50 protein-coding genes (1 of these 50 cut by a window edge) are annotated in these 47,423 nt (G+C 71.6%); 22 read left to right on the top strand and 28 right to left on the bottom strand.

The window, feature by feature from the left end; translation table 11 throughout:
* The 3 genes from ACLBXO_RS19825 to secA all read right to left on the bottom strand — a co-directional run.
* On the bottom strand, positions 1-244 hold a 244-nt coding region (locus tag ACLBXO_RS19825; protein ID WP_447686409.1), incomplete at its 3' end, for a KUP/HAK/KT family potassium transporter.
* 113 nt (positions 245-357) lie between these two features.
* The gene (gene bioD / locus ACLBXO_RS19820) at positions 358-1,029 is read right to left on the bottom strand and encodes a dethiobiotin synthase (RefSeq protein WP_331315000.1); all 672 of its coding nucleotides are present in this window, start codon (positions 1,027-1,029) and stop codon (positions 358-360) included.
* 7 nt (positions 1,030-1,036) lie between these two features.
* Positions 1,037-3,928, bottom strand: a complete 2,892-nt coding sequence (gene secA, locus ACLBXO_RS19815) for a preprotein translocase subunit SecA (protein ID WP_331315001.1) — start codon at positions 3,926-3,928, stop codon at positions 1,037-1,039.
* A 260-nt stretch (positions 3,929-4,188) separates the two neighbouring features.
* Between secA and ACLBXO_RS19810 the strand changes: the two genes are divergently transcribed.
* The gene (locus tag ACLBXO_RS19810) at positions 4,189-5,115 is read left to right on the top strand and encodes a peptidylprolyl isomerase (RefSeq protein WP_447686408.1); all 927 of its coding nucleotides are present in this window, start codon (positions 4,189-4,191) and stop codon (positions 5,113-5,115) included.
* A gap of 45 nt (positions 5,116-5,160) precedes the next feature.
* Here the strand turns inward: ACLBXO_RS19810 and ACLBXO_RS19805 are convergent, their stop codons facing one another.
* Positions 5,161-5,319: a hypothetical protein gene (locus tag ACLBXO_RS19805; RefSeq protein WP_012317739.1), complete on the bottom strand. Its 159-nt coding sequence runs from the start codon at positions 5,317-5,319 to the stop codon at positions 5,161-5,163.
* A gap of 93 nt (positions 5,320-5,412) precedes the next feature.
* The gene (gene hemH, locus ACLBXO_RS19800) at positions 5,413-6,495 is read right to left on the bottom strand and encodes a ferrochelatase (protein ID WP_331315012.1); all 1,083 of its coding nucleotides are present in this window, start codon (positions 6,493-6,495) and stop codon (positions 5,413-5,415) included.
* Between the two features lie 284 nt (positions 6,496-6,779).
* Between hemH and ACLBXO_RS19795 the strand changes: the two genes are divergently transcribed.
* Positions 6,780-7,469: a uracil-DNA glycosylase gene (locus ACLBXO_RS19795; protein WP_447686407.1), complete on the top strand. Its 690-nt coding sequence runs from the start codon at positions 6,780-6,782 to the stop codon at positions 7,467-7,469.
* A gap of 25 nt (positions 7,470-7,494) precedes the next feature.
* Here ACLBXO_RS19795 and ACLBXO_RS19790 read toward each other — a convergent pair whose 3' ends face one another.
* Positions 7,495-7,908, bottom strand: coding sequence for a hypothetical protein (locus tag ACLBXO_RS19790; protein WP_331315008.1), 414 nt, complete (start codon positions 7,906-7,908; stop codon positions 7,495-7,497).
* Between the two features lie 273 nt (positions 7,909-8,181).
* Here ACLBXO_RS19790 and ACLBXO_RS19785 point away from each other — a divergent pair, with 273 nt between their 5' ends.
* The 4 genes from ACLBXO_RS19785 to ACLBXO_RS19770 all read left to right on the top strand — a co-directional run bounded on the left by ACLBXO_RS19785 (position 8,182) and on the right by ACLBXO_RS19770 (position 11,530).
* Positions 8,182-8,652: an AMP-dependent synthetase gene (locus tag ACLBXO_RS19785; RefSeq protein WP_447686406.1), complete on the top strand. Its 471-nt coding sequence runs from the start codon at positions 8,182-8,184 to the stop codon at positions 8,650-8,652.
* 115 nt (positions 8,653-8,767) lie between these two features.
* A complete protein-coding gene (locus ACLBXO_RS19780; RefSeq protein WP_331315005.1) occupies positions 8,768-9,580 on the top strand; it encodes an enoyl-CoA hydratase in 813 nt (270 codons plus the stop codon).
* Positions 9,581-9,707: 127 nt separating this feature from the next.
* Positions 9,708-10,028 (top strand): hypothetical protein, encoded by a 321-nt coding sequence (locus ACLBXO_RS19775; RefSeq protein WP_331315004.1) that lies wholly within the window; start codon positions 9,708-9,710, stop codon positions 10,026-10,028.
* A gap of 65 nt (positions 10,029-10,093) precedes the next feature.
* Complete coding sequence (locus ACLBXO_RS19770) at positions 10,094-11,530, top strand: phospholipase D-like domain-containing protein (RefSeq protein ID WP_331315003.1); 1,437 nt, start codon at positions 10,094-10,096, stop codon at positions 11,528-11,530.
* Here ACLBXO_RS19770 and ACLBXO_RS19765 read toward each other — a convergent pair.
* A complete protein-coding gene (locus ACLBXO_RS19765) occupies positions 11,448-12,233 on the bottom strand; it encodes an endonuclease/exonuclease/phosphatase family protein (protein WP_331315002.1) in 786 nt (261 codons plus the stop codon). The genes ACLBXO_RS19770 and ACLBXO_RS19765 overlap by 83 nt on opposite strands.
* Before the next feature lie 262 nt (positions 12,234-12,495).
* Between ACLBXO_RS19765 and ACLBXO_RS19760 the strand changes: the two genes are divergently transcribed.
* Both ACLBXO_RS19760 and ACLBXO_RS19755 read left to right on the top strand, forming a co-directional pair.
* Complete coding sequence (locus ACLBXO_RS19760; RefSeq protein ID WP_447686405.1) at positions 12,496-13,734, top strand: metallophosphoesterase family protein; 1,239 nt, start codon at positions 12,496-12,498, stop codon at positions 13,732-13,734.
* Between the two features lie 22 nt (positions 13,735-13,756).
* Positions 13,757-17,233, top strand: coding sequence for an AAA family ATPase (locus tag ACLBXO_RS19755; protein WP_447686404.1), 3,477 nt, complete (start codon positions 13,757-13,759; stop codon positions 17,231-17,233).
* 42 nt (positions 17,234-17,275) lie between these two features.
* Here ACLBXO_RS19755 and ACLBXO_RS19750 read toward each other — a convergent pair whose 3' ends face one another.
* The 5 genes from ACLBXO_RS19750 to ACLBXO_RS19730 form a co-directional block, all read right to left on the bottom strand.
* Positions 17,276-18,775 carry a carboxypeptidase M32 gene (locus ACLBXO_RS19750; protein ID WP_447686403.1) on the bottom strand — a complete coding sequence of 500 codons (1,500 nt, stop codon included), beginning with the start codon at positions 18,773-18,775 and terminating at the stop codon, positions 17,276-17,278.
* A gap of 44 nt (positions 18,776-18,819) precedes the next feature.
* Complete coding sequence (locus ACLBXO_RS19745; protein WP_447686402.1) at positions 18,820-20,622, bottom strand: ATP-binding cassette domain-containing protein; 1,803 nt, start codon at positions 20,620-20,622, stop codon at positions 18,820-18,822.
* Positions 20,623-20,688: 66 nt separating this feature from the next.
* Positions 20,689-20,925: a hypothetical protein gene (locus ACLBXO_RS19740; protein ID WP_331315058.1), complete on the bottom strand. Its 237-nt coding sequence runs from the start codon at positions 20,923-20,925 to the stop codon at positions 20,689-20,691.
* Positions 20,926-21,005: 80 nt separating this feature from the next.
* The gene (locus ACLBXO_RS19735; protein ID WP_012317725.1) at positions 21,006-21,320 is read right to left on the bottom strand and encodes a polyhydroxyalkanoic acid system family protein; all 315 of its coding nucleotides are present in this window, start codon (positions 21,318-21,320) and stop codon (positions 21,006-21,008) included.
* 124 nt (positions 21,321-21,444) lie between these two features.
* On the bottom strand, positions 21,445-21,795 hold the full coding sequence (locus ACLBXO_RS19730) for a septal ring lytic transglycosylase RlpA family protein (RefSeq protein WP_012317724.1): 351 nt from the start codon (positions 21,793-21,795) through the stop codon (positions 21,445-21,447).
* Positions 21,796-22,380: 585 nt separating this feature from the next.
* Here ACLBXO_RS19730 and ACLBXO_RS19725 point away from each other — a divergent pair.
* Positions 22,381-23,571, top strand: a complete 1,191-nt coding sequence (locus ACLBXO_RS19725) for a DNA methyltransferase (protein ID WP_447686401.1) — start codon at positions 22,381-22,383, stop codon at positions 23,569-23,571.
* Between the two features lie 104 nt (positions 23,572-23,675).
* On the opposite strand, the gene mutY is transcribed toward ACLBXO_RS19725, so the two are convergent.
* The gene (mutY, locus tag ACLBXO_RS19720; protein ID WP_331315061.1) at positions 23,676-25,019 is read right to left on the bottom strand and encodes an A/G-specific adenine glycosylase; all 1,344 of its coding nucleotides are present in this window, start codon (positions 25,017-25,019) and stop codon (positions 23,676-23,678) included.
* A 133-nt stretch (positions 25,020-25,152) separates the two neighbouring features.
* Between mutY and ACLBXO_RS19715 the strand changes: the two genes are divergently transcribed.
* The 8 genes from ACLBXO_RS19715 to ACLBXO_RS19680 all read left to right on the top strand — a co-directional run bounded on the left by ACLBXO_RS19715 (position 25,153) and on the right by ACLBXO_RS19680 (position 30,786).
* Positions 25,153-25,635 (top strand): DUF721 domain-containing protein, encoded by a 483-nt coding sequence (locus ACLBXO_RS19715; RefSeq protein ID WP_331315063.1) that lies wholly within the window; start codon positions 25,153-25,155, stop codon positions 25,633-25,635.
* Between the two features lie 89 nt (positions 25,636-25,724).
* Complete coding sequence (locus tag ACLBXO_RS19710) at positions 25,725-26,369, top strand: DsbA family protein (RefSeq protein ID WP_447686400.1); 645 nt, start codon at positions 25,725-25,727, stop codon at positions 26,367-26,369.
* Positions 26,370-26,560: 191 nt separating this feature from the next.
* Positions 26,561-26,935 (top strand): AtpZ/AtpI family protein, encoded by a 375-nt coding sequence (locus tag ACLBXO_RS19705; RefSeq protein WP_331315066.1) that lies wholly within the window; start codon positions 26,561-26,563, stop codon positions 26,933-26,935.
* 74 nt (positions 26,936-27,009) lie between these two features.
* Positions 27,010-27,765, top strand: a complete 756-nt coding sequence (locus ACLBXO_RS19700) for a F0F1 ATP synthase subunit A (RefSeq protein ID WP_447686399.1) — start codon at positions 27,010-27,012, stop codon at positions 27,763-27,765.
* Positions 27,766-27,831: 66 nt separating this feature from the next.
* Positions 27,832-28,059, top strand: a complete 228-nt coding sequence (locus ACLBXO_RS19695; RefSeq protein ID WP_007566773.1) for a F0F1 ATP synthase subunit C — start codon at positions 27,832-27,834, stop codon at positions 28,057-28,059.
* A gap of 144 nt (positions 28,060-28,203) precedes the next feature.
* Positions 28,204-28,782, top strand: coding sequence for a F0F1 ATP synthase subunit B family protein (locus tag ACLBXO_RS19690; protein WP_331315069.1), 579 nt, complete (start codon positions 28,204-28,206; stop codon positions 28,780-28,782).
* Between the two features lie 15 nt (positions 28,783-28,797).
* Positions 28,798-29,283, top strand: coding sequence for a F0F1 ATP synthase subunit B family protein (locus ACLBXO_RS19685; protein WP_331315249.1), 486 nt, complete (start codon positions 28,798-28,800; stop codon positions 29,281-29,283).
* A 222-nt stretch (positions 29,284-29,505) separates the two neighbouring features.
* The gene (locus ACLBXO_RS19680; RefSeq protein ID WP_447686398.1) at positions 29,506-30,786 is read left to right on the top strand and encodes an NAD(P)/FAD-dependent oxidoreductase; all 1,281 of its coding nucleotides are present in this window, start codon (positions 29,506-29,508) and stop codon (positions 30,784-30,786) included.
* Positions 30,787-30,817: 31 nt separating this feature from the next.
* Here the strand turns inward: ACLBXO_RS19680 and ACLBXO_RS19675 are convergent, their stop codons facing one another.
* Both ACLBXO_RS19675 and ACLBXO_RS19670 read right to left on the bottom strand, forming a co-directional pair.
* Positions 30,818-31,687 (bottom strand): formate/nitrite transporter family protein, encoded by an 870-nt coding sequence (locus ACLBXO_RS19675; protein ID WP_331315072.1) that lies wholly within the window; start codon positions 31,685-31,687, stop codon positions 30,818-30,820.
* A gap of 43 nt (positions 31,688-31,730) precedes the next feature.
* Positions 31,731-32,471, bottom strand: coding sequence for a competence/damage-inducible protein A (locus ACLBXO_RS19670; protein WP_331315073.1), 741 nt, complete (start codon positions 32,469-32,471; stop codon positions 31,731-31,733).
* Between the two features lie 77 nt (positions 32,472-32,548).
* On the opposite strand from ACLBXO_RS19670, the gene sfsA reads away from it, so the two are divergent.
* Positions 32,549-33,262 (top strand): DNA/RNA nuclease SfsA, encoded by a 714-nt coding sequence (gene sfsA / locus ACLBXO_RS19665; protein WP_447686397.1) that lies wholly within the window; start codon positions 32,549-32,551, stop codon positions 33,260-33,262.
* Here sfsA and ACLBXO_RS19660 read toward each other — a convergent pair.
* Entirely contained in the window at positions 33,249-34,091 is an 843-nt protein-coding gene (locus tag ACLBXO_RS19660) for an FkbM family methyltransferase (RefSeq protein ID WP_447686396.1), read from the bottom strand. The genes sfsA and ACLBXO_RS19660 overlap by 14 nt on opposite strands.
* Before the next feature lie 116 nt (positions 34,092-34,207).
* Between ACLBXO_RS19660 and ACLBXO_RS19655 the strand changes: the two genes are divergently transcribed.
* Positions 34,208-34,972: an alpha/beta fold hydrolase gene (locus ACLBXO_RS19655; RefSeq protein ID WP_447686395.1), complete on the top strand. Its 765-nt coding sequence runs from the start codon at positions 34,208-34,210 to the stop codon at positions 34,970-34,972.
* A 3-nt stretch (positions 34,973-34,975) separates the two neighbouring features.
* Here ACLBXO_RS19655 and ACLBXO_RS19650 read toward each other — a convergent pair whose 3' ends face one another.
* The 12 genes from ACLBXO_RS19650 to ACLBXO_RS19595 all read right to left on the bottom strand — a co-directional run bounded on the left by ACLBXO_RS19650 (position 34,976) and on the right by ACLBXO_RS19595 (position 45,498).
* Positions 34,976-35,737, bottom strand: coding sequence for an ABC transporter permease (locus tag ACLBXO_RS19650; RefSeq protein WP_447686414.1), 762 nt, complete (start codon positions 35,735-35,737; stop codon positions 34,976-34,978).
* Positions 35,738-35,751: 14 nt separating this feature from the next.
* Positions 35,752-36,687: an ABC transporter ATP-binding protein gene (locus ACLBXO_RS19645; RefSeq protein WP_447686413.1), complete on the bottom strand. Its 936-nt coding sequence runs from the start codon at positions 36,685-36,687 to the stop codon at positions 35,752-35,754.
* A 170-nt stretch (positions 36,688-36,857) separates the two neighbouring features.
* Positions 36,858-37,109, bottom strand: a complete 252-nt coding sequence (locus ACLBXO_RS19640) for a hypothetical protein (RefSeq protein ID WP_331315079.1) — start codon at positions 37,107-37,109, stop codon at positions 36,858-36,860.
* A gap of 274 nt (positions 37,110-37,383) precedes the next feature.
* The gene (locus ACLBXO_RS19635; protein ID WP_447686394.1) at positions 37,384-37,665 is read right to left on the bottom strand and encodes a hypothetical protein; all 282 of its coding nucleotides are present in this window, start codon (positions 37,663-37,665) and stop codon (positions 37,384-37,386) included.
* A 345-nt stretch (positions 37,666-38,010) separates the two neighbouring features.
* On the bottom strand, positions 38,011-38,343 hold the full coding sequence (locus ACLBXO_RS19630; protein ID WP_331315083.1) for a hypothetical protein: 333 nt from the start codon (positions 38,341-38,343) through the stop codon (positions 38,011-38,013).
* A 246-nt stretch (positions 38,344-38,589) separates the two neighbouring features.
* The gene (locus tag ACLBXO_RS19625; RefSeq protein ID WP_331290046.1) at positions 38,590-38,973 is read right to left on the bottom strand and encodes an SUF system Fe-S cluster assembly protein; all 384 of its coding nucleotides are present in this window, start codon (positions 38,971-38,973) and stop codon (positions 38,590-38,592) included.
* Positions 38,974-39,023: 50 nt separating this feature from the next.
* Positions 39,024-40,268 (bottom strand): cysteine desulfurase, encoded by a 1,245-nt coding sequence (locus ACLBXO_RS19620; RefSeq protein WP_447686393.1) that lies wholly within the window; start codon positions 40,266-40,268, stop codon positions 39,024-39,026.
* A 163-nt stretch (positions 40,269-40,431) separates the two neighbouring features.
* Positions 40,432-41,754 (bottom strand): SufB/SufD family protein, encoded by a 1,323-nt coding sequence (locus ACLBXO_RS19615; protein ID WP_331315086.1) that lies wholly within the window; start codon positions 41,752-41,754, stop codon positions 40,432-40,434.
* 3 nt (positions 41,755-41,757) lie between these two features.
* On the bottom strand, positions 41,758-42,510 hold the full coding sequence (gene sufC / locus ACLBXO_RS19610; RefSeq protein ID WP_020093412.1) for a Fe-S cluster assembly ATPase SufC: 753 nt from the start codon (positions 42,508-42,510) through the stop codon (positions 41,758-41,760).
* A gap of 15 nt (positions 42,511-42,525) precedes the next feature.
* Positions 42,526-42,765 (bottom strand): cytoplasmic protein, encoded by a 240-nt coding sequence (locus ACLBXO_RS19605; protein ID WP_447686392.1) that lies wholly within the window; start codon positions 42,763-42,765, stop codon positions 42,526-42,528.
* A 25-nt stretch (positions 42,766-42,790) separates the two neighbouring features.
* Positions 42,791-44,260, bottom strand: a complete 1,470-nt coding sequence (gene sufB, locus ACLBXO_RS19600; protein ID WP_331315090.1) for a Fe-S cluster assembly protein SufB — start codon at positions 44,258-44,260, stop codon at positions 42,791-42,793.
* A gap of 68 nt (positions 44,261-44,328) precedes the next feature.
* Positions 44,329-45,498, bottom strand: a complete 1,170-nt coding sequence (locus ACLBXO_RS19595) for a cysteine desulfurase family protein (RefSeq protein WP_447686391.1) — start codon at positions 45,496-45,498, stop codon at positions 44,329-44,331.
* A 273-nt stretch (positions 45,499-45,771) separates the two neighbouring features.
* Between ACLBXO_RS19595 and ACLBXO_RS19590 the strand changes: the two genes are divergently transcribed.
* The 3 genes from ACLBXO_RS19590 to ACLBXO_RS19580 all read left to right on the top strand — a co-directional run.
* Positions 45,772-46,428 carry an alpha/beta hydrolase gene (locus ACLBXO_RS19590; protein ID WP_243908665.1) on the top strand — a complete coding sequence of 219 codons (657 nt, stop codon included), beginning with the start codon at positions 45,772-45,774 and terminating at the stop codon, positions 46,426-46,428.
* Positions 46,429-46,513: 85 nt separating this feature from the next.
* Positions 46,514-46,900, top strand: coding sequence for a response regulator (locus tag ACLBXO_RS19585; RefSeq protein ID WP_331315092.1), 387 nt, complete (start codon positions 46,514-46,516; stop codon positions 46,898-46,900).
* 58 nt (positions 46,901-46,958) lie between these two features.
* Positions 46,959-47,423, top strand: the beginning of a protein-coding gene (locus ACLBXO_RS19580; RefSeq protein ID WP_447686390.1) for an O-acetylhomoserine aminocarboxypropyltransferase/cysteine synthase family protein. Its footprint extends 825 nt past the window's final position; 465 of the gene's 1,290 nt are visible here — the first part of the coding sequence; the start codon lies at positions 46,959-46,961; its stop codon lies beyond the right edge, outside the window.

Genomic DNA, 47,423 nt, shown 5'->3' with positions numbered 1-47,423 from the left:
GGATCAGCGACCACAGGATCAGCGACACCGCGCCGGTGGCGGCGGCCGGCACCGAGGCGCCGCCGCTGGTCGCGGCCTTCACGGCCTCCTTGAACGCGTAGAGCGGGCTCGTGCCGATGTCGCCGTAGACCACCCCCAGCGCGCCCAGGACGAGGGCCGGCCGGAGCCGGTCGCGCGCCGCTTCCGCGTCGACCGTGCCGGTATCGGGTCGGGGACTCGCGGCCGGCGCAAGGGTCTGACTCACCGCAGGGCTCCCCAGGGCGCCACCCGGCCCCGACGATTCGGGAACCGGAAGCGACGCCGCAGCGGTGAAGCTAGGGGCAGCGGCCGCGCCGTCCAGCAACGGCGCGATGGCGCTCAGATCAGGGCGGCCAGCTCGTCCGGGCAGGCGTCACCGCGCCGCAGGTAGACGACGGGTGCCCCGGCATGCCGCGCGATCGCGGCGGCCACGGTCGCGGCGGGGGCCGGAGCGCCCGGGCTCTCGCTGACCGCCACGGCGCGCAGCGTCACGCCGTGGAAGCGCAGGGTCTCGCAGGCGGTGAGCGCGTGGCTGATCGCCCCGAGATAGCTCCCGGACACGAGCAGCGCCGGCAGGCCGAGGGCCCGCAGCCAGTCCAGGCCGGTGGCGGCCTCGGTGACCGGGCTCATGAGGCCGCCGACGCCCTCGATCAGCAGCGTGCCGTCGGTGCGGGCGATCTCATCGCGGCACCAGCCGACGAGGTCGGCCAGGTCCAGGGATCGCCCCTCCAGCACGGCGGCCTGATCGGGCGAGAGCGGTGCCGAGAACCGCCACGGCGAGCAGGCCTCCACGGCCTCCTCGTCCAGGGCGAGGCCCTGCGCGTCCAGCAACCGGGCTGTGTCGCTCTCGATGAAGCCGGGATCGCTGAGAGGCGGGACACCGCTCGCGAGCGGCTTCACCGTCCGCACCGCCCGTCCCTGCGCCTGCAGGCGCCGGGTCAGGGCGGCGGTGACGTAGGTCTTGCCGATCTCGGTTCCCGCCCCGGCGATGAACAGAGCCCGCGCCGGCATCGCCGCCTCAGGCCTGGAGGGTGCCGTGGCAGTGCTTGTACTTCTTGCCCGAGCCGCAGGGGCACGGCTCGTTGCGGCCGACGCGGCCCCAGGTGGCGGCGTCGGTCGGATCGCGCTCCAGCACGGCGCCGTCGGCCGCGAGGCCCTGGGCGGCGAAGCCGTAGGCCGGGCCCCCGCCGCCGTCGCTGCCCGAGCCGAGGCCGGCGTAGTCCATCTCGTTCTCGCCGGTGACCGGGTCGAGATGCTGGGCGAACATCGGCGGCAGCGCCGGACCGCCGGCCGGGTAGTCCGCCGGCGGCTCCTGCATCATGATCTCGACTCGCGAGAGCTGCGCGGTGACCTGCTCGCGCAGGGCGGTCACGAGCCCGTTGAACAGGTCGAAGGCCTCGGACTTGTACTCGTTCAGCGGGTCGCGCTGGGCGAAGCCGCGCCAGCCGATCACCTGCCGGAGGTGGTCCAGCGTCACGAGGTGCTCGCGCCAGAGATGGTCGAGCGTCTGCAGCAGGACCTGCTTCTCGATATAGGCCGTGACCTCGGCGCCGTTCTTCTCGGTCCGTTCGGCGTAGGCCGCCTCGGCCGCCTTGAGCAGGCGCTCGCGCATCTCCTCGTCGGCGATGCCCTCCTCCTTGGCCCAATCCTCGACCGGCACGTCGAGGTTCAGGATGTCCTTTACCTGCTCGCGCAGGCCGGCGACGTCCCACTGCTCGGCGTAGGCGTTCTCCGGGATGTGCCGGGTGACGAGATCGTCGATCACGCCCTCGCGCATCTCGTCCACGGTCTCGCGGACGCTGTCCTGGCCCATGAAGTCGCGGCGCTGCTCGAACACGACCTTGCGCTGGTCGTTCATGACGTTGTCGTACTTGAGCACGTTCTTGCGCATGTCGAAGTTGCGCGCCTCGACCTTCTGCTGCGCCTTCTCGATGGCCTTGTTGATCCAGGGGTGGATGATCGCCTCGCCCTGCTCCAGGCCGAGTTTCTGCAACATCCCGTCCATGCGGTCGGAGCCGAAGATCCGCATCAGGTCGTCCTGAAGCGACAGGTAGAACTTCGAGCGGCCGGGATCGCCCTGGCGGCCGGAGCGGCCGCGGAGCTGGTTGTCGATGCGCCGCGATTCGTGGCGCTCGGTGCCGATGATGTAGAGGCCGCCGGGCAGCGCCTTCTTGCGACCCGCCTCCGGATCGGCCGGCTCGCCGGACGCCAGCACCTTGGTGCGGTTCTCGGCGATCTCCGCCTTGATCGCCGCGATGGCGGCGTCGCGCTCCGGACCATCGGCGAGGTGCCCCAGCTCCTTCTCGATCCGCATCTCGAGGTTGCCGCCGAGTTTGATGTCGGTGCCGCGGCCGGCCATGTTGGTGGCGATGGTGATCGCGCCCGGCACGCCCGCCTCGGCCACGATGTAGGCCTCCTGCTCGTGGAAGCGGGCGTTCAGCACGGCGAAGCGCTTGGTCACCCGGCCCTCGCGGGCGGCGGCGTAGACGTCGGTCAGCGCGTTCGGGTCGGAATAGTCGAGCAGGCTGTAGCCGGCCTTCTTGAGCATCTCGGCGAGGTGCTCCGACTTCTCGATCGAGCCGGTGCCGACCAGGATCGGCTGGTGGCGCGCATGCGCCTTGTCGATCTCGGCGATGATGCCCTCGTACTTCTCGCCGACCGTCCGGTAGACCTCGTCGTCCTCGTCGACGCGCTCGACCTCCTTGTTGGTCGGGATGTCGACCACGTCGAGCTTGTAGATCTCGGCGAACTCGTCGGCCTCGGTGGAGGCCGTGCCGGTCATGCCGGCGAGCTTCTTGTACAGGCGGAAGTAGTTCTGGAAGGTGATCGAAGCGAGCGTCTGGTTCTCGGGCTGGATCGTGACCCGCTCCTTGGCCTCGAGCGCCTGGTGCAGCCCCTCCGAGTAGCGCCGGCCCTGCATCATGCGGCCGGTGAACTCGTCGATGATCACCACCTCGTCGTTCTTGACGATGTAGTCCTTGTCGCGGGTGAACAGCGTGTGGGCGCGAAGCGCCTGGTTCACGTGGTGGACCAGCGTGACGTTGTGGGCGTCGTAGAGGTCGCCCTCCTTCAGGAGGCCCGCCTCCCGCATCGCCTCCTCGATGAACTCGTTGCCCTCCTCGGTCAGCGAGACCGTGCGCTGCTTCTCGTCGAGGTCGTAGAACTCCTTGCGCAGGCGCGGCATCAGCGCGTCGACCGCCACGTAGAGTTCCGACCGGTCGTCGACCGGACCGGAGATGATCAGCGGCGTGCGCGCCTCGTCGATCAGGATCGAATCGACCTCGTCGACGATCGCGAAGTTGTGCCCCCGCTGCGCCAGCTGGGACATCTCGTACTTCATGTTGTCGCGCAGGTAGTCGAACCCGTACTCGTTGTTGGTGCCGTAGGTGATGTCGCAGGCATAGGCGTCCTTGCGCTGCGCATCGTCGAGGCCGTGCACGATCGTGCCGACGGAGAGGCCCAGGAACCGGTAGACCTGACCCATCCACTCGGCGTCGCGCGAGGCGAGGTAGTCGTTCACGGTCACGACGTGGACGCCCTTGCCCTCCAGGGCGTTGAGGTAGACCGGCAGCGTCGCCACCAGGGTCTTGCCCTCGCCAGTCTTCATCTCGGCGATGCCGCCCTCGTGGAGCACCATGCCGCCGATGAGCTGCACGTCGAAGTGGCGCTGGCCGAAGACGCGCTTGGCCGCCTCGCGCACCGTGGCGAAGGCCGGCACGAGGATGTCGTCGAGGCTCTTGCCGTTGGCGAGTTCGGCCTTCAGCATGTCGGTGCGGGCGCGCAGGGCCTCGTCCGAGAGGGCCTGGATCTCCGGTTCCAGCGCGTTGATCTGCGCGACGCGCGGGCGGTAGCCCTTGACGCGGCGGTCGTTCGAGGAGCCGAAAATCTTCTTGGCGATGGAGCCGAGCATCGTGGACCTGCGGACGCGCGAGCCCGCCCACGGGTGAGCGTGGCGGGCCGGCCTGGACGGAGTTGGCCGGGCTTATAGAGGTAAACATCGCCCGGCGCACCTGGAAGGGGCAGCCCTCAACGCATGCCGGTACGGTCACGGTTCCGGCACCGGTGAAATGGCCGCGCTTGCCTTCTCGCCCGACGCGGGCCACCTGTGCCGCGGCGCGGCCCCGGCCGATCCGGCGCGCCGCCGAGACGTGAGCCGAGGACTTCGCCCGTATGCCGAACACCGCCCTTCTCCGGCGCGTCAGCGCGCTCGCCGTCATGATCGCGATGCCGGGACTGGCGCTGGCCCAGGCGCCCCAGAAGGCCCCGACCCCGGCCGCCGGCACGCCGGCCGCCGCTTCCCCCGCGGCGGCCCCGGCCGCGGCGCCGAGCGCGGACGCGGTCGTGGCGAGCGTGAACGGCAAGCCGATCACGCAGGGCGACCTCGCCATCGCGGCCGACGACCCGGCCCTGTCGCTGCCCGGCGTCGACGAGGCCCAGAAGAAGAACCTGCTCGTCGACTACATGGTCGACCTGCGCGTCGGCGCGCAGGCCGCCGAGGCCGCCAAGATCGGCGACACGCCTGAGTTCAAGCGCAAGCTCGCCTACTTCCGCGACAAGCTCCTGCTCGACGACTACCTGGAGCAGGAGGCCAAGCGCGCGGTCACGCCCGAGGCGGAGCACGCGATCTACGACCAGACCGTCAAGCTGATGAAGCCCGAGGAGGAGGTGCACGCGCGCCACATCCTCGTGGACAACGAGGCCGAGGCCAAGAAGATCGCCGCGCGGATCAAGGGCGGCGAGGATTTCGCCAAGGTCGCCGCCGAGGCGTCGAAGGATCCGGGCTCGAAGGCCGAGGGCGGCGATCTCGGCTGGTTTACCAAGGAGCGGATGGTGCCCGACTTCGCCAACGCCGCCTTTGCGATGAAGCCCGGCCAGGTGTCCGACCCGATCAAGACCCAGTTCGGCTGGCACGTGATCAAGGTCGAGGAGAAGCGGACCAAGCCGCAGCCGACCTTCGACGAGCTCAAGGAGCAGATCGACCAGCACCTGATCCGCAAGGCGCAGCAGGACATGATCCTGAAGCTCCGCTCGGAGGCCAAGATCGACCGCGCCGACGCGCCCCCGGCCGCGCAGACCGCGCCCGAGCCGAAGAAGTGACGGTCTGAGACTGACCGGCGCGGCCCCGGGGGCCGCGCCGCGTCGTCAGTACGGCCGATCGGGAACGAGGTAGCTGGACTGCGCCGGCGCCGGCTGGGGCGTGATCCCGAGCGCCGAGAGTTCGGCGCTGCGGCGCCCCTCGGCGATCCTGTCGAGCACCGCGATCAGCAGCCACGGGCACGCGATGCCGATGAAGAACGCCATGTGATCCTCCCGCGCCGAACCGAGGGGCCCGTTCGGCTTAGGAAAATAATAGGCGGGCCGGGCCGCGCCGCAAGCGGCAGCCCGGCCGGGATCTCAGATCCAGCCCTGGAGCTCGCGGCGGACGACGTGCTCGATCACCCGCATGCCGAGGTCGCTGTCGTTCAGGCAGGGGATGTAGGCGAAGCGCTCGCCGCCGTTCTCCTCGAAATAGTGGCGGTTCTCGCCGTCGAGCTCCTCGAGGGTCTCCAGGCAGTCCGCCGTGAAGCCCGGGGCGACGATCGCCATCCGCTTCACGCCCGACTTCGCGAGTTCCATCACGGTCTCGTCGGTGTAGGGCTTCAGCCACTCCTCGTTGCCGAAGCGCGACTGGAAGGTCACGCGCATCTTGTCCGGCGACAGGCCCAGCGCCTCGCGGATCAGCCGCCCGGTCTTGTGGCACTGGCAATGGTACGGGTCGCCCTTGAGCAGATAGCTCCGCGGCACGCCGTGGAACGAGGTGAGGATCACCTCCGGCTCGAAGTCGAGCTTGGCCAGACCCTCGCGGATCGAATCGGCCATGGCGGCGATGTAGACCGGGTCGTCGTGATAGGGCGGCGAGACGCGGACGGTGGGCTGCCAGCGCATGTCCATCAGCGCCCGGAAGGCTTGGTCGCAGGCCGTGGCCGAGGTCGCGGCGGCGTATTGCGGGTAGAGCGGCACCAGCAGGATGCGGTCGCAGCCCTGATCGAGCAGCGCCTGGATCCGGCCGGCGACCTCGGGCTTGCCGTAGCGCATCGCCCAGTCGACGACCACGGACTCGCCCATGGCCGCCTGCAGGCGCTCGCACTGGCCGCGGGTGATCGTCTTCAGCGGCCCCTCGTTGAGCGCGTTGTTCCAGACGCTGGCGTAGTCGCGGCCCTTCGGCCCGGGGCGCTTCGTCAGGATGATCAGGTTGAGGAGCGGCCACCAGATCAGCCGGGGCACCTCGATCACCCGGCGGTCCGACAGGAACTCCTTGAGGTACCGGCGCATCGGCCAGTAGGACGTGCCCTCGGGCGTCCCGAGATTCATCAGGAGCACACCGACGCGGCCCCAGGCGACCTTCGGGTGGTCGGCCGGAAGGGTATCCGACGCGGGCTGCAGCGGTGCGAGGGGCCGGCCATTCGCCAGCGCGGCGGGTTCGACGCGTTCGTTCATGGCAGCGTTCCGGCGCCGCGCGCCGAGATCCTTCCTCTGGTTTCCGACATCCGGCGGCCGGCGCGTTCGCCTGAACCGGGCCGGAGGCTTAAAACTCCGTCGGGTGCGCTTCCATGTAGGGTGCGAAGCCGCCCTGCGAAGACCGGACGCGCGATGCCGCACCGCGATCGGCGGCACGCTCGACCCCCGTCCCTAAACACGGGCGGCTCCCGGCCGCAACCGCCGCGCCCATGACGGCGCCCGCCCGCCCCCTATCTGCGCGGGGGATCCGACCGCGAGAGACCATGATCGACACGCCCGTCGCCGACGCCCTCACCGCCTTCCGCGCCTCCGGCTCGTCGTGGCTCGGCCTGCCCTTCTTCGCCGACGGGGAGGCCGACGCCGTGGCGGCGCGGGTCGATGCGCGAATCGCCGCGGGCGCGCGCGTGCTGCCCGCGCCGGACCGGATCTTCCGCGCCCTGTCCGAGACCCCGCTTCAGGAAGTGCGCGTCGTCATCCTCGGGCAGGATCCGTACCCGACCCCGGGGGACGCCAACGGTCTCGCCTTCTCGTTCGTGGGCGCCGGCCGCCTCCCCGCCTCGCTGAAGGTGATCCTGGCGGAGGCGGGCTCCGACCGCGCCGCGGGCGGCGACCTGACGCCCTGGGCGCGGCAGGGCGTGCTGCTGCTCAACAGCGCGCTCACCGTCGAGGCCGGCAAGGCCGGGGCGCATCTGCGCTACGGCTGGGCCGCGCTGACCGACGCGGCGGTGCGCGCCGTCGCGGCGCGTCCGGAGCCCGCGGTGTTCCTGCTCTGGGGCGCCCAGGCGCGGGCCAGGGCCGCGCTGATCGACGCCACCCGCCACGGCGTGTTCGAGAGCGGACACCCCTCGCCGCTCAACCGCGCCCGGGATTTTCCCGGTTCCGACCCGTTCGGCCGGGCCAACCAGTGGCTCGCGACGCGCGGGTGCCGGCCGATCGACTGGCGCCTCGGCTGAGGCCGGTCGCGCTTCCGGGCGTGACCTATTGCGGCTTCGCGGGCGCGGCGGGCTTTGCGGGCGCGGCAGGTTCCTGGCCCGCGGGCAGGAGGACGTTCTTGGCCACCGTTCCCTCGGGCCCGTACTCCCCCGCGACCGCGATGCAGGCCTGGTCGCGGTTCTGCGCCATCTGATTCGACATCAGCGTGAACATCGTCTGCACCCGGTTGCCGAACGGACCCCGCGGCTGAACATCGGCGATCTGCACGTTCTGCTTCGCCAGCAGGGCCTCGAACTGGTCGCTGCCGATCCGATAGCCGCAGACATTCGACGCCGCGAAGATGTAGGCGGCGAATTCCAGGGCCCGGGGTGCCGGGGCGTTCCGGATCTGCGCCTGCGCCGGCAGGGCCGCGAGCGTGGCGGCGGCGAGGAGGGAGATCCGGGTCGTTGTGGAGCGCATGCGCGGCGGTTCCTCGATCGGGGCAGCCTCTGGCGGGCGGCCTCTGGCGGGCGGGACATAGGCCGGACCCGCGCGCGCGCCAATGCGACCGAAGATGCGGGCAATTCGGCCGTCCCCGTTCACGGCCCGTTGGCCATAGGCCCAGTCGGCCGGCCCGCGCGCCGACGAAAAAGCGGTCGTTTTTCCACGGAACGCCGGCGCGTGAGAGAGTGTTAACCTGCTCGCGTCACGCCAGGGCCTGCAGTGTGTCCAAATTCAGGCGGTCCGCATCGCATGTACGGCGTCCAATCCCCGGCGGCCTCCATCCCTCTCCCGGCTCGAGACGCCGACCGGCGCGCCCGGCCGGGCGCGCAAGGAGCCGCCAGCGCGGAGCGGCGTGTCGGGCCGGCCGTCCCGGTCGCCGCGGTCTGTCCGCACCGCTTCTCGCGCTGGGCCTGGGGCGAGGGCCTGCGGGCCGGTCAAACCGTCGCGCTCATGGTTCAGGATCTCGGGCAGGCGGAGGCCATGCGCCTCGGCCTCACCCGCCTCGGCCTGCGCGTCGTCTGCCTCGACTGCGCCGGCCGCGACCAGGCGCTGGCCGACAGCCTGTCCGCGTCGGACGCCGCGCTGGTGGTGGTCGATACGGCGCTCGCCGACGCCTATGCCGGCGTGATGGGCCGGCTCGCCGCCTATCCGGCGGTGTGGTGGAACGGTCCGGGCGCCGACTACGCGAGCCTCGACCTCGCCCTGGCCGAGCAGGCCTGACAGCCTCCTCACCGCCGACAGCAGGTCGCGGCGTCGCGAACCTGAGATCGGCGTGCTACCGTCCGGCGACGCGACCGGCCCCGCGCCAGGGAGGCCGGCGCCGGGAGACGCCGCCATGTCCGCAGCCCTTGCCACGGCCCCAGCCGCCAGCCCGGAGGCGCCGGTGCTGCTGCGCAGCGACGCCGACGGGGTCGCGACGCTGACGCTGAACCGGCCGCAGGCCCGCAACGCCCTGTCGATGGCCCTGATGGGCGCTCTCCTGGCCCAGCTCGACGCGATCCGCGCGGATCCGTCCGTGCGCGTCGTGATCCTGCAGGGCGCCGGCCCCGCCTTCTGCGCCGGCCACGACCTCAAGGAGATGCGCGCCGACCCGTCCCGCGAAGCCACCGAGGCGGTCTTCCGCACCTGCGCCCGGCTGATGCTGAGCCTCACGCGCCTGCCGCAGCCGGTGATCGCCCGGGTGCACGGGATCGCCACCGCCGCCGGGTGCCAGCTCGTCGCCACCTGCGATCTCGCCGTCTGCGCCGAAGACGCCCGCTTCGCCACGCCCGGTGTTCAGATCGGACTGTTCTGCTCGACCCCGATGGTCGCCCTGTCGCGGGCCGTGTCGCGCAAGGCCGCCCTGGAGATGCTGCTGGTCGGCGAGCCGATCGACGCCGCTGAGGCCGTGCGGATCGGCCTCGTCAACCGCGCCGTGCCGCAGGCGGAGCTCGACGCGGCGGTGGGCGCCCTCGCGGCCCGGATCGCCGGGAAGGCCCGGCGCGTCCTGGCGATCGGCAAGGAGGCGTTCGGCCGGCAGATCGAGATGGGCCTGGAGGACGCCTACGGCTACACGGCCGAGGTCATGGTCCGGAACATGATGATGGCCGACGCGCAGGAGGGGATCGACGCCTTCCTGGGCAAGCGGCCGCCCCGCTGGGAGCCGTGAGCCGGCCTCCTGGCGCGATACGACGCAGGCCGTTCGGCGCGCGGCGCGTAGGTGATGGCGCCGCCCTGCCCTAGGATCAGGGTCTGTCCGATCCTGCCGGGCTCGGCGCCGCAACGCGGAACGGCTGATGAGCACCCTCGACCTGCTCGGTCTGACGCTGTCCTTCTACGGCACGATGCCGCCGCCGCGCCCGCCGCGGCCGAACCGCAACGGCGCGACCTGGGCCGCCGCCGTGATCTTCGGCGGCGTCTGCATCGCGACGATCGGGCCGATGATCACCATCTGGAGCTTCCACCGGCCCTACGCCGAGGCCAAGGCGCGCTGCATCGCCTCCGGCGGCCGGGTCCTGTACGGGGCCCTCGACGGCAGCGGACCCTATCGCTGCGAGCGGCCCGCGGCCGCCGCGGCCGCCGCACCCATTGCGCATCCGGCCAAGCCGGCGGATTGATCCCCCCGGCGCACGGGCTTTAGGTCGATCCGGCGCCTCCCGACGCGAACCCGGATAGCCTCACCTTGGAAAACGCGATCACCCGCTGGGTCCAGTCGACCGCCCTGATGCGGTCGGATGTCGAGGCCCTGATCGGCTTCGCGCTGGCGATCGGCGTCACCCTGCACGCCCTGCTGCGCAAGCGCCGGGTCAGCGTGGCGGTGGGCTGGATCGGGCTCGCGTGGCTGTCGCCGATCTTCGGCACCGCCCTGTACCTGACCTTCGGCATCAACCGCGTCTCGCGCCGCGCGCGGCGGCTGCGGACCAAGCCCTCCGACGCGACGCAGCTGCCCGACACCGACGACGCCGTGGTGCCGGAGGCGCTCTGGCCCCTCGACCGCGCGATCCGCCGGATCACCGGCCTGCCGGCCTTCGCGGGCAACACCGTGCAGATGTTCCGCAACGGCGACGCGGCCTACCCGGTGATGCTCGCGGCGATCCGCGAGGCCCGGACCAGCATCGGTCTGTCGAGCTACATCTTCCGGGACGACGCCACCGGCGGCGCGTTCTGCGACGCGCTGGTCGAGGCGCAGGCCCGGGGCGTGAAGGTCCGCGTCATCATCGACGGGATCGGCGGCGGCTACTTCCGGGCGCCGGTCTACCGGCGGCTGACGGCCGCCGGGGTGCCGGCGGCCCTGTTCATGCACTCCGCCCTCCCCTGGCGGATGCCCTTCCTCAACCTGCGCTCGCACAAGAAGCTGCTGGTCATCGACGGGCGGACCGCCTTCACCGGCGGCCTCAACATCTCCCACCCGAACCGCGTCGCCCTGAAGCCCGAGCACCCGATCCGCGACACCCATTTCCGGATGACCGGCCCCGTGGTCGAGCAGCTCGCCGTCGCCTTCGCGGCCGACTGGGCCTTCGTGGACGGCGAGATCCTCGACGGCCCCCCGTGGTTCGTCGACCTCGAGCCGTGCGGACCGAGCGTCGCCCGGGCGGTGACCTCCGGCCCGGACGCGGACGTCGAGAAGATCGAGCAGGTCATCCTCCAGGCGCTGGCCTGCGCGCGCCGGTCGGTGCGCTTCGTGACGCCCTACTTCCTGCCCGACGAGCTGGTGACCGGCGCCCTCGCCCAGGCCGCGACCCGGGGCATCACCGTCGACGTGATCATCCCGCGGGTCAGCGACCACCCGTACATCGACTGGGCGACCCGGGCGCATCTCGACCCGCTGCTGCGGGCCGGCGTGAACGTCTGGCTCGACGAGCCGCCCTTCGACCATTCCAAGGCGATGGTGGTCGACGACGTCTGGTGCTTCGTCGGCAGCGCCAACTGGGACATGCGCAGCTTCCGGCTCAACTTCGAGCTGAACGTCGAGATCATCGACGCGGAGCTCGCGGCCGACCTCGACCGGTTCATGCGCGGCAAGATGCAGGCGCGGCTCAGCCGGGAGGATCTCGCCGCGCGCGTCCTGCCGATCCGTCTGCGCGACGCAGGCGTGCGACTGCTGCTGCCATACCTTTGAACCGGGCGGGGGCGTGCGCCTCCGGCGCCGGGCCCAGATGGACGACGATCGGCCGGTGATCGGAGCGCCCCCGCGGCAGCACCGCGTGCGCGTGGCAGACGAGCCCGCGGGCGAGGCAGCGGTCGAGGCGCAGCGGCAGGACCTCGACCATCGCGTGGGTCGATTGCCGCGGCCCGACGTCGCGGAAGCCCGGGATCAGCGCCGGGCCGACGATGTTGTAGTCGCCGAGCACGGCCGCCCGCGGCGGCAGCTCGCTGACGATGCGGCGGAGCTGGCGCCGGTTCAGCATCTGACCGTGCGACAGGTGGACGTTGGCCACGCCGAACTCGCCGAGATCGAGGATCTGGCAGACTCGGTGCACGAGGGCGCCGGACGGCAGCGCGATGACCCGGGGCGGGGCCGCCCAGGGCTTCGGGCTCCACATGGCGAGCCCGTGGATCCGGCCCGGCAGGGGCGCCCAGGCGTAGTGGCCGCCGATCCGGTCCAGCAGGAAGCCGATGGCACGGGTCGCCTCCTGCATCAGCAGCAGGTCTGGCTTCTCCTGCGCCACCAGGGCGGCGACGTCGTCCACCGCCGCGCCGGTGCGCCGCAGCAGGTTCCAGCTCACGATCTTGAAGGGCTGGTGCGGCCGCTCGGCGGGGCGGATCGGCGTGACGGCTGACGGTGCGGGGACGGAGCGGGCCGGGCGTGCAGCAGGATTCATCGGGCCGGTCTCGTACCTCAACGCGCGGCGCTCCCGCCACCGCCACGCTCTAACGCGCCCGGAGCCGGGACGTTCGACCGCGCTCGCGCCGGACCCGGGCGTGCCGCGGCCGGCCGGGTCGCGGTCCGACCCGCCCGCCCCACAGCCCATCGCCGGGCGCCGCTTGAGGCCGACCCGGTCGGCGGCCTAAGAGCCCGCAAGGCGATGCCGGCCGCTCCGCGGATGGCGCCCACCGCGATCCCACCGATCCCGTCCGGAGGCCATGACGGCGTTCAGCTTCATCCATGCCGCCGACCTGCACCTCGGCAGCCCGCTTTCGGGGCTCGCCGCGCGCGACGCGGATCTGGCCCGGCGCCTCGCCGCGGCGAGCCGGCAGGCCTTCGAGGATCTGGTGAGCCACGCGATCGAGCGGTCGGTCGCGTTCGTGGTGGTGGCGGGCGACGTCTACGACGGCGACTGGGCCGACACCACGATCGGCCTGTTCTTCGCCCGGCAGGTGGCGCGCCTCGACCGCGCCGGCATCCCGACGATCCTCGTGCGCGGCAACCACGACGCCGAGAGCGTCATCACGCGCTCGATCACGCTGCCGGCCTCCGTGCACGTCTTCCCGACCGCCCGCGCCGGCACCCTGCGCCTCGACGTGCTCCGCGTCGCGGTCCACGGGCGCAGCTTCCAGGGCCGGGCGGTGGAGGAGAACCTCTCGCTGACCTATCCGGCCGCCGTGCCGGGCTGGTTCAACCTCGGCGTCCTGCACACCTCCTGCACCGGCCACGCCGCCCACGAGACCTACGCCCCCTGCTCGGTCGCCGACCTCGCGGCCCGGGGCTACGAGTACTGGGCGCTCGGTCACATCCACGAGTACGCGGAGCTGTCCCGGGATCCCTGGATCGTGTTCCCGGGGAATCTCCAGGGCCGGAGCGTGCGCGAGTGCGGCGAGAAGGGCGCCGTCGTGGTCGATGTCGCCGACGGGCGGGTGACCGGCGTCAGCCGCCTGCCCCTCGACCGGGCGCGGTTCGAGCAGGTCACGGTCGACCTCGCGGCGGTGACCGACGCGCGCGGCGCCGTCGAGGCCGTCGAGGCGGCGCTGAGGCCCCTGGCCGCGACCGCGGCGCGCCGGCTGCTCCTGGTTCGCGTCCACCTATCCGGGACCACCCGGGCCCACGACGCCCTCGCGGCCGATCGCGAGACCCTGACGGCCGAGATCCAGGCGGCCGCGCACCGGCTGCACGAGGACATCTGGCTGGAGCGCCTGAAGATCGAGACCCGCCGCCCGCGCGCCGCGGCGGAGCCGACCGGCGCCGCCATCGACCCCGCGGCCCTGCTCGCCGACCTCGACCGCGACCCGGAGTTCCGCGCCCGGGCGAAGGCGGCGCTGGCCGAGATCGGCGGCCGGATGCCGGGGACGGCGGCCGCCGAGGCCGACCTCGACGCCGAGTTCGACGCGCTCTGCGCCGAGGCCGAGGCCCTCGTCCTCGGGCGCCTCGGCGGCCGGCACTGCTGAGTCGCGCGCTAATGGACCCCCGATGCGCCTGATCCGCCTCGCCCTGGAGCGCTACGGCGCCTTCACGGACCGCACCGTCGCGTTCCGGCCGGACGCGCGCCTCCACGTGGTGCTGGGCGCCAACGAGGCCGGCAAGAGCACCGCACTGGCGGCGGTCACCGACCTGCTGTTCGGCTTCGGGAAGACCACGCCCTACGCCTTCCTGCACGACATGCCGCAGCTGCGCCTCGGCGCGGAGATCGCCGCCGCCGACGGCCGCCGGCTGACGTTCCGCCGCCGGAAGGGCAACAGCCGCACCCTCATCGACGCCGCCGACGCGCCGATCGCCGACGACGCGCTCGCCCCGTTCCTCGGCGGCCTGTCCCGGACGGTGTTCTGCCGAGCCTTCGGCCTCGACGCGTCGAGCCTCCGGGCCGGGGGCCGCGAGATGGTCGACGTGGAGGGCGAGGTCGGCGCGAGCCTGTTCGCGGCGGGTTCGGGCCTGCGCGGGCTCACGGAGCTGCAGGCGACGCTCGACGCGGAGGCCGACGCCATCTTCGCCCCGCGTCAGGCGAAGCACCGGACCTTCTACCAGGCGCTGGAGCGCCACGAGACGGCCCGGCGGGCGATCCGCGAGCGCGGCCTGCGCGCCGGCGACTGGCGCGCCCTGAACGACGAGATCGCCGCGGCGGCCGCCCAGCTCGAGGCGCTCCGGGCCGAGCAGAAGGCCGGCGCGGTCGCGCGCGCCCGGCTGGAGCGGTTCAAGCGCGTCCGCCCGATCATCGCCGAGATCGACGCGCTGGAGCGGCGCATCGCCTCCGAGACCGACCTCGTCGACGCGGATCCCGCCTGGATCGCCCGCCTCGGGGCCGCCCTGGACGCGTGCCGCGCCGCGGATTCCGAGGCCGAGCGGGCGGCGGCCGCGCTCGAGCGGGCCCGCGGCGAGGCCGAAGCCGTCGCGGTCGAGCCGGGCCTGACCCAACGGGCCGACGAGATCCTGGCGGCGTTCAGCGGGACCCGGGAATTCGAGAAGGGCGGCACCGACCTGCCCCGCATCGAGGGCGACGCCCACAAGGTCGGGCTGGAGCTGGAGCGGCTGCGCGCGCGCATCGGCGTGCCCGATCTCGCCGCGCTGGAGGACCGCCAGCCCCCGGACGCCGCGCGGGCGCGGACCGAGCGGCTGATCCGCGACGGCCGGACCCTGGCGGCCGCCGAGGAGCAGATCGCCCGCGACCTCGCGGCCGCCCGCGCCGAGCGGGAGCGCCTCGCCCGCGAGGTGGAGGCGGCCGACGCGGCCCGGGATCCAACCCCGCTCCGGGAGGCGCTGAAGCCCCTCGCCCGGCTCCACGAGTGGATCGCCGCCCGCGACACCCTCGACGGCGCCATTCGTCGGGAGGCCGCGCTGCTGCGCAATCAGGCCGAGCGGCTGTCGCCCCCGGTCCCCGACCTCGCCGCCCTCGTCCGGACGCCCCTGCCCGCCCCCGACACGGTGGCGCGCTACCGTCAGCGCCTCGAGGCCAAGACCCGCGAGCACGAGCGGGCCGCCGACCGGTGCGACGCCGCCCGCCGGCAGGTCGCGGTCACCCGGGCGCGGCTGCGCGAGCGCGAGGCCGGACGGCCCGTCGCCACCCGCGAGCGGCTCGACGCCTTGCGGGCGACCCGCGACGCGGCGTTCGCGCCGCTGCGCGACGCCCTCGCGGCCGGCCGGGCGGCCGCCGTCGCCGAGATCGCGGCTTTCGAGCGCGCGCTCCTCGAGGCCGACCGCGTCGCGGACGAGCGGGCCTCCGACGCGGCCCGGGTCGCCGCCCACGCGGCCGACCTGGAGAGGCTCGCCGCCGAGGAGGCGGAGGCTGCGCGGGCCGACGACGTCCTCGCCGGTCTCGCCGCGGAGATCGCGGCGGGCGAGTCGGCGTGGCGCGAGGCCTGGCGGCCCGCCGGTCTCGTGCCCGGACCGCCGGCCGAGATGGCCGCCTGGCTCGCCGAGGTGGAGAGCCTGATCGAGGCCGAGCAGCGCCTCGCCGCGCAGCGGATCGAGGCCGAGCGGCTCCTGGCGCGGATCGAGACCGCGCGGGCACCGTTGTCCGACCTGCGCAGCCGCGCCGGCCTCGACGCCGCGCCGGACCTCGAGATCGCCGCCGCGCTGGACGGGCTCGAGGCGCGGATCGCCGCCCTGGCGGGTCGCTGGGAGGCCAACCTGCAGACCGCCGGCCTGCTGCGCGCGGCCGGACTGTCGGTCGAGCGGCTGGAGGCGAGCCTCGCCGAGACCGCCGCCCGCCGCGCCGCGTGGCGGGCCGACTGGGCGGCGGCGCTGCTGCCCCTCGGCCTCGACGGCTCGGCCGGCCCGGAGGAGGCGGAGGGCGCGCTGGAGGCGTGGCGCGGCGTGCCGGACCGGCTGGCGGAACGGGCCGCTCTGCAGCGGCGCGCCGCCGGGATCCGCCGGGACATGGAGGCGTTCCGGGCCGCCGCCGCCGCCCTGGTCGAGGCCCTGGCGCCCGACCTCGCGGAGGTCTCGCCCGCCGGTGGGATCCGAGCGCTCCACGGCCGCCTCGTCGCCGCGCAGGCCCGCGAGGCGCGCCGCGCCGAGCTCGATCGCCGGCGCGACGACGCCGAGGCGGCCGATCGCGCCGCCGCCGACGGGCGCGACGCGGCGCGGGCGACGCTCGTCCGCCAGGTGGCCGAGGTGATGCCGGACCTCGCCGCGGCACCGACGCCGGAGATCGACCGATTGTTCGGCCGCCTCAGCGCGCGGGAGGCGCTGCGCGCCGAGCGCCTGCGGCTCCGCGGCACGCTCGCGGGCGCGGCCGACGGGCTTCCCGAGGCCGAGCTGCGCGCCGGCCTGGAGTCCCTGTCCCCGGAGGCGATCGAGGCGGAGCTGGTGCGGCTGTCGCTCGAGGCCGAGGAGCAGGCCGAGCGCGGGCAGGTCATCTTCGCGGACCGCGACCGGGCGGAGCGGCGGCGGGCGGAGCTGGAGGGCGGCACCGGCGCCGAGCTGGCCCTCGCGGAGCGCAAGGCCGCGGAGGCGGATCTGCAGGCGGCGGCGCGCTCCTGGGCCGTGCTGCGGCTCGCCGGGCTGATGCTTGGGCAGGCCGTCGCCCGCCACCGCGCCGGGCAGCAGGACCCGCTCGTCGCCCGGGCGGGCGCGCTGTTCTCGGCCCTGACCGGCGGCGCGTACTCCGGCCTGACGCAGGTCTACGACGAGGCCGACACGCCGAAGCTCGCCGGGCAGCGTGCCGGCGGCGGCACGGTCGCGATCGAGGGCATGAGCGAGGGCACCCGCGACCAGCTCTATCTCGCCCTGCGGCTGGCCTATCTGGAGGATTACGCCGGCCGCGCCGAGCCGGCCCCCTTCATCGGCGACGACCTGTTCTCGACCTTCGACGAGACCCGGACGGGCTACGGCCTGGACGCGCTGGCGGCGATCGGCACCCGGGTCCAGCCGATCCTGTTCACGCACCACCGCCACGTCGCGGACATCGCCCGCGACCGGCTCGGCGAGTCCGTCGACGTGGTGACGCTGTAGGCGACGGAGGGGGCCGGTCCGTCCCCTCCCCGCCGCCGCGCATCAGGCGCCCGCGCCCCCGAAGTAGCGCGCCTCCAGATGGGCCCGGAACGCCGCCGTGCCGAGCCTCGACCCGGTGGCGCGGGTGAGGAGGTCGTCGGTGTCGAGCAGGCTCCCCACCGCGTGGACATGCGTGCGGAGCCAGTCCCGCAGAGGTCCGAAATCGCCCTGCGCGAGGCAGCCCGGCAGCGCCGGCTCGGCCGCGCGGGCCGCCCGGAACAGCTGCGCGGCCGCCAGGGCGCCGAGCGTGTAGGTCGGGAAATAGCCGAAGGCGCCGCTCGGCCAGTGGATGTCCTGGAGGCAGCCGACCCGGTCGTCGGGCACCGTGAGCCCGAGGAGGTCGCGCAGGCCGTCGTTGAAGGCCCCCGGCAGGTCGCGCACGGCGAGGTCGCCCGCGATCATCGCGGTCTCCAGCCGGTAGCGCAGGAGGATGTGGGCCGGGTAGGTCGCCTCGTCGGCATCCACGCGGATGAAGCCCGGCGCGACCCGGGTGTTGAGCGCGTGCAGGTTCTCCGGCGACCATTCCGGCCCGGAGCGCCCGAACGCCGCCTGCAGGAGCGGCGCCAGGAAGGTGAAGAACTCGCGGCTCCGGCAGGCCTGCATCTCGACGATGAGCGACTGGCTCTCGTGCAGGCTCATCCCCCGCGCCGCACCGACCGGCTGGTTCCGCCACGCCGCCGGCCGGCCCTGCTCGTAGAGGGCGTGCCCGGTCTCGTGGAGAACGCCCATCAGCGCCCGGCCGAAATCGGCCGCGTCGTAGCGGGTGGTGATCCGCACGTCGTCGGTGGCGCCGCCGCAGAACGGGTGCAGGCTGATGTCGAGCCGGCCGCGGGTGAAGTCGAAGCCCACCGCCTCCATCAGCGTCAGGCCGAGGTCGCGCTGCACCGCCACGTCGAACGGCCCGGCGAGCGGGAGCGGCGCCGGCCGGGACGCCTGGATTTCCCGGGCGCGGGCGATCAGGGCCGGCAGCCAGCCGGTCAGGTCCGCGAAGAGCGGGTCGATCGTCGCCCGGCGCATGCCGGGATCGTAGCTGTCGAGCAGCGCGTCGTAGGGATCGAGGCCGAGGGCCGCGCCCTTCGCCTGGCCGATCTCCCGCTGGAGCCGCAGCACCTCGGCGAGGTGGGGTTCGAGGCGGGCGAAATCGGCGTCGCGCCGCGCCTCGCGCCAGACCATCTCCGAGCGGGACACCGCGCGGGAGCTGGCCTCGACGAGGTCGCGGGGCACCGCGGTGGCGTGGGCCTGGGCGCGGCGCATCTCGCGCAGGTTGGCGGCGGCCCAGGGTTCGAGATCCCCGCCCCGCTCGGCCGCCGCCAGCTCCTCGGCGGCCTCGGGGGCGGTGAGCATCCCGTGGGCGAGCCCGCGCAGGATCGCGAGCTGGTCGCCGCGGGCCTCGGCGGCGCCGTCCGGCATCAGCGTCTGCGCGTCCCATCCGAGGATCCCGGCCGCGCCCTCCAGGGCGGCGAGCCGGGCGAAGCGCTGCTCGAGGGTCTGATAGGCGGTCATGCGGTCTCCGATGCGGTACGTCTCGCGGCGCGGTGCTGCGGCTCTCACCCCGCCTGAAGCATCTCCAGTTCCAGCCAGCGGTCCTCCGCCTGCGACAGCTCCGTCTCGGCCTGGGCCAGCATGGTCGAGGCCTTGTCGAACCGGGCCGGGTCGCGGGCGTAGAGCTCGGGGTCGGCGAGGATCGTCCGGAGCTGGGCGATCGCCGCCTCCAGCTTCTCGATGCGGGCCGGCAGCGTCTTCAATTCGTGCTGGTCCTTGAAGCCGAGCTTGGGCTTGCCCGCCGGCTGGGCGGCCGGGGCGGCGGCGCGCTCGCGCGGCTCCTTCGCCTTCGGCGCGACGGTCCGCGCCTCGACGCCCTGCCCGCGCTGGACCAGCATGTCGCTGTAGCCGCCGGCATACTCGACCCACCGGCCCGCCCCCTCGGAGACCAGCACGCTGCCGACCACGCGGTCGAGGAAGTCGCGGTCGTGGCTGACTAGGATCAGCGTGCCCTGGTAGTCGCCCAGCATCTCCTGGAGCAGGTCGAGGGTCTCGAGGTCGAGGTCGTTGGTCGGCTCGTCGAGGACGAGGAGGTTGGCCGGCTGGGCCAGGGCCCGGGCGATCAGCAGCCGGTTGCGCTCGCCGCCGGACAGCACCGAGACCGGCGTGCGCGCCTGCTCGGGCGTGAACAGGAAGTCCTTGAGGTAGCCGATCACGTGGCGGCTCTGGCCGTTCACCGTGACGCTGTCGCCGCGGCCGCCGGTCAGCACGTCGGTGACGGTCATCCCGGGCTCCAGCACGGCGCGGGCCTGATCGAGCACGACCGGCAGAAGGTTGGTGCCGAGCACCACCTGCCCGGAATCCGGCGCGAGCCGGCCCATCAGCAGGTTGATCAGCGTGCTCTTGCCCGCGCCGTTCGCCCCGACGATGCCGAGCCGGTCGCCCCGCATCACCCGCAGGGACAGGCCGTCGACGATCTTGCGCTCGCCGTAGCTCTTCGCGATGTCGCGGGCCTCGACGACGAGGCTCCCGGAGGATTCGGCGTCCGAGGCCTGCATGCTGACGCTGCCCACGGGACGGCGCACCTCGCGGCGGTTCTGCCGGAGTTCGTGCAGGTTGCCGAGGCGGCGGACGTTGCGCTTGCGCCGCGCGGTGACGCCGTAGCGCAGCCAGTGCTCCTCGGCGGCGATCTTGCGGTCGAGCTTGTGCTGGTCCCGCTCCTCCTCCTCGAAGAAGGCGTCGCGCCACGCCTCGAAGCTGGAGAAGCCCTGGTCGATCCGGCGGGTCTCGCCGCGGTCGAGCCAGATCGTGGCCCGCGACAGGGCCGAGAGGAACCGCCGGTCGTGGCTGATGAGAACGAGGGCCGCGCGGGTGCCCTTCAGCTCGGTCTCGAGCCACTCGATCGCCGGCAGGTCGAGATGGTTGGTCGGCTCGTCGAGGAGCAGCACGTCGGGCTCCGGCGCGAGCGCCTGGGCGAGCGCGGTGCGGCGCCCCTCGCCGCCGGAGAGCTTGCTCGGATCCTCCGCGCCGGTCAGGCCGAGGCTCTCCAGCAGGTAGCGGGCGCGGTGGGTCGATTCGCCCGGCGGCAGGCCGGCCTCGACGAAATCCAGGGTGGTGGCGAAGCCGGTGAAATCGGGCTCCTGCGCGAGGTAGCGGATCGTCGTCCCGGGCTGGACGAATCGCCGGCCCCGGTCGGGCTCCGCGAGGCCCGCGGCGATCTTCATGAGCGTCGACTTGCCCGACCCGTTCCGGCCGACGAGGCAGGTGCGCTCGCCCGGAGCGATGGCGAGGCTCGCGCTCGTGATCAGCGGCGTGCCGCCGAAGGTGAGCGCGACGTCCTGGAGGGTGAGGAGCGGGGGAGCGGCCATGGGCCGGCTTATGGCAGCGTGGGGCGGCCTGTTCAAACGGAGCCGCCCCCGTCGGTCGGCGCGCTGTCAGGCGATCGGGTTGGCCGGTCCCGTCGGCGGGCTGATCTCCGGCACGCCCGGATCGTTGACGGGGATCTCGGGCGGCTGGATGCCCGGCGCCTCCGCCGGGGTGTTCCCGGGGATCTCCGGTCCGGGCGGCTGCGTCGGGGCCTGCGGCGGATCGTAGGGGCGGTCCGGCACCGGCGTCGGCTGCGGCGGCACCTCGGGGACCTGCCCCGGGTCGGCGAGGGTGTAGTCGGGCACCGTTATCCTCCGCGAGACCGACGGTGCTCAGCGGCACCGGTCCGGCGGAAACAGAGTGCGGCCGATCCGGTTCCGGAGCGCTACTTCTTCGTCAGCAGGAGGTTCCCCTCCTTGCTCGCCACCTTCTGGATCTTCTCGGCGAACAGGGCGAGGAGGAACGGCAGCTTCACCTCGAGGCGGACGCTCTCCGCGCCCACGTCGATCGTGCCGGCGATCTTCTGTGCCACCGCCGAGACGCCGAAATCGAGGCGGTCCCCCGTCCAGGCCAGCTGGTCCACCGTGATGCCGCTCTTGGCCAGGAAGGCGCGCGCCTGATCCGTGCCGTGCTCCAGGCGCCGCTTGGCCTCGTCGCGGCCGAGGTCGTGCGGGATGTCGACGATGAGGGGCTTGGGCATGGGCGGGTGATCCGAGCTGAACCCGGCAGCAGATGGTGCGTCCGGGCCCGGCAGACAACGCCCCGGAGGCCGCTCCGCCCGCGCGGGGCGGGAGCGGACCGGGACGTGCGAGGCCCGGGTGGGCTCAGTGAACGACCTGCAGCGACACGTAGGTCGTGCCGCCCATGCCGAGGGCGCGGGCGGAGCCGCGCGACAGATCGATGATCCGGCCGCGCACGAAGGGGCCGCGGTCGTTGATGCGAACGACGACCGAGCGGCCGGTCCGCTTGTTCTCGACGCGGACCCGGGTCCCGAACGGCAGGCTGCGATGGGCGGCGGTCAGTCCGTTGGGGTTGAAACGCTCGCCGTTGGCGGTGCGATGGCCGCTCCCGTACCAGGAGGCCGCTCCGCTCTGCGCGGCGGCCGGGAGGCTTGTTCCGACGACGGTGGACAGCATTCCGAGTGAGACAACGAGCTTACCGAAACCAAACGACATTCTCGACGCATTCCCTTTGTTGTTGTCGGGGCGGCGCCAGTCGTGTCGGAAATCGGCCGGAATATGGCAGGCATTTTCCGGCTGTTCGCGCCACATTTTAGCCGATTTCGTGCTGGTCATCCCGATTACATAAGGGCTTATTTCAGTTTGTTTCCGCTCTTGTTGCGGGTGATGCATTGACGCGTTGTTCCGCGTATTCGCGAAGAACTGTCCATGTCGGCCGGCATCCGCCAGAATTAGGATGAATTTCTCAAGTCCTGCGCCGGGTGTGACCCTGCGTCCCGCTGAGGGGGAAGCGGGCCCGGTCGGACCCCCGCTCGCCGCGATGATTGTCGTGTGCGGCCGGTTCCGAAGGACTGGCCGACGCGGCCGCGCCGAAACCGCGCAGATAGAGTGTTGTCGCACCGTTCCGGGGACGCGGCGATGCCGCGTAACGGTTGCTTAATCTGTCGGTGAATTGTCCGAGAGTCCGGTCGGCAAAATCTGCAGCCCCAGAACGGGACGCGCCGGACGCGAAAACGACAACGTGACCTTTACCGTACCCGGCGCATGGTCTGCCGGTCAGTCGCGTAACCGGTGTTTGCCATGGCTTCCCCGCGTACCGTGGCTGCCGACGCCGTCGCCCGGAAACAGGTCTCGCGTGCCGGGCGGCCCGCGTCGGCGCCACGGATGGGTCTCGTACCCGCCCAGCGTTCCCTACCCCTCGACCAGGTTCTCGTCGGGGACTGCATCGCGGCCATGAACGCCCTGCCGGCGTCGAGCGTCGACTGCGTGTTCGCCGATCCGCCCTACAATCTTCAGCTCGGCGACGCCGGCCTCCTGCGCCCGGACCAGAGTCGCGTCGACGCGGTCGACGACGACTGGGATAAGTTCGCGACCTTCGAGGCCTACGACACCTTCACCCGGGACTGGCTCGCCGCCTGCCGCCGCGTGATGAAGCCGAACGCGACCCTCTGGGTGATCGGTTCGTACCACAACATCTTCCGGGTCGGGAGCGCGTTGCAGGATCTCGGTTACTGGATCCTCAACGACATCGTCTGGCGCAAGGCCAACCCGATGCCGAACTTCCGCGGCAAGCGCTTCACCAACGCCCACGAGACCCTGATCTGGGCCTCGCGCTCGGCCGATGCGAAGGGCTACACCTTCCATTACGAGGTTCTGAAGGGGGGCAACGAGGACCTCCAGATGCGCTCGGACTGGTTCATCCCCCTCTGCACCGGCGAGGAGAGGCTGAAGGACGCGGAGGGCCGCAAGGTCCACCCGACCCAGAAGCCCGAGGCCCTGCTCGCCCGGACGCTGCTCGCCGCGACCAATCCCGGCGACGTCGTGCTCGACCCGTTCTTCGGCACCGGCACGACGGGCGCCGTCGCCAAGCGCCTCGGCCGCCGCTTCATCGGCATCGAGCGCGAGGCGACCTACGCCGAGGCGGCCCGGGACCGAATCGCCGCCGTGGAGCCGCTGTCGAAGGCCGCCCTGATGGTGGCGCCGACCAAGCGCGCCGAGCCGCGGGTGCCGTTCCTGTCGGTGATCGAGGCGGGCCACATCCGCCCCGGCGAGACCGTGACCGACGAGCGCCGCCGGTTCCGCGCCACGGTGCGCCCGGACGGCCAGCTCGACAACGGCCTCGTGATCGGCTCGATCCACAAGATCGGCGCGCTGGTGCAGGGCCTCCCGGCCTGCAACGGCTGGACCTTCTGGCACGTCGAGCGCGGCGGCAAACCGGTGGTGATCGACACCTACCGGGCGGCCCTGCGGCAGGCGATGGCCAACGGCTGACACGCCGCAGTCCTCGCGAGTGCAGCGAAGCGATTCAGTCGGCGCGACGATCTCGGATGTCGCGCTGCCCTGGGTCGCCTCGCTGCGCTCGCGATGACGGTCGGCTACCGCTTCCGGGCCGGCCCCGACCGCCGGGCCGACGATCGGGCACGCACCGAAGCCACGGGTTGCTCGACCTCGCCTTCGAACAGTTCGTCCGTCTCCTGCGGCGGCGCCGGCGGCGCCTTCGGCTGGGGCTTCGGGACGGCGCGCACGCGCGGGCGCGGCTCGGGATCCGGCATCGAGACCGGCGCCTCCATCGCCGCCAGCAGCGGCATCGGCGGGGGTTCCTTCCTGGGGCGCCCGCGCGGCTTCTTCTCCGGCTCCGGCTTCGGGTCGAAGGCGTGGGCCAGGACCTTGCGCATGAGGCCGGGCAGCGGCTCGTCGTCGAGGGCGCTGCGCGGCGTGAAGCGCGTGCCGGCGGGGGCCGGCGTCGCCAGCGCGACGCGGGCCACGAAGACCGTCAGCTCCAGGGGGAAATGCGTGAAGCCGTGGCGGACGAGCCCCGGGAGGCGCTTCCACCGCGCGTCGAGGGGCGCGTCCAGCAGGGCGGCGGCGACGTCGTAATCCGGCTCCCAGGCGCTCCCCGGCGGCTCGGCCATGTTGCCGAGCAGACCCTCGGGCGGGCGCGTCCGCAGCAGAACCGCCTCGTCGCCGCTGCGGATCGCCACGAAGGCGGCGCCGCGGCGGAGGGCCCCCTTGGCGACCCTGACCTTGCGCGGGAAGGTCTCCTGCGTGCCGAGCGACCGGGCACGGCAGGGCGCCATCCACGGGCAGAGCGCGCAGGCGGGGCGCTTCGGCGTGCAGATCGTCGCGCCGAGATCCATGAGCGCCTGGGCGAAGTCGCCCGGCCTGTCCTGCGGCACGAGCGCCTGCGTGAGGCGCCGGATCTCCGGCCGGCTGCCCGGGAGCGGGGCCTCCACCGCGTAGGCCCGGCTCAGGACCCGCTCGACATTGCCGTCGACGGCGGCCTCTGGCCGGTCGAACGCGATCGCGGCGATCGCGCCGGCCGTGTAGGCGCCGATTCCCGGGAGCTTGCGCAGGCCCTCGGCGGTGTCGGGGAACCGGCCGCCGGCCGCCGCCACCGCCTTCGCGCAGGCGTGGAGATTGCGGGCGCGGGAGTAGTAGCCGAGGCCGGCCCAGGCCGCCATCACCGCCTCCTCGGGGGCGTCGGCCAGGGCGAAGATGTCGGGGAAGCGCGTCAGGAAGCGCTCGAAATACGGCCGCACCGCCGCGATGGTGGTCTGCTGCAGCATCACCTCGGACAGCCAGACCCGGTAGGGATCTGGCACCGCGCCGGCGAGCGCGCGCCAGGGCAGCACCCGCCGATGCCGGTCGTACCAGGCGAGCAGGTCGTCGGCGCGCGGTCCGGGACCGGCTTCGGGATCCGTGGATGTGCGAGGCGGCATGGGCAGGTCGGGAGGGGTCGCGCTGCATAGCCGGAGCGCCGCGGCGATCATAGGGCGGCGAAAGCGCCGGCGCGTGCTCCCTTCGTCAACCATCCTGCGCTAACCTCCGCGGATCCACGGGGCCGGAACCACCATGGCGCGCGTCAAACCGCTGGCCGAACTGATCGAGAGTTGCATCGGGCCGGCCTTCGCGGCGCAGGGATTCGCCTCGACCGACATCCTGGCTGCCTGGCCGGAGATCGTCGGCGAGCGGCTGGCCCGCTACTGCCGCCCGTCAAAGCTGGAATGGCCGAAGCGCCGCCGGAGCGAGTCCGCCACGCCCGAATCCGGCACGCTGGTCGTGCGCGTCGAGGGCGTCTTCGCGCTCGAGTTGCAGCATCTCGCGCCGGTGGTGATCCAGCGGATCAACGCCCATTACGGTTGGGCCTGCGTCTCCCGGATCGTCCTCCAGCAGGACCGGGTCGGGCGCGGCGGCCGGGCCCCCGCGCGTGCCCGCGTCGATCCGGCCGCCGCCGTCGAGGTGCAGCGCGCCGTGGCGGGGATCGCCGATGACGGCCTGCGCGCCGCCCTCGACCGCCTTGGCACCGCCGCGGTGGCGACCCGCCCGGAGCGGTGAACGGTCGATTCGGTCACCTTGCCAGGACGGTCGCGCCCGAGTACCGGCATCCGGACGCCACGACTGATCAATCCGGCGGAGCCTGCCCGATGACGACGCGACGCGACGCTCTCAAGTTCTCCGGCCTCGCCCTCGGCGCCGGCCTCGCCCTGCCGTATCTCGGGCGGCCCGCCCGGGCGCAGAATGCCGAGATGGCGGCCCTGCTGCAGCCGGGCCCCCTCGGCGACGTCTGGCTCGGCCCGGCGGACGCCAAGTGCACGATCATCGAGTACGCCTCGATGACCTGCTCGCACTGCGCGGCCTTCCACCGGACCACGTGGCCGACCCTCAAGGAGCGCTACATCGACACCGGCAAGGTGCGGTTCACGCTGCGCGAATTCCCCCTCGACCCGCTGGCCACCGCGGCCTTCATGCTCGCGCGCTGCCAGGGCGACTCCAAGTACTACCCGATCACCGATCTGCTGTTCGACCAGCAGCCGGCCTGGGCCTTCACGCCGAAGCCCGTGGACGCCCTGGAGCAGATGCTCCGGCAGGCGGGCTACAACAAACAGATTTTCGAGGCCTGCCTGAAGGACCAGAAGATCTACAGCGCGGTCAACGCCGTGAAGCAGCGCGGCCTCGACGTCTTCAAAGTGGATTCGACCCCGACCTTCTTCATCAACGGCGAGCGCTACACCGGCGAGATGACGGTCGAGGGCATGGAGAAGGTGATCAAGCCGATCATCGGCGCCTGATCGAGCGGCCGGAGCCTCGCGCGCGGTGCGGCTCCGGCACCGCGCTCCAAGTTGGAATACCAAATCAAAATCAATTACTTACGGCGTACGGGGTTCGCCTTGACACTCAAGATAGGCGAAACTATGGTGCGCCCCGCTTGCTGGGGGTGTCCAGCCGGTTCCACAGCCTCCCGCCCGATGAGTTTTGAGCCGTGAACGGCGACGATCCGAGGGACGGGAAAGGGGCCGAGCAGACGCCGACGGACAGCGAACTCTCCGCGAGGCTCAGACGTCTCGAGACGCAGATCGAACGGAAGCGGCCGCAGGCTGCTCCCGGTCATTCCACGCGCCCTCGGGACGGCGGGCCATCCTCGCTGGGCCAGGCCATGACGCTCTCCACGGAGTTCGTCGCGGGCGTGATCGCGGGGGGCATACTCGGCTGGATCGTCGATCATGTCTTCGGGACGAAGCCCTGGGGCCTGATCGTCCTCCTGATGCTGGGGTTCGTCGCGGGGGTCTACAACGTGATGCGGGTGTCGGGTTTCGCCGGCGCGCGTCCGGGACGGCGCGATCGGCAGGAGCCATAAGGCGCGCCGGTCAGTGGGGAATGTGGGGCGGCCGACACCCGTCGGCGCGCCGGACAAGAAGGGCGGAAGCGGGAATGGCGGTCACGATCGACCCGATCCATCAGTTCGAGCTGAAGCCGCTCGTTTCGCTGGGCCATATCGGCCACCAGCAGCTCGCGTTCACGCAGTCGGCCCTCTACATGTTCGCCGCCGTCGGTGTGATCGCGCTCATCACGATAGTGGCGACCGCGTCCCGCTCGGTCGTCCCGGGCCGCATGCAGGCGCTGGCCGAGATCTTCTACGAATTCATCGCCGACACCGTGCACCAGGCTACGGGCGACGGCGGCAAGCGGTTCATGCCGCTCGTGTTCTCGCTGTTCATGTTCGTGCTCATCCTGAACCTGTTCGGGATGATCCCCTACGCCTTCGCGGTGACCAGCCACCTGATCATCACCTTCGGCCTCGCCGCGCTCGTGATCTCCACCGTGGTGATCTTTGGCGTGATGAAGCACGGCACCCACTTCTTCGGCCTGTTCGTGCCGTCGGGCGTGCCGAAGCCGCTCCTCGCGATCCTGGTGCCGATCGAGGTGATCTCGTTCATCTCGCGCCCGATCAGCCTGTCGGTCCGTCTGTTCGCCAACATGCTGGCCGGCCACATCGCGATGAAGATCTTCGCGTTCTTCGTGGTCCAGCTTCTTCTCGCGGGCGCCTGGAGCGTGCTATCGCCGCTCCCGCTGTTCCTGACGATCGCGCTGACCGCTCTCGAGTTCCTCGTTGCGGCGCTTCAGGCCTACGTCTTCGCGACGCTGACGGCGATCTACCTCAACGACGCCCTTCACCCCGGCCACTGATCGGCCGGCTCCACCCGCCGCAAACGTCACTGCACGTTTCGATCTGTAGAGACCTCAGGAGTTACCATGGATCCCGTCGCTGCGAAGTACATCGGCGCCGGCCTCGCCTGCCTCGGCATGGCGGGTGCGGGCATCGGCCTCGGCAACCTGTTCGGTCAGTTCCTCGCCGGCGCCCTTCGCAACCCGTCCGCGGCCGACGGCCAGCGCGCCACCCTGCTCCTGGGCTTCGCCCTCACCGAGGCGCTCGGCATCTTCTCGCTGCTGATCGCGCTGCTGCTGCTCTTCGCCGTCTGATCGGCGCCGGAGCCCGCGGTCCCCGCGGTCTCCTCCCGGGCTCCGGCCCGATGAACGGGTGGACGCTCCCGCGACGGGGCGTCCGCCTTCGTCCGTCACCGCGCCGGCGGTGGCCTCAGCGAACGGTGTCAGTGTAGCGGTCTCATGGCGCAGCCCAATCCCCTCACCACGCCGCCCCCGGGCGCCGACACGCAGGTCGTGCCGGGCCATGTCGAGCATACGGAAGCGCATTCCGGCGCCTTCCCGCCCTTCGAGACCTCGGGCTTCCTGGCGCAGCTGATCTGGCTCGCCCTGGCCTTCGGGCTCCTCTACTACCTGATGGACAAGATCGCGCTGCCGCGGATCCAGTCGATCCTGCACGCCCGCGCCGAGCGCCTGCGTGCCGACTTGGATCAGGCGCAGGCGATGAAGGCCGAGGCGGACGCCGCCGGCGTGGCCTTCGAGACCGCCCTCCGGGACGCCCAGGGCAAGGCGCGCGACATCGCGCAGACCACCCGGAACGAGCTGGCCGCCGAGGCTGAGACCAAGCGCAAGGCGCTGGAGGACGAGCTGAACGCCAAGCTCGCAGCCTCCGAGGCCACGATCCGCACGCGGACCGAGGCCGCCATGGGCAACGTCCGCTCGATCGCGGGCGAGGCCGCGTCGGCCATCGTCGAGCGTCTGACCGGGCAGGCCCCGGACCGGACGAGCCTCGACCGCGCCCTCGACGCCACCGCACACTGACGGGATCCCACGATGCTGCTCGAAGCCGAATTCTGGGTCGCCGTCGCGTTCGTCATCTTCATGGGCATCGCCTGGAAGGCCGGCGCCTTCTCGACGATGCTCAAGGGCCTGGACGGCCGCGCCAACCGCGTCCGCCACGAGCTCGACGAGGCCAAGCGCCTGCGCGAGGAGGCCGCCGCCGTCCTGGCCGACTACAAGCGCCGCCGCGCCGAGGCCGAGAAGGAGGCCGAGTCGATCGTCGCCGGTGCCCGCGAGGAGGCTAAGCGCGCCGCCGAGGAGGGTCACCGCAAGCTGGACGACTTCCTGGCCCGCCGGACCAAGGCCGCCGAGACCAAGATCGCCCAGGCCGAGGCCCAGGCCGAGGCTCAGGTCCGCGCCGCCGCCGCGGAGGCCGCCGTGAAGGTCTCGGAGACGATCCTGCGCGAGCGGATGCAGGGCGACGCCGCCCAGAACCTGATCCGCGCGAGCCTCGGCGAGGTCCGGACCCGCATGCGCTCCTGATCCGGACGCAGCGGCGCGCCGTTCGAGAAAGCCGCCCCCGGGCGGCTTTTTTCATGGTCGACGGCCCCCTGTCGGCGCGCGCGCGGCGACGCGATCCCGGCGGGCGCTGGATCGGGGACGGGCCGCGCACGGAGCGCGTCCGACGCCGGGCGGAATCGGCGCTCCGCCGCGAACATCGAGGCCGCGACCGGCGTTCCCGACCCGTGCGGATGCGGAGACGTCATGGCGGGCAGACCACGGATTGTGATCGTCGGCGGCGGCGTCGCCGGGATCGAGGTGGCGACCAGCCTCGGACGCGGCGGTCGGGCCGACGTGACCCTCGCCGATCGCAGCCTCTCGCACGTCTGGAAGCCGATGCTGCACACCTTCGCGGCCGGCACGGCGCGGGCCGACCGGCAGAAGGTGGACTTCTTCGCCCAGGCGCGCCGCAACGGCTTCCGCTTCCAGCCCGGCGCCCTCGTGGGCATCGACCGGCGGGCCGGGCGCGTGCGGCTCGCGGTCGAGGCCGCCGCGGGTCTCCCTGAGGTGGAGCGCGCCTACGACCTGCTGGTGCTCGCCATCGGCAGCCGCGCCAACGATTTCGGCACGCCCGGCGTGGCCGAGCATTGCCTGACCATCGACGACCTCACCGAGGCCGAGCACTTCCACGAGCAACTGCGGTGCCATCTCCTGGCCCGGCTCGACGGTGGCGGCCCGCTGCAGATCGCGATCGTGGGCGGTGGCGCGACCGGCGTCGAGCTGGCCGCCGAGCTCAAGCACGCCATCAACCTCCTCGCGGCCTACGGCTCGCCCGACCTGCCGGGTCGCCTGCGCCTGACGCTGATCGAGAGCGGGCCGCGCCTGCTGCCGGCCTTTCCGGACAGGGTGTCCCGTGCCGCCGCCCGCACGCTGTCGGACCTCGCCGTGGAGGTCCGGACCGGCGCGACGGTGACGGCGGCGGACGCGGACGGCTTCGCTTTGAAGGACGGCAGCCGCGTCCCGGCCGCGCTGAAGGTCTGGGCGGCCGGCGTGAAGGCGCCGGACGTGCTCGCCGGCCTCGACGGCCTGGAGCGCTCGCGGACCGGGCAGCTCGTGGTCCGCCCGGACCTGCGCACCACCGGGGATCCGGCCATCATCGCCCTCGGCGACTGCGCCAGCCTCACCGATCCCCGGACCGGCCGACCCGTTCCCGCGACCGCGCAGGCCGCCCGCCAGGAGGCGCAGCACCTCGCGCGCCATCTCGGCCGGGCGCTGGCCCGCGGGGATGCGCGGGCCGCGGACCTGCCGCCGTTCCACTATGTCGAGAAGGGCGCGATCGTCTCGCTGGCCGACTTCAACGGCTGGGGCACCCTCGGCCGCTACACGTTCGGCGGCGGGCGCCTGAACGGGCTCTCGGCGCGGCTGACGCACGACCTGCTGTACCGGCAGCACCAGATCGGGCTCTACGGCCCGCTGCGCGGGACCCTGACCTGGGTGCTCGACGACCTCGACCACCTGATCAGCCCGCCGGTGCGGCTCGACTGAGGCGGCCGGCGCGGATCCCACGTCCGCGCCGTCAGTCCGGGCGCTCGCCCTCCACCGCCTTGGTCTCCTCGACCTCGGGCGCGACCTGCCCGTAGTTCAGCACCGCCACCAGCGTCACGCCGCCGAAGGTGTTGCCGAGGAGGGTCGGCAGGAAAAACCTCACCGCGTAGTCGTGCAGCGACGCCGCGCCCGTGACCACGAGGTAGAAGGCCTCGACGGAGCCGGCCACGATGTGGGCGAGGCTGCAGAGCGCCACCAGCCACGTCATCAGGAGAATCACGAACGGCGCCGCGCTGGCGGTCGCCGGCAGGAACCAGACCATCAGGGCGATCATCCACCCGGCGAAGACGGCCTTGACGAACGTCGCCCAGAAGCCGTGCGCGACGGCGTCGTGGCTGATCTCCGCGAAGGCCTTGAGGACCGGCGGCTCGAAGGCACCCGAATAGGCCAGCAGCGCCGCGATCGCGAGCGTGCCCAGGATGTTGCCCGACAGCACGATCATCCAGAGCCTGACGACGCGGAGCGCCGTCTTCACGGAGCGGTCGTGCAGGAGCGGCAGGATCGGCGTGATGGTGTTCTCGGTGAAGAGCTGCTGGCGCCCGAGGACGACGACCAGGAACCCGACCGCGTAACCCATCGAGCTGACGATCTTGGCCCAGTCGGTTTCCGGCAGGTGGCTCCGCAGGACGCCCGGCACGATCAGCGACAGGGCGATGCTGAGCCCGGCCGCGAAGGCCGAGAGGAACAGCGCGAGGCCGTGGCGGCGCAGCTCCTCGTCGCCCTCCAGCCGGATGACCTCGTGGAGGACGTAGGCGTCGGGCCGGCCGATCTCGGACACTTCCTTCAGCAGCTCGTCGCGGCGCGCCTCGGGATCCGCCCGCTTGTCCTTGTCCCGCACCATCCGACAGCTCCGCTACGCAACACGATCGATCGGATAGGGCCGGTCAGGCCGAGAGCCGCGCCAGCAGGGCCTCGACGGCGCCGCGCGCCTCGGCGAGGGCGTCGGCGTCCCGACTTCGCACGACGATCCGGTTGCGGAAGCCCTCCGGCGTGATCGCCGGGTACGAGCCGATCGAGACGGCGGGCCGCGCCTTCGCGATCTCGCCGAGGCCGCCCGCGTAGGTGCCTTCCGGCAGGCCGGCCGCCTCGATCGTCTCGGACAGCATCGCGGCGCCGCCCGTCAGCGTGGGGGCGACCGAGTCCAGCATGGCCTGCATGATGCTGGGCACGCCGGCCATCACGTGGACGTTGCCGATGCGGAAGCCCGGTGCCTTCGAGACGGGATTGGCGATCAGGTCGGCGCCGAACGGGATCCGCGCCATGCGCAGGCGGGCCTCGTTGAGATCCTCGGGCTTGTGCCGCTCCAGCAGCATCGCCCGGGCGCGCTCGTCGACGTCGATGCCGACCCCGAAGGCCTCGGCCACGCAATCGGCGGTGATGTCGTCGTGGGTCGGGCCGATCCCGCCCGTGGTGAACAGGTAGGTGTAGCGGGTGCGCAGGGCGTTGACCGCCTCGACGATCATGGCGGCCTCGTCGGGCACGATCCGCACCTCGCGCAGGTCGATCCCGGCGGCGGTGAGGAAGTCGGCGATGGTGCCGATGTTCTTGTCCTTGGTGCGACCCGAGAGGATCTCATCGCCGATGACGAGGATCGCGGCGGTGACGGATTCGGAAGGCTGGCTCATGGAACTCTGGCGTCGGGCGGGTCCTGCAGGCAGATAGCGCGACCGCGGCTCCCGACTACGTGAACCCCGAGGACCCCATGCAGTTCGCCGCGCCGCTGGTGCCGGGACGGCTCGTGCAGCGCTACAAGCGCTTCCTCGCCGATATCGACACCGACGACGGCCGCGTCACCGTCCACTGCCCCAACCCCGGAGCCATGCTCGGGCTGAGCACGCCGGGCGCCCGCGTGCTGCTGTCGCGCTCGTCCAACCCGGCGCGCAAGCTGCCGCTCACCTGGGAGCTGGTGGAGGCCGACCTCCCCGGCGGGGCGCAGTGGGTCGGCATCAACACGATGCGGCCGAACGCGCTCGTCGCCGAGGCCTTCCGGGCCGGCGCGATCGCCGCGCTCCGCGGCCACGACGCGCTGAGGCCCGAGGTGCGCTACGCCGCGGCCAGCCGGGTCGATTTCCTCGCGAGCGGCGCGGGGGCCGGGCCCTGCCACGTCGAGGTCAAGAACTGCCACCTGATGCGGCGGCCGGGTCTGGCCGAGTTCCCGGACTGCACGGCGGCCCGCAGCGCCCGGCACATGCGGGACCTCGCCCAGGTCGTGGCCGAGGGTGGAAGCGCGCTGGTGGTCATCGTCGTGCAGATGCGGGCCGAGGCCTTCGACGTCGCCCGGGACATCGATCCCGCCTTCGACCGGGCGTTCCGGGAGGCGCGCGCGGCGGGCGTGGCGGTCCGCGCCTATCGCTGCGCCGTGGGGCCGGAGGGCGTCGCCATCGCCGCGGAGATCCCGGTGATCACGCCGCCCTGACGGCGTCGCGCTCGAACATCAGGTTCAGCCGCGAGCGCGCGATCTCGCGGTAGCCGTGGCCGGCCAGGTGCTGGAGCAGGTCGAGCTGCCACTGGCCGGTGCCGTTCTCGAGAAGCAGGATCCGCGGCAGCAGGGCGTCGGGCGCCTCGCGGAGGAACGGCTCCAGGATCAGGTCCTCGGCGCCCTCGACGTCGAGCTTGATGGCGTCGACCCGGGTCAGGCCCTCGCTGCGCAGCAGGTCGAGCAGCGTCACCGCCGGCACGGTGATCCGCGCGCCCTCGTTGGTGCCGACGATCCGCAGGCTCGACTCGCCGCGGTTGCGCGGGTCGATGAACAGGGTCAGCTCGCCGGCCTTGTCGGCCACCGCGCAGGCGACCGCCTTGACGGTGTGGAAGGGGTTCTGGGCGATGTTGTAGGTCAGGCGGTCGAACACGTCGGGCTGCGGCTCGACCGCGACGATCCGCGCGCCCGGGCCCGAGAAGGCGGCCACGCAGAGCGCGTAGGCGCCGACATTGGCGCCGATGTCGAGGAACACGCAGTCCCGCGGCAGGCGCTCCTGCAGCAGCGCCCGCTCCTCCGGGTCGAAGAACTGCGGGGTGAACAGCACCTTCTTCTCGCAGTTGTTGTTGTACGGGTGCAGCCGCATCCGCGCGCCGTAGCGGGTCACGTCGAGGGGCTTGCCCCCCAGGCGCGCGATGGCGATCCGGCGCAGGAACAGCGCGAGGCGCCGCCCGTACCACGACTCGGCCGGGATCCGGTTCGTGCGGCGGGTGATCGCCGCCACGAGACCGGACGGTTCATAGGTGCCGTAGGGCTGCGTGTCCGTCATGACCGGGGCGGTTTGCCAGCCGGCGCCGCCGCCCGCAAGCGGATCGATCCGCGTTGCTCCGGCGCGCCCGGGTGGTCTAAGCCGTGGCCGAGCTTGATGAACACAGGTTGCGCGGCATGGAGACCTTCAATTCCGACGGCGTGCGGATCGCCTATATCGACGTCCCGCCGGCGGACGGTCCGGGCAAGCCGATCCTGCTGATCCACGGTTTCGCGTCGAACCACGCGGTCAACTGGGTCAACACCCAGTGGGTGAAGGCCCTGACCCAGGCCGGCTACCGGGCGATCGCGCTGGACAATCGCGGCCACGGCGAGAGCGAGAAGCTCTACGACCCGGCCGCCTACAGCTCCGAGGCGATGGCCGGCGACGCGATCCGGCTCCTCGACCATCTCGGCATCGCGCGGGCCCATATCATGGGCTACTCGATGGGCGGGCGGATCACCGCCCACATCGCGCTGGACCACGCGGACCGGGTGCGCTCGGCCCTGATCGGCGGCCTCGGGATGCACCTGATCGAGGGCAAGGGCCTGCCGTCCGGCATCGCCGAGGCGCTGGAGGCGCCGGCCGGGACGCCCGCGCCCAACCCCACGGCGGCGGCCTTCCGGATGTTCGCCGAGCAGACCCGGAGCGACCTGCGGGCGCTGGCCGCCTGCATGCGCGGCTCCCGTCAGACGCTGAGCCGTGCGGAGCTCGCGCAGATCGAGGTGCCGGTCCTGGTCTCGGTCGGGACCCTCGACACGGTCGCGGGCTCGGGCCCCGGTCTCGCCGCCCTGATCCCGGACGCCCGGGCCCTCGAGATCGAGGGCAAGGACCACTCCACGGCGGTCGGCGCCAAGCCGCACCGGGACGGCGTGCTGGCCTTCCTGGCCGCGCAGCCCTAGCCCTCAGCTCTTCAGCCGGTAGCCCGTGCGGAAGATGTAGGTCACGAGGCCGAGGCAGATCACCAGGAACAGCGCGGTCATGCCCAGGCTGATCGCGATGTTCACGTCGGCCTTGCCGAAGAACGCCCAGCGGAAGCCGCTGATCAGGTACACGACCGGGTTCAGCAGGCTCACGGCGTGCCAGAACGGCGGCAGCATGCCGATCGCGTAGAAGCTGCCGCCCAGGAAGGTGAGCGGGGTCACCACGAGGAGCGGGACCAGCTGCAGCTTCTCGAACCCGTCCGCCCACAGCCCGATGACGAAGCCGAACAGGCTGAACGTCACCGCGGTGAGCAGCAGGAAGGCGATCATCCAGAGCGGATGGTCGATCCGCAGCGGCACGAACAGGGCCGAGGTCGCCAGGATGATCAGCCCGATCAGGATCGACTTGGAGGCCGCCGCGCCGACGAAGCCCAGCACCACCTCCAGCGGCGAGATCGGCGCCGACAGGATCTCGTAGATCGTGCCGGCGAAGCGCGGGAAGTAGATGCCGAACGAGGCGTTCGAGATGCTCTGCGTCAGCAGCGAGAGCATGATCAGGCCGGGCACGATGAACAGCCCGTAGGGCACGTCGTCGACCGCCGAGACCCGGGAGCCGATCGCCGCGCCGAAGACCACGAAGTACAGGGTCGTCGAGATGACCGGGGCCAGGATGCTCTGCCCGGCGGTGCGCCAGAAGCGGGCCATCTCGAACAGGTAGATGGCCCGGACCGCAGGCCAGTTCATGCTGAACGCCGCGCTCATGCCTGTGCCCTCTCCTCGCGCACGAGGCCCACGAAGATGTCCTCCAGGGAGCTCTGCTCGGTGTGGAGGTCCTTGAAGCGGATGCCCGCCGCCGCCAGACCGGTCAGGAGCCCGGTGATCCCGGTGCGCTCGGCGCGGGTGTCGTAGGTGTAGACCAGCTCGGTCCCCTCCCCGCCGAGGGCGAGGCCGTAATCGGCGAGTTCCGGCGGCACCGCGGCGATCGGCTGCTGGAGGTGCAGCGTCAGCTGCTTCCGGCCGAGCTTGCGCATCAGCGCGGCCTTCTCCTCCACCAGGATGATCTCGCCCCGGCGGATCACGCCGATGCGGTCGGCCATCTCCTCGGCCTCCTCGATGTAGTGGGTGGTGAGGATGACGGTGACGCCCTGCTGGCGCAGGTCGCGCACGAGACGCCACATGTCCTGCCGCAGCTCGACGTCGACGCCCGCGGTGGGCTCGTCGAGGAACAGCACCCGGGGCTCGTGCGACAGCGCCTTGGCGATGAGCACCCGCCGCTTCATGCCGCCCGACAGGGTCATCAGCCGGCTGTCGCGCTTGTCCCAGAGGGAGAGCGCCCGGAGGATCCGCTCGATATGCCCGGGATCCGGCCGCAGCCCGAACAGGCCGCGGGAGAAGCTCACGGTGTTCAGCACCGTCTCGAACGCGTCGGTGGTGAGTTCCTGCGGGACCAGACCGATCGCGCGGCGCGCGGCGCGGTAATCCGCCGCGATATCGTGGCCGTCGACCAGAACGGTCCCCGAACTCGCGGTGACGATGCCGCAGACGATGTTGATGAGTGTCGACTTCCCCGCCCCGTTCGGTCCGAGCAGGGCGAAGATCTCGCCGCGCTCGATGGCGAGGTCGATGTCGCGCAGGGCGGTGAAGCCGGACGTGTAGGTCTTCGAGAGTTTCGAGATGGAGATGATCGGCATCAGGGCCTAGCGCGAGCGGGGCATGCACGGGGCCGGCAGCCAGGGTTCCGGCACCGGACACGCGGTGGGCCGGCCGAGCGAGACGCCTCCGGCGGCGGCCGCCCTATAGCACGGTGCCCGTGCGGCGCTGACCGAACCCGTGTGCGCCACCGCACCGCGAGGACGCCCGCGGCTCAGGTCCGGCTGTAGCGCTCCGCCAGAGCCAGGCATTCCCTTCGCAGATCCGGATCGTCGATGCGCGAGAAGGCGGTCAGCAGGGCAGCGCATTCCGCGGCGCTCGGGCCGCGGGCCGCCGAAGTCCCCGTCGGTCTGCGGAAGATCGAGACCGGGATGCTCAGCGCGTCGGCGATCTGGCGAAGCAGCACGTCCCGCTCGTGAGCAGATTTCGCCCTGCCGTCGAGATCGAAGCCGCCCGCGTCCGTCATGATCTCTTCGAAACCAGTTCTTCAGCCGAGCTCGGATGCACGGGATGCCCAACAGACGCCGTTCGTGCGGCGCGCGGCACGACCATCCACACTTTCCCGGCGGGTGCAACCTACCGTTATGGTTTCATCGCGGTGACGCCGTCCCACGCTGAACCCTCGGGCCGCCCCCTTGAAGTGAGATGTTGTGCCGATCGACTGCAATCGGCGACGTCGGTACGGCCTCCGTGCCGGTTTTCCTCGTAGGAATACAATTGCCGGTGGCAGGGTTCCGGCTCTAGCCCGCTCGCCGAAGCGTGATCAGCGCGGCGAGCCCGACGAGGGTCGCGGCGCCGAGGATCCGGCGCCAGGGATTCACGCCGCGCAGGAGTTCGTCGGCCGCCCACCAGGCCAGCGCGAGGTCGGCTCCGATGGACAGCCAGGCGGCCGGCAACCATAGGGAGAGCGGCCCGCTGTCCTGGGCCAGCCACGCCGCGAGGCTGAGGCCCGCGAACAGCCAGAGCGGCAGGTTCGGCCACTGCGCGACGGTGATCGCGCCAGTGGTCCGGTCGCGAAACATCCAGTCGACGGCTCGATGGACGGTTGTGCGCGGACGTGGAGACATGCCTCGAACCTTCGTGCGCTCCGGCCGGCCCCTGACGTGCCGCTTCGCCGGGTCGGAATGGGCCGACGGCCCCGGACGGGGCCTTAACACATCGGTAACGTTAGCAAAGGGAAACCGTCGGTAAATCCCTAACGGATCCTGAAAGGACTCGCGAAAGATTCGTTAATCTGGTGATCATCGATCATCGGAACGGCGGCTAACCCGCCGAACATCGAGGATCGATCATGAGCGCCCGTCTCGAAGACCTGAAGTTCATGCTGACGCTCAGCGCCGTGGTCCTGTTCGGCAGCGGCCTCGACATCATCCTGCGCTGATCGCGTCGGCCAGCCCGGCCCGCGGGGCCGCGCCGCCGGGCATGAAGGCGCGTCCGAGCGCCGCGCGGGCAGCCGACGGCTTGGCCGCCGAAGCGTCGCCGCGGGTGGCCGTGTACGGAACGGCGATCGCGCGCGCGGCGGCGTCCGCGGGTCGGCGCGTCCCGGCGAGGTCGAATGTCGGGATCTGTCCGGAGCGAAGGAAGCTCCGCAACTCCGCGACCCGCGCCCGGCGCTCCGTCCGCATCCTGAGCAGGGCGATCGCGAGGCCGACCAGCCCGGCTGCCTCCAGAAACGCCGCGACCACGTAGCCCGCCGCCATCCGCGTCCACCAACCGTATCGAGGGATCGGCCGCTCTCGCGGCGGCCGCCCCCGCTCTGCGGGGTCATGGTTAGCGGGATCTTAACGGCTACGTAGATCGCCGCAGATCGCGCGGTGATCGGCGCTCGACCCCCGCATCGCGCATGCGGCGCGAGTCTTTCCCACGCAACGACCATCGGGCGCCGCGCCGAGAAGAGCGCCGCGCCCGGGACAGGCTTCGGGAGATCGTGAGGCTGCGCCGGGTCGCTACCACATGTCGAGGGCGACGCGGGCCTCGTCCGACATGCGGCTCTGATCCCACGGCGGATCGAACACCATCGTCACCGCGCAGGACTGCACCCCCGGCACCGCCGACACGGCGTTCTCGACCCAGCCCGGCATCTCGCCCGCCACCGGGCAGCCGGGCGCGGTGAGAGTCATGTCGATCGCGACGTTCCGATCGTCGCCGATGTCGACCTTGTAGATCAGGCCGAGCTCGTAGATGTCGGCCGGGATCTCGGGATCGTAGACCGTCTTCAGCGCCGCGACGATGTCGTCGGTCAGGCGATCGAGCTCCGCCTGCGGGATCGTCGAGTCGCCGGCGACGTCGGGGGCGTTCTTGCCGCCCGTGATGGTGGCGTCGGTGCTCATCGCTTCACTCTCCCCGGGCCCGCGCGGGCGGGACCAGCCTCATCCCAGTATCAGGTGAACAGCATTTCTGCTCTGCCGAGCGCCTCGGCAAGGGCATCGATCTCGGCGGTCGTGTTGTAAAGCCCGAACGAGGCGCGGCAGGTCGAGGTGACGCCGAAGCGGTTGAGCAGCGGCATCGCGCAGTGGGTCCCGGCCCGAACCGCCACGCCCTGCCGGTCGATCACCGTGGCGATGTCGTGGGCATGCGCGCCCTTCATCTCGAAGGCGATCACGCCGCCCTTGCCCGGCGCGGTGCCGATCAGGCGCAGGGCATTCATCGCGCCGAGGCGCTCCTGTGCGTAGGCCGTGAGCTTCGCCTCGTGGGCTGCGATCGCGTCGCGCCCGAGATTCATCATGTACTCGAGCGCGGCGCCGAGACCGATGGCCTCGACGATGGCCGGGGTGCCGGCCTCGAACCGGTGGGGCGGATCGTTGTAGGTGATCGCGTCCTCGCTCACCGTCCGGATCATCTCGCCGCCGCCCTGGTAGGGCGGCAGGCGCTCCAGCCATTCCTTCTTGCCGTAGAGCACGCCGATCCCTGTGGGCCCGTAGACCTTGTGGCCGGTGAAGACGAAGAAGTCGCAATCGAGCGCCCGGACGTCGACGGGCTGGTGCACCGCGCTCTGCGCACCGTCGAGCAGGACCGGCACGCCGTGGGCGTGGGCGATCCGGACGATCTCGGCGGCGGGCGTCACCGTGCCGAGCACGTTCGACATGTGGGTGATCGCCACCATCTTGGTCCGCGGCGAGAACAGCTTCTCGTAGTCCTCGACCAGGAAATTGCCCTGGTCGTCCACCGGCGCCCACTTGATCACGGCGCCGCGGCGCTCGCGCAGGAAGTGCCACGGCACGATGTTGGAGTGGTGCTCCATGATCGAGAGGATGATCTCGTCCCCCTCCCCGATCAGGCCGGCCCAGCCCATCGACGAGGCGACGAGGTTGTAGGCCTCGGTGGCGTTGCGGGTGAAGATGATCTCGTCCGTCGAGGCGGCGTTGAGGAACTGGCGCGTGGTCTCGCGGGCGCCCTCGAAGCCTTCAGTCGCGGCGTTCGCCATGTAGTGCAGGCCGCGGTGGACGTTCGCGTAGCCGGTCTCCATGCACGAGACCATCGCGTCGATCACCTGCCGGGGCTTCTGTGCCGAGGCGGCGTTGTCGAGGTAGACGAGCGGCTTGCCGTAGACCTGCTGGCCGAGGATCGGGAAATCCTTGCGGATCGCCGCGACGTCGTAGGTGGGGGTGAGGACGGGTGCGTTCATCGCTTCTCACTCACGGGACGCCCTCCTTGCGGAAGGACGGAGTCCCCTCCCCCTGGCGGGGAGGGGCTAGGGGTGGGGGTGGTGCAGGATCGAGCGTTCCGGTGCCGACTGCACCACCCCCACCTCCGGCTCCTCCCCGCAAGGGGGAGGAGGGTGCGTCGCGCTAGCCGCGCGCCTTCAGCCACGCCTCGATCTCGCAAATCAACGCATCGCGGGCGCCCTCGTGCGTGACCGTTTCCACGGCTTCGCCCACGAAGGCCTGGACGAGCAGGCTCTCGGCGGTCGCGCGCGGCAGGCCGCGGGCCATCAGGTAGAACAGCAGGTCCTCGTCCGGCGCGCCGCAGGTGGCCCCGTGGCCGCAGGCGACGTCGTCGGCGAAGATCTCCAACTCCGGCTTGTTCATCATCTGCCCCTCGTCGGTGAGGAGGAGGCAGTCGGACTTCATCTTGCCGTCCGTCTGCTGGGCGGCCTGACGGACGATGATCTTGCCCTGGAACACGCCGGTGGCGTCGCCGTCGATGATCCACTTGAACTGCTCGCGGCCGACGCCGCCGACAGCGGCGTGATCGGCGAGCAGCGTCGAGTCGGCGAGCTGGCCTTTGCGCAGCATGGCGGCGCCGTTGACGACGACGTTCGTGTCCTCGCCCGCGACGTGGACGAAGATCTGGTGACGCGACAGCACCGCTCCGGTCACGAGGTTGACGGTCTCGACCTGACCCTCGGCCTCGACCTTCAGCGACAGCGTCGAGAGCGCGATGGCGGCGTCGCCCTGCTTGTTCAGGCGGGTGTGCCGGAAGGCGGCCTTGGGGCCGACCACCACGTCGAGGGCGTCGTTCGGCTGGCAGGTGAGCCCGTCCGGACCCTCGTGGCTCTCCAGCAGGCCGAATTCTGCGCCCTCGCCGATCTGGACGAGCACGCGGGTGGCCGTCGAGAACGGCGTGGCGCCGGCGCCGACGAAGCGCAGGTGCAGCGGCCGCGCCGGCTTCGCGCCGGGCGCCACCGTGATCAGCGCGCCGTCCGCCAGGAAGGCGGTGTTGAGCTGGTAGACCGGGTTCTCCCGGGCCTGCGCCACGGGGGCGAGCTGCTTCAGGTCGACATGCGCCTTCGTCAGCGCCTCGGACATCGGGACGACCGTGACGCCCTCGGGGATCCGGTCGAGATCCGACAGCTCGCGGACGAGATGGCCGTTCACGAAGGTCAGGCGCGCGGCCTCGATGCCGGAGAAGCCCTTGGCCCCTGCGACGGCCGCCCGGGCGGCGTCGAGGCTCGGCGCCTCGGCCGGGGGCGCGGCCTCGGTGATGGCGGCGCGCAGGTCCGTGTACTTGAAGGCCTCGACCCGCCGGCTCGGCAGGCCGGTCGCCTCGAAGAAGCGGAAGGCCTCCTCGCGAGCGATCGCCTTCTCGCTGGCGAAGCTCTGGCGGGCCGACTCGAACAGCTTCGACAGGCCGGCCTCGGCGGGGGAGCGGAGGTTCGTGACGTCGGCCATGGCTCAGGCCGCCTCCCCGGTACGGTACTCGGCGTAGCCCGAGGCCTCGAGCTCCAGGGCGAGCTCCTTCCCGCCGGTCTTCACGATCTGACCCTTCGACATGACGTGCACGGTGTCGGGCACGATGTGGTTGAGCAGGCGCTGGTAGTGGGTGATCACCAAGAACGAGCGGCCCTGGTCCCGCAGCGCGTTCACGCCCTCGGAGACGATGCGCAGCGCGTCGATGTCGAGGCCGGAATCGGTCTCGTCGAGCACGCAGAACTTCGGCTGCAGCAGCGCCATCTGGAGGATCTCCATGCGCTTCTTCTCGCCGCCGGAGAAGCCGACATTGAGCGCGCGCTTGAGCATCTCCTTGTTGATCTCGAGCTTGTCCGCCGCGCCGTTCACCGCCCGGATGAAGTCCGGAGTCGAGAGCTCGGCCTCGCCGCGCGCCTTGCGCTGCGCGTTCAGGCAGGCCTTGAGGAAGGTCATGGTGCCGACGCCGGGGATCTCCAGCGGGTACTGGAAGGCCAGGAAGATGCCGGCCGCGGCGCGCTCGTCGGCGGCCATCTCGAGCACGTTCTGCCCGTCGAGCAGGATCTCGCCGTCGAGGACCTCGTAGTCCTCCTTGCCGGCGATGACGTAGGAGAGCGTCGACTTGCCCGAGCCGTTCGGGCCCATGATCGCCGCGACCTCGCCGTCGTTCACGGTCAGGTTGAGGCCGTTCAGGATGCGGTTGTCCTCGATCTGCACGACGAGGTTCTTGATTTCCAGCATGTCAGTCCAAGTCCTTCAAAACCATTCGTCCCGCATCGCCCGCAGGAAGGCGGCGCTCCCGGCCGGGTAGCCGGAGAGGTCGCCGATCACCGCGTCGATGCCGCACCGGGGACAGAGGGCGGTGCCGTCATCGGCGATCCAGCCCACGATCTCGTCCGGCGCGAAAACCGCGAGGCAGAAGAAGCATCCGCACAGGACGCTGCTCCTGACCTCGTCGGCGTGCCGCGCGCTGTGCCGATGGGCCGCGCGCAGCACGCCGTCGTCGTAGCCGCCCAGGCGGTCAGCCCACCGAGCCTTCCAGGCTGATCGAGATCAGCTTCTGGGCCTCGACGGCGAACTCCATGGGCAGCTGCTGCAGCACGTCCCGGACGAAGCCGTTGACGATGAGCGCGGTCGCCTCCTCCTCGGAGAGGCCGCGCTGCTGGCAGTAGAACTTCTGCTCCTCGGAGATCTTCGAGGTGGTCGCCTCGTGCTCGAAGACGGCCGAGGCGTTCTTCGACTCGATGTACGGCACGGTGTGCGCGCCGCACTGGTCGCCGATCAGCAGGGAGTCGCAGTTCGTGAAGTTGCGCGCGCCCTTCGCCTTCCGGTGCGCCGAGACGAGGCCCCGATAGGTGTTCTGCGACCGGCCGGCCGAGATGCCCTTCGAGATGATCCGGCTCGTCGTGTTCTTGCCGAGATGGATCATCTTGGTGCCGGAATCGACCTGCTGCATGCCGTTCGACACCGCGATCGAGTAGAACTCGCCGCGGGAATCGTCGCCGCGCAGGATGCAGGACGGGTACTTCCAGGTGATCGCCGAGCCGGTCTCGACCTGCGTCCACGAGATCTTCGAGCGGGCGCCGCGGCAATCGCCGCGCTTCGTCACGAAGTTGTAGATGCCGCCCTTGCCCTCGTTGTCGCCCGGGTACCAGTTCTGAACGGTCGAGTACTTGATCTCGGCGTCATCCAGGGCGACCAGCTCGACCACGGCGGCGTGCAGCTGGTTGTCGTCGCGCTTCGGGGCGGTGCAGCCCTCCAGATACGAGACGTAGGACCCCTTGTCGGCGATGATCAGCGTGCGCTCGAACTGGCCGGTGTCGCGCTCGTTGATGCGGAAATAGGTCGACAGCTCCATCGGGCAGCGGACGCCCGGCGGGATGTAGACGAACGACCCGTCGGAGAAGACGGCCGAGTTCAGCGTCGCGAAGAAGTTGTCGGTCGCCGGCACGACCGAGCCGAGGTACTTCTGCACCAGCTCGGGATATTCCTGCACGGCCTCGGAGATCGGCATGAAGATCACGCCGGCCTTCGACAGTTCCTTCTTGAAGGTGGTGGCCACCGAGACCGAGTCGAACACGGCGTCGACCGCGACGCGGCGCTCGGGGGCGATACCCTCCAGCACCTCGACCTCGCGCAGCGGGATGCCGAGCTTCTCGTAGGTCTTCAGGATCTCGGGATCGATCTCGTCGAGCGACATCGCCGCCGGGCGCTTGGGCGCCGCGTAGTAATAGATGTCGTTGTAGTCGACCTTGTCGTAGGCGACGCGGGCCCACTCCGGCTCCTTCATGGTCAGCCAGCGCCGATAGGCGTCGAGGCGCCACTCCAGCAGCCACGCGGGCTCGTTCTTCTTGGCCGAGATGAAGCGGACGACGTCCTCGGAGATGCCCTTCTCGGACTTCTCCATCTCGATCGTGGTCTCGAACCCGTACTTGTACTGGTCGAGGTCGATCGAGCGGACCCGGTCGATGGTTTCCTGCACAGCAGGCATCAGCGTCTCCTAGGCATCTCCGGCGTCAAGGGCCGGGAAGCGTCTGTCGGAAAGCGGGGGTGCGGCGCTCAGGCCGCCTGGCCTCGCCGTCTATATAGGGTCTCCACGACCCGTTCGAAGGCGTCGAGGAAGCATGCCACCTCCTCGTCCACCGTGTTCCAGCCGAGGCTGACCCGCAGCGCCCCCCCGGCGAGCGCGGGAGCGACACCCATCGCGGCGAGGGTCGCCGAGCGCGCGACCTTGCCCGAGGAGCAGGCCGAGCCCGACGACACCGCCACGCCGGCGAGGTCGAGGGCGATCAGGGCCGAGGGCGCGTCAAGGCCCGGGACCGAGAAGCTCAGGGTGTTGGGAAGGCGCGGCGCCCCGGCGGCGAACACCACCGCGTCGGGCGCCATGGCCCGCACGCCGGCCTCGATCCGGTCGCGCAGCCCAGCCAGACGCGCGGCCTCGCCGTCGAGTGCCTCGCGGGCGATCCGGGCGGCCTCGCCCATGCCGACGATCGCCGGCAGGCACTCGGTGCCGCAGCGCTGCCGCCGCTCCTGGCCGCCGCCGCGGAGGAAGGCGGTCTCCAGGGTGACGCCCTCGGCCAGCACGAGCGCGCCGACGCCCTTGGCCGCGGCGAACTTGTGGCCCGACAGCGTCAGCGCGTCGAGGCCGAGCGCCGCCATGTCGAGGGGGATCTTGCCGGCGGCCTGGACCGCGTCGCTGTGGACCAGGGTCCGGCCATGTGCCCGCGCCAGGCCGACGATCTCGGCCAGGGGCTGCACCGCGCCCGTCTCGTTGTTGGCGGCATGGACCGAGAGGAGCAGGGTCTCACCGTGGAGGGCGGCGAGGCGCGCCTCCAGGGCGGCGAGATCGACCACGCCGTCGGCCGTCACGGGCACTTCCTCGACGGACGCGTCCGGGAACCGGTGACCGGCCGCGACGCAGGGATGCTCCGTGGCGGAGTGGAGGAGCCGCGTCGGTGCCGCCGCGCCGCGGCGGCGGAGGGATCCCGACAGGACGGCGTTGGCCGCCTCGGTCCCGCCGCTGGTGAAGACAACCTGCGCGGGCCGGGCGTTCACGAGAGCCGCCACCTGGGTGCGGGCCGCTTCCAGGGCAGCCCGGGCCGCCCTGCCCTCCGCGTGGATCGAGGACGGGTTCCCCGGGAGCGTGAGCGCGCGCGCGACAGCGTCCGCGACGGCCGGGCGGACCGGGGCGGTGGCGTTGTAGTCGAGATAGGCGCGTGCCCGGCTCATCCGCGTTCCGTTAAGCCCTCTGCTGCGACGCGTCACAATTCCTTGCCCGCGCGCCGGCTCGCCGTGCTAAGGCGCGCCGAGAAAATGAGATCCCGCCGACCCGGCACGGTCGGCGTGGCAGCCAACGCGGTGCTTCGAACGGCTTGATTAGAATAGTTCTAATCGCCTAGAACTGTTCTAAGACTGCTTTTATGGGGCGCGCGCGACGAGTCAAGGCTGCTGCGCCGCCGCGCCGATCGCCCGGCGGGCGATCTCCGGAGCGAGAGACGAGCGATGCCCGAAGTGATCTTCACCGGCCCGGCCGGCCGCCTGGAAGGCCGTTACCAAGCCCCCAAGAAGCGCGGCGCGCCGATCGCCATCATCCTGCACCCGCACCCCCAGTTCGGGGGCACGATGAACAATCAGATTGTGTACAACCTTTTCTACACCTTCGCCAACCGCGGCTTCGCGGCCCTGCGCTTCAACTTCCGCGGGGTCGGGCGCAGCCAGGGGGCGTTCGACCACGGGTCGGGCGAGCTGTCGGACGCCGCGGCCGCCCTCGACTGGGTGCAGTCGGTCAACCCCGAGGCGAAGTCCTGCTGGATCGCGGGCGTGTCTTTCGGCTCGTGGATCGGCATGCAACTCCTGATGCGCCGCCCCGAGATCGAGGGTTTCATCTCGATCGCCGCGATGGCGAACCGCTACGACTTCACCTTCCTGGCCCCCTGCCCGTCTTCCGGCCTGTTCGTGCACGGCTCCGAGGATCGGGTAGCGCCCGCCCGCGAGGTCATGCCGGTGATCGAGAAGGTGAAGACCCAGAAGGGCGTCATCATCGAGCACCAGATGGTCGACGGCGCGAACCATTTCTTCGACGGCAAGGTCGAGGAACTGACCCAGACGGTCGACACCTACCTCGACAAGCGCCTCGGCAAGCGCGAGGAGGCCGCCTGACGGATCCGGCCCCGCGCCTTGACGGGGGGAGCCCCGGAGGAATAGGGCGCGGGTTTCGGAATTGAGACGCACCTTCGCAGGTCTGATGTCAGATAGCCCGTCCGACCAACCCGTCGTTCTCCTGGTGGAAGATGATGGCCTCCTGCTGATGGAGGCCTCGGATACCCTTGCGGATGCGGGCTTCACCGTCGTCGAGGCGTCGCACGCCGACAAGGCGCTGAAGGTCCTGGAGAACCGCGACGACGTCGGCGTCCTGATGACCGACGTCGACATGCCGCAGGGGTCGATGGACGGCTTCGCCCTGGCCCGCCTCGTCGCGCATCGCTGGCCGTCGATACCCGTGCTGGTGGTGTCGGGCATGGGCACGCCCGGCCCCAACGACATGCCGGAGGGCGCCCGGTTCATCCCGAAGCCCTACGAGCCGACCACCCTGGTCCGGACCCTGCAGGCCTTCATCCGCCGCGCGGCTTGACGCACGGATCCGCTCGGGCTGACTCCCGGTCCGGGCCCCGAACACCCGACCGAGAGTTATGACGGACCAGAACCGACCGCACCGCTTCGCGACCCGTGCCATCCACGCCGGCGCGGCGCCGGATCCCGCCACGGGCGCGCGGGTCCAGCCGATCTACTTCACCAACGGCTTCGTCTTCGACTCGACCGAGCAGGCCGCCGACATCTTCGCCGGTCGCCGGACCGGCTTCTCGTACTCGCGCGGATCCAACCCGACGGTCGCCGCGCTGGAGCGCCGGATCGCCGACCTGGAGGGCGCGAGGGCCGGGGTGGCGGTGTCCTCCGGACAGTCGGCCATGCAGCTGATTCTCATGACGCTGCTGAAGAGCGGCGACGCCTACGTCGCGTCCCCGCGCCTGTTCGGCGGGTCGCTGGGCCTGATGCGCCGGCTCGACGGGCGCTACGACCTGAAGCCGCGCTTCGCGCGCGGCTTGGCCCCGGAGGATTTTGAGGCGGCGATCACGCCGGACTGCCGGGCCATCTTC

This window comes from Methylobacterium sp. C33D (genome assembly GCF_053345825.1).
This window is presented reverse-complemented; position numbering and strand designations above follow the sequence as displayed.

Excerpts from the sequence above, each read along its gene's own strand:
- ACLBXO_RS19585 (WP_331315092.1), top strand. The coding sequence starts at position 46,514 with ATGTCAGATAGCCCGTCCGACCAACCCGTCGTTCTCCTGGTGGAAGAT.
- ACLBXO_RS19690 (WP_331315069.1), top strand. The coding sequence starts at position 28,204 with ATGGCGCAGCCCAATCCCCTCACCACGCCGCCCCCGGGCGCCGACACG.
- ACLBXO_RS19635 (WP_447686394.1), bottom strand. The coding sequence starts at position 37,665 with ATGTTTCGCGACCGGACCACTGGCGCGATCACCGTCGCGCAGTGGCCG.
- ACLBXO_RS19710 (WP_447686400.1), top strand. The coding sequence starts at position 25,725 with ATGACGACGCGACGCGACGCTCTCAAGTTCTCCGGCCTCGCCCTCGGC.
- ACLBXO_RS19590 (WP_243908665.1), top strand. The coding sequence starts at position 45,772 with ATGCCCGAAGTGATCTTCACCGGCCCGGCCGGCCGCCTGGAAGGCCGT.
- ACLBXO_RS19660 (WP_447686396.1), bottom strand. The coding sequence starts at position 34,091 with ATGACGGACACGCAGCCCTACGGCACCTATGAACCGTCCGGTCTCGTG.
- ACLBXO_RS19775 (WP_331315004.1), top strand. The coding sequence starts at position 9,708 with ATGAGCACCCTCGACCTGCTCGGTCTGACGCTGTCCTTCTACGGCACG.
- ACLBXO_RS19810 (WP_447686408.1), top strand. The coding sequence starts at position 4,189 with ATGCCGAACACCGCCCTTCTCCGGCGCGTCAGCGCGCTCGCCGTCATG.
- hemH (WP_331315012.1), bottom strand. The coding sequence starts at position 6,495 with ATGAACGAACGCGTCGAACCCGCCGCGCTGGCGAATGGCCGGCCCCTC.
- mutY (WP_331315061.1), bottom strand. The coding sequence starts at position 25,019 with ATGCCGCCTCGCACATCCACGGATCCCGAAGCCGGTCCCGGACCGCGC.
- ACLBXO_RS19630 (WP_331315083.1), bottom strand. The coding sequence starts at position 38,343 with ATGGCGGCGGGCTACGTGGTCGCGGCGTTTCTGGAGGCAGCCGGGCTG.
- ACLBXO_RS19670 (WP_331315073.1), bottom strand. The coding sequence starts at position 32,471 with ATGAGCCAGCCTTCCGAATCCGTCACCGCCGCGATCCTCGTCATCGGC.
- ACLBXO_RS19780 (WP_331315005.1), top strand. The coding sequence starts at position 8,768 with ATGTCCGCAGCCCTTGCCACGGCCCCAGCCGCCAGCCCGGAGGCGCCG.
- ACLBXO_RS19750 (WP_447686403.1), bottom strand. The coding sequence starts at position 18,775 with ATGACCGCCTATCAGACCCTCGAGCAGCGCTTCGCCCGGCTCGCCGCC.
- ACLBXO_RS19625 (WP_331290046.1), bottom strand. The coding sequence starts at position 38,973 with ATGAGCACCGACGCCACCATCACGGGCGGCAAGAACGCCCCCGACGTC.
- ACLBXO_RS19725 (WP_447686401.1), top strand. The coding sequence starts at position 22,381 with ATGGCTTCCCCGCGTACCGTGGCTGCCGACGCCGTCGCCCGGAAACAG.
- ACLBXO_RS19765 (WP_331315002.1), bottom strand. The coding sequence starts at position 12,233 with ATGAATCCTGCTGCACGCCCGGCCCGCTCCGTCCCCGCACCGTCAGCC.
- ACLBXO_RS19700 (WP_447686399.1), top strand. The coding sequence starts at position 27,010 with ATGGCGGTCACGATCGACCCGATCCATCAGTTCGAGCTGAAGCCGCTC.
- ACLBXO_RS19755 (WP_447686404.1), top strand. The coding sequence starts at position 13,757 with ATGCGCCTGATCCGCCTCGCCCTGGAGCGCTACGGCGCCTTCACGGAC.
- ACLBXO_RS19650 (WP_447686414.1), bottom strand. The coding sequence starts at position 35,737 with ATGAACTGGCCTGCGGTCCGGGCCATCTACCTGTTCGAGATGGCCCGC.
- ACLBXO_RS19735 (WP_012317725.1), bottom strand. The coding sequence starts at position 21,320 with ATGCCCAAGCCCCTCATCGTCGACATCCCGCACGACCTCGGCCGCGAC.
- sufC (WP_020093412.1), bottom strand. The coding sequence starts at position 42,510 with ATGCTGGAAATCAAGAACCTCGTCGTGCAGATCGAGGACAACCGCATC.
- ACLBXO_RS19715 (WP_331315063.1), top strand. The coding sequence starts at position 25,153 with ATGGCGCGCGTCAAACCGCTGGCCGAACTGATCGAGAGTTGCATCGGG.
- ACLBXO_RS19805 (WP_012317739.1), bottom strand. The coding sequence starts at position 5,319 with ATGGCGTTCTTCATCGGCATCGCGTGCCCGTGGCTGCTGATCGCGGTG.
- ACLBXO_RS19620 (WP_447686393.1), bottom strand. The coding sequence starts at position 40,268 with ATGAACGCACCCGTCCTCACCCCCACCTACGACGTCGCGGCGATCCGC.
- ACLBXO_RS19695 (WP_007566773.1), top strand. The coding sequence starts at position 27,832 with ATGGATCCCGTCGCTGCGAAGTACATCGGCGCCGGCCTCGCCTGCCTC.
- ACLBXO_RS19655 (WP_447686395.1), top strand. The coding sequence starts at position 34,208 with ATGGAGACCTTCAATTCCGACGGCGTGCGGATCGCCTATATCGACGTC.
- secA (WP_331315001.1), bottom strand. The coding sequence starts at position 3,928 with ATGCTCGGCTCCATCGCCAAGAAGATTTTCGGCTCCTCGAACGACCGC.
- ACLBXO_RS19640 (WP_331315079.1), bottom strand. The coding sequence starts at position 37,109 with ATGACGGACGCGGGCGGCTTCGATCTCGACGGCAGGGCGAAATCTGCT.
- sufB (WP_331315090.1), bottom strand. The coding sequence starts at position 44,260 with ATGCCTGCTGTGCAGGAAACCATCGACCGGGTCCGCTCGATCGACCTC.
- ACLBXO_RS19615 (WP_331315086.1), bottom strand. The coding sequence starts at position 41,754 with ATGGCCGACGTCACGAACCTCCGCTCCCCCGCCGAGGCCGGCCTGTCG.
- ACLBXO_RS19795 (WP_447686407.1), top strand. The coding sequence starts at position 6,780 with ATGATCGACACGCCCGTCGCCGACGCCCTCACCGCCTTCCGCGCCTCC.
- ACLBXO_RS19745 (WP_447686402.1), bottom strand. The coding sequence starts at position 20,622 with ATGGCCGCTCCCCCGCTCCTCACCCTCCAGGACGTCGCGCTCACCTTC.
- ACLBXO_RS19675 (WP_331315072.1), bottom strand. The coding sequence starts at position 31,687 with ATGGTGCGGGACAAGGACAAGCGGGCGGATCCCGAGGCGCGCCGCGAC.
- ACLBXO_RS19785 (WP_447686406.1), top strand. The coding sequence starts at position 8,182 with ATGTACGGCGTCCAATCCCCGGCGGCCTCCATCCCTCTCCCGGCTCGA.
- sfsA (WP_447686397.1), top strand. The coding sequence starts at position 32,549 with ATGCAGTTCGCCGCGCCGCTGGTGCCGGGACGGCTCGTGCAGCGCTAC.
- bioD (WP_331315000.1), bottom strand. The coding sequence starts at position 1,029 with ATGCCGGCGCGGGCTCTGTTCATCGCCGGGGCGGGAACCGAGATCGGC.
- ACLBXO_RS19680 (WP_447686398.1), top strand. The coding sequence starts at position 29,506 with ATGGCGGGCAGACCACGGATTGTGATCGTCGGCGGCGGCGTCGCCGGG.
- ACLBXO_RS19760 (WP_447686405.1), top strand. The coding sequence starts at position 12,496 with ATGACGGCGTTCAGCTTCATCCATGCCGCCGACCTGCACCTCGGCAGC.
- ACLBXO_RS19790 (WP_331315008.1), bottom strand. The coding sequence starts at position 7,908 with ATGCGCTCCACAACGACCCGGATCTCCCTCCTCGCCGCCGCCACGCTC.
- ACLBXO_RS19730 (WP_012317724.1), bottom strand. The coding sequence starts at position 21,795 with ATGTCGTTTGGTTTCGGTAAGCTCGTTGTCTCACTCGGAATGCTGTCC.
- ACLBXO_RS19595 (WP_447686391.1), bottom strand. The coding sequence starts at position 45,498 with ATGAGCCGGGCACGCGCCTATCTCGACTACAACGCCACCGCCCCGGTC.